Source organism: Streptomyces sp. NPDC000594, from assembly GCF_040299965.1.
Classification (GTDB): domain Bacteria; phylum Actinomycetota; class Actinomycetes; order Streptomycetales; family Streptomycetaceae; genus Streptomyces.
Window position 1 is genome coordinate 57,672 of sequence record NZ_JBEPCY010000001.1, and the last position, 57,671, is coordinate 115,342.

At 71.5% G+C, this 57,671-nt stretch carries 38 protein-coding genes and 2 tRNA genes (2 of these 40 cut by a window edge); 21 read left to right on the top strand and 19 right to left on the bottom strand.

From position 1 onward, the window contains the following. From ABT354_RS00025 to ABT354_RS00070, 10 genes are all read left to right on the top strand, one after another. A protein-coding gene (locus tag ABT354_RS00025; RefSeq protein ID WP_351486676.1) for an SDR family NAD(P)-dependent oxidoreductase crosses the window boundary here: on the top strand, positions 1 to 7,194 show its 3' end. The gene continues 10,887 nt to the left of window position 1, outside the view; the window shows 7,194 of its 18,081 coding nt (coding positions 10,888-18,081); its start codon lies beyond the left edge, outside the window; the stop codon is at positions 7,192 to 7,194. Next, a complete protein-coding gene (locus tag ABT354_RS00030; RefSeq protein ID WP_351486678.1) occupies positions 7,195 to 16,773 on the top strand; it encodes an SDR family NAD(P)-dependent oxidoreductase in 9,579 nt (3,192 codons plus the stop codon). Further along, positions 16,742 to 17,905, top strand: coding sequence for an ACP S-malonyltransferase (gene fabD, locus ABT354_RS00035; protein ID WP_502983291.1), 1,164 nt, complete (start codon positions 16,742 to 16,744; stop codon positions 17,903 to 17,905). Before ABT354_RS00030 ends, fabD begins: the two co-directional genes overlap by 32 nt. Before the next feature lie 67 nt (positions 17,906 to 17,972). Then, the gene (locus ABT354_RS00040) at positions 17,973 to 19,232 is read left to right on the top strand and encodes a hydroxymethylglutaryl-CoA synthase family protein (RefSeq protein ID WP_351486683.1); all 1,260 of its coding nucleotides are present in this window, start codon (positions 17,973 to 17,975) and stop codon (positions 19,230 to 19,232) included. Then, the gene (locus tag ABT354_RS00045; RefSeq protein WP_351486686.1) at positions 19,220 to 20,005 is read left to right on the top strand and encodes an enoyl-CoA hydratase/isomerase; all 786 of its coding nucleotides are present in this window, start codon (positions 19,220 to 19,222) and stop codon (positions 20,003 to 20,005) included. The genes ABT354_RS00040 and ABT354_RS00045 overlap by 13 nt, the downstream gene beginning before the upstream one ends. A gap of 3 nt (positions 20,006 to 20,008) precedes the next feature. Further along, the gene (locus tag ABT354_RS00050; RefSeq protein WP_351486689.1) at positions 20,009 to 20,761 is read left to right on the top strand and encodes a polyketide synthase; all 753 of its coding nucleotides are present in this window, start codon (positions 20,009 to 20,011) and stop codon (positions 20,759 to 20,761) included. A 4-nt stretch (positions 20,762 to 20,765) separates the two neighbouring features. Further along, a complete protein-coding gene (locus ABT354_RS00055; protein ID WP_351486692.1) occupies positions 20,766 to 21,011 on the top strand; it encodes an acyl carrier protein in 246 nt (81 codons plus the stop codon). Then, positions 20,992 to 22,233 carry a beta-ketoacyl synthase N-terminal-like domain-containing protein gene (locus tag ABT354_RS00060; RefSeq protein ID WP_351486694.1) on the top strand — a complete coding sequence of 414 codons (1,242 nt, stop codon included), beginning with the start codon at positions 20,992 to 20,994 and terminating at the stop codon, positions 22,231 to 22,233. The genes ABT354_RS00055 and ABT354_RS00060 overlap by 20 nt, the downstream gene beginning before the upstream one ends. Continuing rightward, the gene (locus tag ABT354_RS00065; RefSeq protein WP_351486695.1) at positions 22,230 to 23,189 is read left to right on the top strand and encodes an acyltransferase domain-containing protein; all 960 of its coding nucleotides are present in this window, start codon (positions 22,230 to 22,232) and stop codon (positions 23,187 to 23,189) included. Before ABT354_RS00060 ends, ABT354_RS00065 begins: the two co-directional genes overlap by 4 nt. A 66-nt stretch (positions 23,190 to 23,255) precedes the next feature. After that, positions 23,256 to 24,476, top strand: coding sequence for a cytochrome P450 family protein (locus tag ABT354_RS00070; protein ID WP_351486697.1), 1,221 nt, complete (start codon positions 23,256 to 23,258; stop codon positions 24,474 to 24,476). A 69-nt stretch (positions 24,477 to 24,545) separates the two neighbouring features. Here ABT354_RS00070 and ABT354_RS00075 read toward each other — a convergent pair whose 3' ends face one another. Next, complete coding sequence (locus ABT354_RS00075; RefSeq protein WP_351486699.1) at positions 24,546 to 25,814, bottom strand: activator-dependent family glycosyltransferase; 1,269 nt, start codon at positions 25,812 to 25,814, stop codon at positions 24,546 to 24,548. Positions 25,815 to 26,108: 294 nt separating this feature from the next. On the opposite strand from ABT354_RS00075, the gene ABT354_RS00080 reads away from it, so the two are divergent. Beyond that, positions 26,109 to 27,017 carry a methyltransferase domain-containing protein gene (locus ABT354_RS00080; RefSeq protein ID WP_351486701.1) on the top strand — a complete coding sequence of 303 codons (909 nt, stop codon included), beginning with the start codon at positions 26,109 to 26,111 and terminating at the stop codon, positions 27,015 to 27,017. 5 nt (positions 27,018 to 27,022) lie between these two features. Here ABT354_RS00080 and ABT354_RS00085 read toward each other — a convergent pair whose 3' ends face one another. Continuing rightward, positions 27,023 to 27,970 carry an NAD-dependent epimerase/dehydratase family protein gene (locus ABT354_RS00085; RefSeq protein ID WP_351486703.1) on the bottom strand — a complete coding sequence of 316 codons (948 nt, stop codon included), beginning with the start codon at positions 27,968 to 27,970 and terminating at the stop codon, positions 27,023 to 27,025. A gap of 372 nt (positions 27,971 to 28,342) precedes the next feature. On the opposite strand from ABT354_RS00085, the gene ABT354_RS00090 reads away from it, so the two are divergent. The 5 genes from ABT354_RS00090 (at position 28,343) to ABT354_RS38000 (ending at position 32,365) form a co-directional block, all read left to right on the top strand. Beyond that, positions 28,343 to 29,401 (top strand): class I SAM-dependent methyltransferase, encoded by a 1,059-nt coding sequence (locus tag ABT354_RS00090; protein ID WP_351486706.1) that lies wholly within the window; start codon positions 28,343 to 28,345, stop codon positions 29,399 to 29,401. Positions 29,402 to 29,619: 218 nt separating this feature from the next. Beyond that, positions 29,620 to 30,402: a HEAT repeat domain-containing protein gene (locus ABT354_RS00095; protein WP_351486708.1), complete on the top strand. Its 783-nt coding sequence runs from the start codon at positions 29,620 to 29,622 to the stop codon at positions 30,400 to 30,402. 173 nt (positions 30,403 to 30,575) lie between these two features. After that, positions 30,576 to 31,628 carry a MerR family transcriptional regulator gene (locus tag ABT354_RS00100; RefSeq protein ID WP_351486711.1) on the top strand — a complete coding sequence of 351 codons (1,053 nt, stop codon included), beginning with the start codon at positions 30,576 to 30,578 and terminating at the stop codon, positions 31,626 to 31,628. Positions 31,629 to 31,988: 360 nt separating this feature from the next. Then, on the top strand, positions 31,989 to 32,222 hold the full coding sequence (locus ABT354_RS00105; RefSeq protein WP_502983292.1) for a helix-turn-helix domain-containing protein: 234 nt from the start codon (positions 31,989 to 31,991) through the stop codon (positions 32,220 to 32,222). A gap of 20 nt (positions 32,223 to 32,242) precedes the next feature. After that, positions 32,243 to 32,365: a hypothetical protein gene (locus ABT354_RS38000; RefSeq protein WP_502983293.1), complete on the top strand. Its 123-nt coding sequence runs from the start codon at positions 32,243 to 32,245 to the stop codon at positions 32,363 to 32,365. Here the strand turns inward: ABT354_RS38000 and ABT354_RS00110 are convergent. The 8 genes from ABT354_RS00110 to pgfA form a co-directional block, all read right to left on the bottom strand. Next, on the bottom strand, positions 32,362 to 32,646 hold the full coding sequence (locus ABT354_RS00110; RefSeq protein WP_351486714.1) for a Trm112 family protein: 285 nt from the start codon (positions 32,644 to 32,646) through the stop codon (positions 32,362 to 32,364). The two genes, ABT354_RS38000 and ABT354_RS00110, sit on opposite strands and share 4 nt — an antisense overlap. Beyond that, the gene (locus ABT354_RS00115) at positions 32,633 to 33,598 is read right to left on the bottom strand and encodes a DMT family protein (protein WP_351486716.1); all 966 of its coding nucleotides are present in this window, start codon (positions 33,596 to 33,598) and stop codon (positions 32,633 to 32,635) included. Before ABT354_RS00115 ends, ABT354_RS00110 begins: the two co-directional genes overlap by 14 nt. 3 nt (positions 33,599 to 33,601) lie before the next feature. Further along, a complete protein-coding gene (locus ABT354_RS00120) occupies positions 33,602 to 34,357 on the bottom strand; it encodes a class I SAM-dependent methyltransferase (RefSeq protein WP_351486719.1) in 756 nt (251 codons plus the stop codon). Then, the gene (locus tag ABT354_RS00125; protein ID WP_351486722.1) at positions 34,354 to 35,730 is read right to left on the bottom strand and encodes a condensation protein; all 1,377 of its coding nucleotides are present in this window, start codon (positions 35,728 to 35,730) and stop codon (positions 34,354 to 34,356) included. The genes ABT354_RS00120 and ABT354_RS00125 overlap by 4 nt, the downstream gene beginning before the upstream one ends. After that, positions 35,727 to 40,136, bottom strand: coding sequence for an alpha-(1->3)-arabinofuranosyltransferase domain-containing protein (locus ABT354_RS00130; protein ID WP_351488007.1), 4,410 nt, complete (start codon positions 40,134 to 40,136; stop codon positions 35,727 to 35,729). Before ABT354_RS00130 ends, ABT354_RS00125 begins: the two co-directional genes overlap by 4 nt. Next, positions 40,133 to 40,933, bottom strand: coding sequence for a class I SAM-dependent methyltransferase (locus ABT354_RS00135; RefSeq protein WP_351486725.1), 801 nt, complete (start codon positions 40,931 to 40,933; stop codon positions 40,133 to 40,135). Before ABT354_RS00135 ends, ABT354_RS00130 begins: the two co-directional genes overlap by 4 nt. A 6-nt stretch (positions 40,934 to 40,939) precedes the next feature. After that, on the bottom strand, positions 40,940 to 42,217 hold the full coding sequence (locus tag ABT354_RS00140; protein ID WP_351486727.1) for a glycosyltransferase family 4 protein: 1,278 nt from the start codon (positions 42,215 to 42,217) through the stop codon (positions 40,940 to 40,942). Positions 42,218 to 42,702: 485 nt separating this feature from the next. Further along, positions 42,703 to 43,698, bottom strand: a complete 996-nt coding sequence (gene pgfA / locus ABT354_RS00145) for a cell envelope lipid trafficking protein PgfA (RefSeq protein ID WP_351486730.1) — start codon at positions 43,696 to 43,698, stop codon at positions 42,703 to 42,705. A gap of 317 nt (positions 43,699 to 44,015) precedes the next feature. Between pgfA and ABT354_RS00150 the strand changes: the two genes are divergently transcribed. Both ABT354_RS00150 and ABT354_RS00155 read left to right on the top strand, forming a co-directional pair. After that, positions 44,016 to 44,168, top strand: coding sequence for a hypothetical protein (locus ABT354_RS00150; RefSeq protein ID WP_351486732.1), 153 nt, complete (start codon positions 44,016 to 44,018; stop codon positions 44,166 to 44,168). Continuing rightward, positions 44,143 to 45,486 carry a PucR family transcriptional regulator gene (locus ABT354_RS00155; protein ID WP_351486734.1) on the top strand — a complete coding sequence of 448 codons (1,344 nt, stop codon included), beginning with the start codon at positions 44,143 to 44,145 and terminating at the stop codon, positions 45,484 to 45,486. The genes ABT354_RS00150 and ABT354_RS00155 overlap by 26 nt, the downstream gene beginning before the upstream one ends. A gap of 59 nt (positions 45,487 to 45,545) precedes the next feature. On the opposite strand, the gene ABT354_RS00160 is transcribed toward ABT354_RS00155, so the two are convergent. Continuing rightward, positions 45,546 to 46,688, bottom strand: coding sequence for a prolyl oligopeptidase family serine peptidase (locus tag ABT354_RS00160; RefSeq protein WP_351486737.1), 1,143 nt, complete (start codon positions 46,686 to 46,688; stop codon positions 45,546 to 45,548). A 137-nt stretch (positions 46,689 to 46,825) separates the two neighbouring features. Between ABT354_RS00160 and ABT354_RS00165 the strand changes: the two genes are divergently transcribed. Next, a complete protein-coding gene (locus ABT354_RS00165; protein ID WP_351486740.1) occupies positions 46,826 to 47,542 on the top strand; it encodes a TetR/AcrR family transcriptional regulator in 717 nt (238 codons plus the stop codon). A 48-nt stretch (positions 47,543 to 47,590) separates the two neighbouring features. Further along, on the top strand, positions 47,591 to 49,312 hold the full coding sequence (locus ABT354_RS00170) for a fibronectin type III domain-containing protein (protein WP_351486742.1): 1,722 nt from the start codon (positions 47,591 to 47,593) through the stop codon (positions 49,310 to 49,312). 40 nt (positions 49,313 to 49,352) lie between these two features. On the opposite strand, the gene ABT354_RS00175 is transcribed toward ABT354_RS00170, so the two are convergent. The 4 genes from ABT354_RS00175 to fabG form a co-directional block, all read right to left on the bottom strand. Beyond that, positions 49,353 to 50,828 carry an FG-GAP repeat domain-containing protein gene (locus ABT354_RS00175; protein ID WP_351486744.1) on the bottom strand — a complete coding sequence of 492 codons (1,476 nt, stop codon included), beginning with the start codon at positions 50,826 to 50,828 and terminating at the stop codon, positions 49,353 to 49,355. A 156-nt stretch (positions 50,829 to 50,984) separates the two neighbouring features. Next, positions 50,985 to 52,061 (bottom strand): hypothetical protein, encoded by a 1,077-nt coding sequence (locus ABT354_RS00180; RefSeq protein WP_351486747.1) that lies wholly within the window; start codon positions 52,059 to 52,061, stop codon positions 50,985 to 50,987. A 189-nt stretch (positions 52,062 to 52,250) separates the two neighbouring features. Then, positions 52,251 to 53,123: a nucleotidyltransferase domain-containing protein gene (locus ABT354_RS00185; protein ID WP_351486750.1), complete on the bottom strand. Its 873-nt coding sequence runs from the start codon at positions 53,121 to 53,123 to the stop codon at positions 52,251 to 52,253. Between the two features lie 100 nt (positions 53,124 to 53,223). After that, positions 53,224 to 54,015, bottom strand: coding sequence for a 3-oxoacyl-ACP reductase FabG (fabG, locus tag ABT354_RS00190; protein WP_351486752.1), 792 nt, complete (start codon positions 54,013 to 54,015; stop codon positions 53,224 to 53,226). Positions 54,016 to 54,503: 488 nt separating this feature from the next. Between fabG and ABT354_RS00195 the strand changes: the two genes are divergently transcribed. Then, on the top strand, positions 54,504 to 55,343 hold the full coding sequence (locus ABT354_RS00195; RefSeq protein ID WP_351486755.1) for a hypothetical protein: 840 nt from the start codon (positions 54,504 to 54,506) through the stop codon (positions 55,341 to 55,343). A 30-nt stretch (positions 55,344 to 55,373) separates the two neighbouring features. Here the strand turns inward: ABT354_RS00195 and ABT354_RS00200 are convergent, their stop codons facing one another. From ABT354_RS00200 to ABT354_RS00215, 4 genes are all read right to left on the bottom strand, one after another. Further along, the gene (locus ABT354_RS00200) at positions 55,374 to 56,822 is read right to left on the bottom strand and encodes an SDR family NAD(P)-dependent oxidoreductase (protein WP_351486757.1); all 1,449 of its coding nucleotides are present in this window, start codon (positions 56,820 to 56,822) and stop codon (positions 55,374 to 55,376) included. Between the two features lie 25 nt (positions 56,823 to 56,847). Beyond that, positions 56,848 to 56,921, bottom strand: a tRNA-Val gene (locus ABT354_RS00205). 5 nt (positions 56,922 to 56,926) lie between these two features. Beyond that, positions 56,927 to 56,998, bottom strand: a tRNA-OTHER gene (locus tag ABT354_RS00210). Between the two features lie 119 nt (positions 56,999 to 57,117). Further along, positions 57,118 to 57,671, bottom strand: the 3' end of a protein-coding gene (locus ABT354_RS00215) for a glycoside hydrolase family 113 protein (protein WP_351486759.1). It continues 559 nt past the right edge of the window; 554 of the gene's 1,113 nt are visible here — the last part of the coding sequence; its start codon lies off the right edge, out of view; it ends in the stop codon at positions 57,118 to 57,120.

Consider the following 57,671-nt stretch of genomic DNA (forward strand, 5'->3'; position numbering starts at 1 on the left):
CCCAAGGTGAACGGCACGGTCAACCTCGACGAGGCGACCCGGGACGTGGACCTCGACTTCTTCGTGATGTTCTCCTCCGGCGCCGCCGTCACCGGCAACATGGGCCAGGCCGACTATGCGACGGCCAACGCCTTCATGGACACCTATGCCGAGTACCGGCAGCATCTGGTGGCCCGCGGCGAGCGCCGAGGCCGCACCCTTTCCATCAACTGGTCGCTGTGGGCCGAGGGCGGCATGCGCCCCGACGCCGTCAGCGAGGAGATCCTGCGCGAGCGCTTCGGCATCACCCCGCTGCGCCGCGGGGCGGGGCTCGAAGCCTTCGCGCGATGCCTGCGGACGAGCCACCCCCAGGTGCTCGTCGTCGCGGGGAACGTCACGGCCTTCCGAGGCGCCCTCAAGGCCCAGTACCCGAGCGAGGACACAAGACCCATGAGCGCCGAGAACAGGACGGCCATGCCGACGCCGCAGGAGAACGATCTGGAGCCGGCGGCGGTCGGTTACATCACCTCGCTGCTCGCGACGGCCCTGAAGGTGCCGTCGCAGCGCATCGAGGCCGACCTCCCGATGGAGCGCTACGGCATCGACTCGGTGATGGCACTGACCATGACCAACCGGCTGGAGGAGGTCTTCGGACGGCTGCCGAAGACGCTCTTCTTTGAATACCAGAACATCAGGGCCCTGGCCGGGTACTTCCTCGCCGTGCACGAGGCCCGCCTGCGGGAGCTGCTGGGGACCGGGGCCGCCACGGCCGGGGCCGGGACGCCGGTGGTGTCCGGGCCCGCGCCGCGCAAGGCTCCCACCACGGCACCCGCGACACCCGCGACACGCGAGCCCGCGGCCCTCACGACCGGGGCCGCTCCGGCGACGGCCGGGCCGTCCACCGCCGACATCGCCATCATCGGCCTCGGCGGGCGCTACCCGCAGGCCCGCACGCTGCGCGAGTTCTGGCGCAATCTGTCCGACGGCAGGGACAGCGTCGTCGAGATCCCCCGCGACCGCTGGGACCACAGCCTCTACCACGACCCGGACGGCTCGCAGCCGGGCAAGACCTACTGCAAGTGGGGCGGGTTCCTCGACGACATCGACCGGTTCGACCCCCAGTTCTTCAATATCTCGCCCCGCGAGGCCGAGGTGGTCGACCCCCAGGAGCGGCTGTTCCTGGAATGCGTCTACGAGACGCTCCAGGACGCCGGGTACACCCGGGAGGCCCTGCGCGAGTACCGCTCGAACGGCGTCGACGGCAACGTCGGCCTGTTCGTGGGCGTGATGTACGACGAGTACCAGCTCTACGGGGTCGGCGGACCGGGGGCCGACAACCCCCAGGTGATCCCGGGCAACTCGGCCTCGATCGCCAACCGCGTCTCCTACTTCTGCGACTGGCACGGGCCGAGCGTCACGGTCAAGACGATGTGCTCGTCCTCGCTGACGGCACTCCACCTGGCCTGCCAGAGCCTGCGGGTCGGCGACTGCGAGGTGGCGGTCGCGGGCGGGGTCAACCTCTCCCTGCACCCCTTCAAGTACCTGCTGCTCGGCCAGACCGGGTTCGCGTCGAGCCGGGGCATGTGCGAGAGCTTCGGCAGCCAGGGCGACGGCTATGTCCCCGGCGAGTGCGTGGGCGCGGTACTGCTCAAGCCGCTCGACCGGGCCATCGCCGACAACGACCGCATCTACGGCGTCATCAAGTCCACCGCCGTCAACCACGGCGGCAAGACCAACGGCTACACGGTCCCCAACCCCAACGCCCAGGCCGCCACCATCGCCTCCGCCCTGGACCGGGCCGGCGTCGACGCCCGTACGGTCAGCTATGTCGAGGCGCACGGCACCGGCACCGAACTCGGGGACCCCATCGAGATCGCGGGTCTGACCAAGGCGTTCTCCCGGCACACCGACGACCGCCAGTTCTGCGCGATCGGCTCGGTGAAGAGCAATATCGGGCACTGCGAGAGCGCGGCGGGCATCTCCGCGCTGACCAAGGTCCTGCTCCAGCTCCAGCACCGCAAGCTGGTGCCCTCGCTCCACGCCGAGGTGCTCAACCCGCACATCGACTTCGCCGAGACACCCTTCCGGGTGCAGCGCGAGGCCGCCGACTGGCACCGGCCGACGATCACCACCGCCGACGGCGAGGAGCGGGAGTACCCGCGCATCGCGGGCATCTCCTCGTTCGGCGCGGGCGGCTCGAACGCCCATGTCATCGTCTCGGAGTACGTCCTGGCCGAGACGGCCGCCGCGGAGCCGGTGGCCGACCCGCTGTCGACCGTCGTGGTCGTGTCCGCGCGAACCGCCGACCAGCTGCGGGAGTCCGCCCAGCGGCTGCTCGACTGGGCGGAGGAGGAGCGGATCACCGACACCGACCTGCCCGACATCGCGTACACGCTCCAGGTGGGGCGTGAGCACATGGACGAGCGGCTGGCGTTCATCGCCGGATCGGTGCCGGAGTTCCTCGCCGGACTCCGCGCCCACCTCGGGAACGACAAGGCCGCCGGGGTGCACCGGGGCAAGGCCCAGCGCTCGACGTCCGCCGTCTCCTCGCTCTTCGACGACGAGGACCTGACCGGTGTCGTCGACGCCTGGCTGCGCAAGCGCAAGCTCGGCAAGCTCCTGGAGCTGTGGGTCAACGGGCTGAACCTCGACTGGCGCGGCTGCTACGCGACCCCGCTGCGCCGCGTCGCGCTGCCGACGTACCCCTTCGCGCGCAAGCGGTCCTGGATTCCGGGAAGCACCCGTCAGGAGAGCGCGGCGGAGCTTCCGCCCCGTGCGGAGACGGCGCCGGCCGCCGCACCGCAGCAGCTCACGGCGGCGGCACCCGTCCCGCTGAAGCCCGTCCCGGTGACGGCACCCGCCCCGGTGGCGGCGGAGGCACCGAAGGCCGGGGCGGCCGGTACCGCCGTGACATCGAAGCCGCGGGGGATCGGCCTCGCGCCCCTCGGCGGCACGGCGCAGGCCCCCGGGCGGCGTCCCGCGCCGTCCGTGACCCTCACCACCACGGAACCGGTCCCCGGGCGGACGCCCGAACGCGCCCCGACCCCGGCCCCGGCCCCGTCCCCGGCCCCACTTCCGGCCCCGGCCCCGCTCCCGGCGGTGGCCCCGGCGGCCCCGGTGACCCCGGTGGCCGGTCCGGACGAGGAGACCCTCGTCGCCGAGCTGACCGCGCTGCTCGCCGAGGCCCTGTATCTGGCCGAGGACGAGATCGACCCGGAGGCGAACTTCACCGACCTCGGCCTGGACTCGATCGTCGGCGTGGAGTGGATCAAGGCGATCAACAAGCGGTACGGGCTGGAGCTGGCGGCCACCAGGCTCTATGACACCCCCACCGTCACCGGACTCACCGCCCATCTGATGCCCCTGCTGCCCACCGCTCAGGAGCGGCCGCAGGCCCAGGCCGCGCCGGCTGCGGTGCCTGCGGTGGTGGTGGACGAGGCCCGTGAGGAGCCGGCCGCGGCGCCCGCCGCAACCGGACCGGCCCTCGACGAGGAGCAGGTACGGGCCGAACTCCTGACCAGCCTCGCCGAGGCCCTGTACCTGACCGAGGACGAGCTGGACCCGGACCGCAACTTCACCGACTTCGGGCTGGACTCGATCGTCGGCGTGGAGTGGGTCAAGGTGATCAACAAGCGGTACGGCATCACCCTCCAGGCCACCCGGCTCTACGACAACCCGTCCGTCCGGGAACTCGCCCTCCGGGTCGTCGAGGAGGTCGCGAGGACGGGCGGAGCCGGACAGCCCCGCGGGCTGACGGCCCCCGCCGCGGTGCCCGCCCAGGCCCCGGCGCCCGCTCCGGCACCTGTTCAGGCCCCGACGCCTGCTCCCGTGCCCGTGCCCGCGCCCGTTCAGGCTCCGGCACCCGCACCCGCACCCGCTCCCGTACCCGTACCCGTTCAGGCTCCGGCGCCGACCCGGTCCGCCGCCCCCGCCGACGCCATCGCGGTCGTCGGCATGGCCGGCAAGTACCCGCTCGCCGACGACCTGGACGAGTACTGGGAGAACCTGGCGAGCGGGCGTGACTGCGTCCGGGAGATCCCGGCGTCCCGGTGGGACGTCGCCCGGTACTACGACCCGCGGCCGAACCAGCCCGGCAAGGTCTACTGCAAGTGGATGGGGCTCCTCGACGACGTCGACGTCTTTGACCCGATGTTCTTCGGCATCCCGCCGGCCGAGGCCGAGGCGATGGACCCGCAGCAGCGGCTCTTCCTCCAGGAGGCCTACCACGCCTTCGAGGACGCGGGCTACGACGTCCAGCGGCTGAGCGGCCAGAAGTGCGGCGTCTACCTGGGCATCATGAGCAACGAGTACAGCGCGCTCCTGCGGGAGCAGGGCGGCGACGCCAGCTCGGCGACCAGCAACAGCAACGCCATCACGGCCGCCCGTATCGCCTACATCCTCAACCTCCGGGGCCCGGCGATAGCCCTCGACACGGCCTGCTCGTCCTCGCTGGTCGGCACCCACCTCGCGACCCAGGCGCTGCGCGGCGGCGAGATCGACATGGCGCTGGTGGGCGGCGTCACCCTCTATCTGACCCCGGAGTCCTACATCAGCATGTGCGGTGCGGGCATGCTGGCGCCGGACGGCAGGTGCAAGACCTTCGACAACGCCGCCGACGGGTTCGTCCCGGGCGAGGGCGTGGGGGCGCTCGTCCTCAAGCGGCTCGCGGACGCCGAGCGTGACGGGGACACCATCCACGGTGTCATCCGCGGCTCCGGCATCAACCAGGACGGGCGGACCAATGGCATCACCGCTCCGAACGCCGCCAGCCAGCGGGAACTCCAGCAGGACGTGTACGAGCGGTACGGCGTGGACCCCGGCTCCATCAGCTACGTCGAGACCCATGGCACGGGCACCAAGCTCGGCGACCCGATCGAACTGGAGGCGCTGGCCGCCGCGTACCGGGAGAAGACCGACAAGGTCGGCTACTGCGCGATCGGTTCGGTCAAGAGCAATGTGGGGCACACCTCGGCCGCCGCGGGCGTGGCCGCCGTCCAGAAGACGCTGCTCTGCATGAAGAACCGGCAGCTGGTGCCGACACTGCACTTCACCACCCCCAATGAGCACTTCGACTTCGAGAACTCGCCGTTCTATGTCAACACCGAGCTGGTGCCGTGGAAGGTGGGCGCCGGTGAGACCCGCCGCGCGGCCGTCAGCTCCTTCGGCTTCAGCGGCACCAACGCCCATCTGGTGCTGGAGGAGTACGACTCCGGCGACGAGGACACCGAGCCGTTGGCGACCGGCGGGACATCGGTCTTCGTCCTCTCGGCGAAGGGTGAGGAGCAGCTCCGGGCCGTCGCCGAGCGGATCAGGGACCATGTCGGGGCACATCCGTCGGTGGACCTGCGGAATCTGGCGTACTCGCTCCAGACCGGGCGTGAGGCGATGACCTGGCGGCTGGCCTTCGCCGCCGCGACGCGCGGGGAGTTCGTGGAGAAGGTGACGCGATACCTCGCCGGCGGTCCGGCGGACGGGCTGTTCACCGGACGGGTCAAGGCCCGCCGGGGCGCGGCCGGGGGCGCGGCGGGGGAGGAGCCCGCCGTTCCCGCGGACGGCTCCCTGACCACCGCGCGGGCGGAGGCGCTCGCGGACCGCTGGACGCGGGGCGTCGCGGTCGACTGGACCGCACTCCACCCGCGGGGCACACGGCGCCGGATACCGCTGCCCGCCTACCCCTTCGCACGGGAGCGCTACTGGCTCGGCCTGCCCGGGGAGACCCCCGCCGGCCCGCCCGCTGATGGGTCCGCCGCCGTACCCGGGGCCGATGACACGGCCGCGGCGAAGCCCGCGGTCGAGGCCCCGGCCGTGGCGCCCGCCGTTGCCGCCCCCGTGGTGAAGCCCGGCGCCACCGATGCGACATCGGGGACGAACGTCCTGCTCAAGCCCGTCTGGGACGCGGTGCCCCGGCCCGAACCGGTGGACACGGCCGGGCTGGGCGGCCGGATCGTCGTGATCGGCGCGACCGGGCCGTGGGAGCGGATCCACGCGGTCCTGCCCACCGCCGAGCGGTTCCCGGTCACCGCCGCCGACACCGTGGAGACGCTCACGGAGCGGCTCCTGGCCCTGGACGGACCGGTCGACCACCTCATCTGGGCCCCGGCCCCGGCAGGGCCCACGGCAGGAGTCGACGACGCACTGGTCGAGGCGCAGGAAGCCGGTCTCTACGCGTGCTTCCGTACGCTCAAGGCACTGCTGCGCACGGGCTACGGCAAGCGCCCGCTCGCGGTGACCGTCCTGACGGAGCGCAGCCAGCGGGTGCGGCGGGGCGAGCAGGTGGATCCGACCCACTCCGGTGTGCACGGCCTGATGGGCTCCGTGGCCAAGGAGTACCCCGGCTGGAACGTCCGCCTGATCGATCTGGACGGCGGGAGCGAACTGCCGCTGGGGGAGATCCTGGCCCTGCCCCCGGCCGAGCGCGGCACTGTCCGGGCGTACCGCAGGAACCGCTGGTACCAGCAGACACTCGTACCGCTGGGCGCCCCCCAGGAGTCCCCGGACCGTCCGGTGTACCGCCGAGGAGGCACCTATGTCGTGATCGGCGGGGCCGGCGGCATCGGGGAGGCATGGACGGAACACCTGATCCGCTCCTACGGTGCCCATGTCGTCTGGATCGGCAGGCGGCAGGAGGACGCCGCGATCCGCGGAAAGCTGCGAAGGCTGGCCGAGTTCGGCCCCGCTCCGAGCTATGTGCGGGCCGACGCCGCCGACCTGCGGTCGTTGCGGCAGGCCTACGAGGAGATCAAGCGGACTCATCCGGTCGTCCACGGTGTGGTCCACTCCGCGATCGTCCTGCTGGACCAGGGCATGGAGCGGATGGACGAGGAGCGCTTCCGGGCGGCCGTCACGGCCAAGATCGATGTCAGTGTGCGGATGGCTCAGGTGTTCGGGGAGGAGCCGCTGGACTTCATGGTGTTCTTCTCCTCCATGAACTCGTTCATGAAGGCGCCCGGACAGTCCAACTATGTGGCAGGTTCGGTATTTGAGGACTCGTTCGCTCAGTACCTGACAGGAAAAACTTCGTTCCCCACGAAGATCATGAACTGGGGTTACTGGGGTAGTGTCGGCGTCGTCGCCACCCCCGATCACCAAGAACGTATGAGTAGGGCGGGAGCGGGTTCGATCGCACCCGCTGACGGCATGTCCGCTCTCGACGTTCTTCTCGGCGGGGCATTCGACCAACTCGGCTTGGTCAAGGACATGGGGGGTAACGCGTAGATGTGGGGCATAACCCGCAAGGAGACGATCACTACGGCTCGGACGGGCGCCCCGGTGCAACTGGACCGGCTCTGCCGGGACATCGTGGCCGGTACGGACGTCCCCCTCGCCGTCGCTCCCGGTGACACGGACGCGGTCATCGACGAGGGCCTGCTCGGCAGGCTCCTGCTCGAACAGCTGCGCAGCGCCGGGATGTTCGCCGATGGAGGCCCTTCGGCCGACGAGACGATCGCCGGGCTCCCCGTCGGTGACGAGTTGCGCCGCTGGGCCGCGGAGTCGGTGCGCCAGCTCGTGGTCCGCGGTCATCTCCACGGTGACCCGGCCCGGTTGCGGCCGGACGGCACGGACACCGGACGTGATCCCTGGGCCGAGTGGCAGGAGCGGAGCGCCGGCTGGGCCGCCGACGCCGATCTGCGCGCGCAGGTCGTCCTGCTCGACGCGACGCTCCGGGCCCTGCCCCGGATCCTGACCGGCGCCGTTCCCGCCACCGATGTCCTCTTCCCCAACTCCTCACTGGAGCTGGTCGAGGGGATCTATCAGGGCAACCCGGTGACCGACCTCTTCAATGGTGTCCTCGCCGATACGGCCGCCGCGGTCGTGCGCTCCCTGGTGCGGAGCGACGAGCGGGCCCGGATCCGGATCCTGGAGATCGGCGCGGGCACGGGCGGCGGCAGCAGGAAGGTCCTCCAGCGGCTGGAGCCGTTCGCCTCGCGGATGGAGACCTACTGCTACACCGACCTGTCACGGTCCTTCCTCATGCACGCGGAGCAGGAGTACGGACCGGCGTACCCCTATCTGGACTACCGGCTGCTCGACATCGAGAGACCCCTGGTGGCGCAGGGTATCGAGCTGGGCAGTTTCGACCTCGTCCTGGCCACGAACGTCCTGCACGCCACCAGGGACATCCGCAGGACGCTGCGCAACGCCAAGGCGGCGCTCAAGGAGAACGGGGTCCTGCTCGCCAACGAGATATCGGCGAACTCGCTCTTCACCCATCTGACGTTCGGTCTGCTGACGGGGTGGTGGCTCTACGAGGACGCCGAGCTGCGCATCCCCGGCTGCCCCGGTCTCTCCCCCGACTCCTGGGCGGAGGTGCTGGAGGACGAGGGCTTCGACACCGTGTCGTTCCCGGCGGACGGCCTGCACGGCCTCGGGTACCAGATCGTCGCCGCGCAGAGCGACGGCCTGATCCGGCAGGAGGCCGAGGAGAGCGAGGAGACCCAGGGCGACGGCGGTGACCGGCGGGACGAGCGGGCCGCCGGAGCGGCCCGGCCCGCGCACCACGCCCCGGTCACCGGTGACGGCGCCGGGCACGGGGCCGCCGCCGACGCGCTGGAGCAGCACGTCGGGGATGTCGTCCTCGACCAGCTCGCCCAGGCGCTCAAGGTCGACCCGTCCCGGATCGACGCCGACGACGCCTTCATGGACTACGGAGTCGACTCCATCCTCGGCGTCCGGCTGATCCATGAGATCAATGAGCGGCTCGGCCTCGACCTGTCCACCACCGACCTGTTCGACCACCCCTCGGTCCGGCAGCTGACGGCGTACATCCTCGACGAGCACCGGGAGCGGGCCGCCGCCGCGCTGCCCTCCGCGCTGCCGGCCGCTCCGGTGGCCGCCGCGCCGCCCGTCGTGGACGCCACCGGTACGGTCCCGGACTCCTTCGGTACGGTCGCGGAATCCGCCGGTACGGTCGCGGAATCCGCCGGTACGGTCCTGGAATCCGCCGGTACGGTCGCGGACGCTCCCGTCACCACGGGCACCACCGCGCCGCCGTCCGCCCCGGACCGGGAACCCATCGCGATCGTCGGGATGAGCGGCAGGTACGGCGGCTCGCCGGGCGTCGACGACCTGTGGGAGCACCTGGTACGCGGGGACAACCTCGTCGAGAAGGTCACCCGGTGGAACCTGCCGGACCCGGCCCCGGACGCCCCCGAGTGCCGCCACGGCAGCTTCGTCGAGGACCACGACCGGTTCGACCCGGCGTTCTTCAACCTCTCCGGCGTCGAGGCCACCTATATGGACCCCCAGCAGCGGGTCTTCCTCGAAGAGGCATGGAAGGCGCTGGAGGACGCGGGCTACGCGGGCAAAGCCGCCCGGGGCAGACGCTGCGGGGTGTATGTCGGCTGTCAGGACAGCGGGTACGCCGCGCTCTTCGGCGACGAGGTACCGGCACCCGCCATGTGGGGCAACACCCTCTCGGCGCTGCCCGCGCGCATCTCGTACCACCTCGATCTCCAGGGCCCGGCGGTCGCCGTCGACACCGCGTGTTCCAGCTCGCTGGTCGCCATCCACCTGGCCTGCCAGGGACTCTGGGGCGGCGAGACCGAGATGGCGCTCGCGGGCGGCGTCTCCATCCAGTGCACCCCGCAGTTCTACCGGCTCGCGGGCCGGGCCGGGATGCTCTCCCCGACCGGCCGCTGCCACACCTTCGACGACCGCGCCGACGGGTTCGTCCCCGGCGAGGGCGTCGGAGTGGTCGTCCTCAAGCGGCTCGCCGACGCCCTCGCGGACGGGGACCACATCCACGGCGTCATCAGCGGCTCCGGGATCAACCAGGACGGCGCGTCCAACGGCATCACCGCACCGAGCGCCAAGTCCCAGGAGCGCCTGGAGACCTCCGTCTACGACAGGTTCGGGATCGCCCCCGAGGGCATCCAGCTGGTCGAGGCGCACGGCACCGGCACCGAGCTGGGCGACCCCATCGAGTACCACGCGCTGAAGCGGGCCTTCCGCCGCTACACCGACCGGCGGGAGTTCTGCGCGCTGGGCTCCATCAAGTCCAATCTCGGGCACACCACCACCGCCGCGGGCGTCGCCGGGGTCATCAAGATCCTGCTCTCCCTGCGGCACCGGCGCATTCCGCCGTCGATCAACTTCGCGGTGGGCAACTCCCACATCGACTTCACCGACAGCCCCTTCTACATCAACACCGAGGACCGCCCCTGGGAGGCGGGCGCGGACGGGAAGCGCCGCGCCGCCGTCAGCTCGTTCGGTGTCAGCGGCACCAACGCCCATATGGTGATCGAGGAGGCACCGCACCGGGCCCGGCGCGCGAGCGCCTCCCCGGTCCACCTCGTCACCCTGTCGGCGGACAGCGCGGAACAACTGCGGGAGCAGGCCGAACGGCTGGCCGCGCACGCCGTGGCCCACCCCGGGCTCGACCTGGGCGATGTCAGCTTCACCCTGCTGCTCGGGCGCCGGCACCTGGCGCACCGCCTGGCCTGCGTCGCACACGGCCAGGACGACCTCGTCCGCGCACTGCGGCAGTGGCTGGCCACCGGAACGGGTCCGCGGATCCACACCGGCGGACCCGCCGGGCGCGGACCGGGCGAGCGGGCCTCACTGAAGGGCTACGGCAACGACTGTGTCCGCCGCTCGGTCGCGGCCGGTCCCGAGTCCCGCACCGAGCTGCTGTCGACGGTCGCGGACCTCTACACACAGGGGTACGCGCTCGACTACGCCGGGCTGTTCGCCGGGGAGCGGCCCCTGCGCGTACCGCTGCCGACCTACCCGTTCGCGCGTGACCGCTACTGGGTGCCCGAGGCGCGGCGGCCGGCGGTGACGGGACCGGCGCCCTCGGCGCCGCACCCGCTGCTGCACACCAACACCTCGACCTTCCGCTCGCAGCGGTACGAGTCCACGTTCACCGGCCGGGAGTACTTCCTCACCGACCATGTGGTCAAGGGACAGCGGGTCCTGCCGGGCGTCGCCTGCCTGGAGATGGCCGGGGCCGCCGCCGCACTGGCCGACCCGGACCGGAACCCGCCGGGGATCACGCTGCGCCATGTCGTCTGGGCGCGCCCCGTGACCGTCGGCGGGAGTCCGGTGACGCTCACCACGGCGCTCACCCCCGGCGACCGGGACGAGAGCGACTTCGTGATCACCGGCGCGGACGCGGCGGTCCACAGCCGGGGACAGGTGATCCACCGGCCCGGCGCCCCGTCCGTGCTCGACATCGAGCGGATCAGGGCCGCGTGCGACCGTGCCGAACTCGACGCCGGGCAGCTGTACCCGCTGTACGAGGCCATCGGTTTTGCGTACGGGCCCGCGCACCGCGGTGTCGAGCGCCTGTACATCGGCCGGGACGAGGTCCTGGTGCGTCTCGCACTGCCGGACGCGGTGCGGGACACCCTGGACACGTTTGTGCTCCACCCCAGCCTGCTCGACTCGATGCTCCAGGGTTCCCTGGGCATGGGGGCGGCGTCCGCGCCGGAGTCCGCCCTGGATGTCTCGGGGATGAAGCCCTCGCTGCCGTTCGCCCTGGACGAGCTGGAGATCCTCGGTCCGTGCACCGAGGGCATGTGGGCGTGGATCCGCTACAGCGCGGGCACCGCGAAGGACGGCAAGGTCTTCAAGCTCGACATCGACCTCTGCGACGACCGGGGCACGGCACGGGCCCGGGTGAAGGGCATCTCCTACCGGGTCCTGGACGAGGAGCCCGGCGACACCTGTCTCACCTTCCTGCCCGTCTGGGAGAGGGCGGCACGGACCGCCGCCGGACCGGAGTCCTCGCGGCATGTCCTGTTCCTGTGCGACCTGCCCGGACCGGCCGACGCGTTCGAGGCCCGGTACCCGTCCACCGAGGTGGTACGCCTGACCTCCACGGCGGCCGGGCCGGCCGAGCGGTTCACCGAGCAGGTCCTCGTGGCGCTGGAGCAGCTCCGGAACCTCCTGCCGGGCACGGCGCGGCAGCCCGTACGGGTGCAGCTCGTCGTCCCGGAGCACGGTGACCCGGCCCTGGCGCTGGGCCTGCTCGGACTGCTGAAATCCGCACGGGCCGAGGACCCCGCCCTGCGGGTCCAGGCCGTGCTCGTCGACGCGGACGACAGCCCGGAACGCCTGGTCTCCCAGGTGGCCGAGGCCGGCCGGTACCCGGAGGGCGACTGCGTCCGCTTCCGGGACGGCGAGGTCGAGGCACTGACCTGGGCCGAGCACACGGCACCACCGGAGCAGCGCATCCCGTGGAAGAACGGCGGCGTCTACCTGGTCACGGGCGGGCTCGGCGGCATCGGTACGCTCGTCGCCGCCGACATGGCCGCCGGGGCCGGGAAGGTCACCGTCGTCCTGGCGGGCCGCTCACCGCTCGGCCCCGAGCAGGACACGCTCATCGCCCGGTGGCGCGCCCAGGGCGCGGACATCCGGCACGCCCGTGTCGACGTCGGCGATGCTGCGGCGGTCAGGGCCCTGGTCGACGGGATCGTCCGGGACCACGGAACCCTGGACGGCGTCGTCCACGCCGCCGGGGTCGTCCGGGACAGCTTCCTCGGACGCAAGACGCCGCAGGAGTGCCGTGAGGTGCTCGCGCCGAAGGTGGCGGGTGTGGTGAACCTGGACGAGGCCACCCAGGCCCTGCCGCTGGACTTCTTCGTCATGTTCTCGGCCGCCGCCGGGGTCTTCGGCAACACCGGACAGGCCGACTACGCCGCGGCCAACGCCTTCCTCGACGCCTATGCGCACCACCGGCGCGGCCTCGTGGAGCGGGGCCTGCGCTCCGGCGCCAGCGTGTCCGTCGACTGGCCGCTCTGGGCCGACGGCGGAATGCGGGTCGACCGGCGCACCGAGGCGGTGATGCGGGAGCGGCTGGGCATGGCGCCCATGCCCGCCGGGACGGGGATCCAGGCGCTCCACGCGGCCCTCGGTTCGGCCCACACCCAGGTCCTGGTGATCGCGGGCGACGCCACCAGGATCAGGCGTACGGTGCTGCGCGAGGAACCGCGCCCGGAGCGGGCCCCCGCGCTCCCGGCGGCGTCGACGGCGGACCGGCCGCAGGCCGTCACCGGCCGTACCACCACGGGCGACGGGGCGACGGGCAACGAGGCCACCGGCGGCGGGGCGACGGGCAACGAGGCCGTTCACGCCCGGGCCGTCCAGTATCTGCGGACCGTCATCTCGGAGGCCATCCAGGTCCCGGCACACCGCCTCGACCCCACCGCGCCCTTCGAACGCTATGGCATCGACTCGGTGCTGGCGCTGACCATCACCGACCGGCTGGAGGCCGACTTCGGCTCGCTCTCCAAGACACTGCTCTTCGAGCACCAGTGCGTCCATGACCTCGCCCGGTACTTCCTGGGCGCCCACGCCGACGCGCTGGAGCCGGTCCTGGGCATCGGTGCCGCACCGGAGCAGCCGCCCGCGCGGAAGCCCGCCGGCTCCGAGCCCTCCGTACGAGCGGTCGAGCCCTCCGTACGAGCGGCTGAACCCCTCGTACAGGCAGCCGACACCGCCGTCCGAGCGGCTGAACCCCTCGTACGACCGACCGAGGCCGAGGCCCCCGTGCCGTCGGCCGGACCCCGCGACGACGAGTCGATCGCGGTCGTCGGTCTCGCGGGCCGCTACCCCGGGGCGGCGGATCTGGAGGAGCTGTGGGAGAACCTGGTCACCGCCCGTGACTGCGTCACCCAGGTGCCCGCGGACCGCTGGGGCGCCGCGCCGATCACCGGCGAGCCGGGCGACCTTCCCCCGTGGGGCGGTTTCCTCGACTCCGTCGCCGACTTCGACGCGCTGCTGTTCCATGTCGCGCCCAGCGAGGCGTCGATCATGGACCCGCAGACCCGGCTGTTCCTCGAATGCGTGTGGACCCTGCTGGAAAGCTCCGGGTACACCCGGGAGAAGCTGCGGACCCGGCACGCCGGCCGGGTCGGTGTCTACGTCGGCACCATGTACCAGCAGTACCAGCTGCTGGAGTCCGACGCCGTGCACGAGTCCATCACCTCCGTGGTCTCCGCCGGCTCCGTCGCCAACCGGGTCTCGCACTTCTTCGACCTGCGCGGGCCGAGCATGGCGGTCGACACCACCTGCTCCTCCTCGCTGGTGGCCATCCACATGGCCTGCGAGGAACTGCGCCGGGGCGGCAGCGAACTGATGATCGTCGGAGGGGTCAACCTCTCGCTCCACCCCAAGAAGTACCAGGGGCTGCGGATGACGGGGCTGATGGGCAGCGGCCCGGACAGCAGGGCGTTCCTCGACGGCGACGGGTTCGTGCCGGCCGAAGGCGTCGGCGCGGTCCTGCTCAAGCCCCTGTCCCGGGCGGTCGCCGACGGCGACGAGATCCTGGCGGTGATCAGGTCGAGCGCGGTCAACCACAAGGGCCGGACGAACGGCCCCATGGTGCCCAGCGTCGAGCAGCAGGAAGAGCTGGTGGAGGAGAACCTGCGCAGGGCGGGGGTCCACCCGCGCACCGTCAGCTATGCCGAGGCGTCCGCCAACGGCTCCCAGCTGGGTGACGCCATCGAGTTCGCCGCGCTCAGGAACGTCTTCGCCCGGCACACGCCGGACGAGGGCTTCTGCGCCCTGGGTACGGTCAAGTCCACGCTCGGCAACCTCGAAGCGGCCTCGGGCGTCGCCCAGCTCAGCAAGGTCGCCCTCCAGATGCGGCACGGCCGGCTCGTCCCGCCGCTGCTGCGCGGCGGGATCAACCCGGGAATCCAGCTCGGCGGGACCGCCTTCTACCTGCCGGAGCAGGCCGCACGGTGGGACCGTCCCGTGGCCGAGATCGACGGAGTACGACGGGAGTACCCGAGGCGCGCGACCATCAGCGCCTTCGGGGCGGGCGGGACCAACGCACACCTCGTCGTCGAGGAGTACCTCCCCGCATCCGGCGGGCGGGCACCCGCCGACGAGGTGCCGGAGCCGAGGATCGTGGTCCTCTCGGCCCGCACCGCGGACCGGCTGCGGGTCCATGCCCGCCGGGTGCTGGAGTACGTCCGGACCCGTGAGGAGGTGTCCGTCGCCGATCTCGCGTACACGCTCCAGAGCGGACGGGAGGCCATGGAACACCGGCTGGCCCTGGTCGCCGAGGACATCAAGCAACTCGCCGCGGGTCTGGAGCACTTCCTGACGGAGGAGGGGACGGACACCGCCCCGGTGCCGCTCTTCACCGGCGACACCCGGCGCGACGGCGCGGACCTCGGCGCGCTGCTCACCGGCTCGGCCGGTGAGGCACTCGTCCGGCAGCTCATCGCCGAGAACCGGCCCGAGGACCTCGCCCTGTTCTGGGCCCGGGGAGGCACCGTGCCCTGGGACCGCGTCCACGGCGCGGGCCGGATCCTCCCGGCGCTGCCCGGCTACCCCTTCGACCGGAAACGGCACTGGGTCACCCCGGGCCGGCCGGACGCCGCCACCGCCGTGGCGCCGTCTGCGGAGCCCGGGGAGCTTGGGGAGCCGACGGGTCTTGCGGACGCCCCCCGACCGGCCCCGCGACCGGCCCCGAGCCCCGCACCGGACGGCATCGCGGCCGCCGTCGCGGATCTGCTCGGACTGCCCGTGGCGGAACTCGACCTCGACACACCGCTGGAGGACCTCGGCCTCAGCTCCATCCTGGCGACCCAGCTGCTCCAGCGCGTCCAGCGGTTCGCCCCCGGGGCGGGGCTGCGGGAGCTGACCGACTGCCGGACCACCCGGGAGCTGGTGCGCCGGTTCGGGGCCACGTCCCGACCGGACTCCCCGGACTCCCCGGACTCCGGCAAGGACGCCGCCCAGGACTCAGCCCAGGACTCAGCCCATGAGGCCGCCGAGGACTCCGCTCAGGACCCTGCTCAGGGCCCTGAACAGGACTCCGCTCAGCGCTCCGCCCGGGACTCCGGTGAGAGTGAGGGCGGACCGGTGGAGATGCCGGAGGTCGTGCACCTCAACGGCAGCAGCCGGGGCAGGCCGGTCTTCTGGTTCCACGGCGGGCTCGGCGGCGTCGAGATGTACGGCGCCCTCGCCGACAGCGTCGAGCGGCCCTTCTACGGCATCCAGGCCAAGGGGTGGATGACCGACAGCGAGCCGCTGACCGGCATTGTCGCGATGGCGGCCCACTACGCCGCCCTCATCCGGGCCGTCCAGCCGGAGGGCCCGTACGACCTGGGCGGATACTCGCTCGGCGGCCTGCTCGCCTATGAGGTCGCACGGCAGTTGCAGGAAGCCGAGTGCGTCGTCGAGACGATCACCATGCTGGACGCGATGTACGCCGACGAGGTGAAGGCCAGGACCATGTCCCGCAAGGACATGGTGCTCCAGCAGGTGAACGCGCTGTTGCAGGCCGGGGCCAGGCCCACGGGCCCCGACGCGCCCAAGGCCTTCATCGCGAGCTACGAGGTGGATCTGGGCGGCGACGCCGACAAGCTCCTGGACGAGCTGCTTCCGCTCGCCCGGGAGCGGGGGCTGGTCGGCGGGACGGCGGCGGTGCGCGCACTGATCGAGCGCAACAACCGCGTCCTGGAGGCCTATCAGGTCCTGGCGTACGAGGTACTGCCGCTGCCCCGCCCCGAGTCGGTGACCTGCTTCTACTTCCGCAACGGCAGTGGTCTCTTCTACGGTGATCTGGAACCGGTGCTGTCGACGCAGGACGACGCCAAGGCGCTGGACCATGTCGTGTACTGGGGCGAATGGGAGCGGCGCATCCCCGACTTCCACCGGACCGATGTCGACTCGTCGAACCACTTCGTGATGCTCAGCGACGAGCCTTCGCTGGCCGCCCTTCGCGCCTTCTGCAAGGTGTTCTATTCCAGTGACCGGGAGAGGACCCGGATCACCAATGCCAAGAAGTGGGTGGGCCGCCGCCGTGGCAAGCGGCCGGCCCCGGCCCAGGCGTGACCCCGGTGAACACGCACGCACACCACGAAGGTGGCGAGGAGAGAGAGGGCTTGTCGTGAAGACGTACGTATTCCCCGGTCAAGGATCACAGAAGAAGACGATGGGAGGCGGCCTGTTCGACGAGTTCGACTCGCTCACCCAGGAGGCCGACGCGATCCTGGGCTACTCCATCAAGGAGCTGTGCCTGGAGGACCCGGACAACCGGCTGAACCGGACCGAGTTCACCCAGCCCGCGCTCTACGTCGTCAACGCGCTGTCGTACTACAAGAAGCTCCAGGAGTCGGAGCGGCCCGACTTCCTCGCCGGGCACAGCCTCGGCGAGTTCAACGCCCTGCTGGCGGCCGAGTGCTTCAGCTTCGGGACCGGGCTGCGGCTGGTGCGCAAGCGGGGCGAGCTGATGGCCCAGGCGCAGCAGGGCGCGATGGCGGCCGTGCTCAACGCGTCGGAGCAGGAGATCCGTACCATCCTGGAGGAGAACGGCCTCACCTCGATCGACCTGGCGAACTTCAACTCCGCCTCCCAGATCGTGATTTCGGGGCCGCCGGAGGACATCAAGGCGGCCAAGCCGCTCTTCGAGTCCGGGAAGCATCTGTTCGCCCCGTTGAACACCAGTGGTGCCTTCCACTCCCGGTACATGGAGCCGGCCCGCCGGGAGTTCTCCCGCTTCCTGGAGGGGGTGACCTTCTCGCCGCCGAAGGTTCCGGTCATCTCGAATGTGACCGCCCGCCCCTATGAGGACCACCGGGCCAAGGAGTTGCTGGCCGAGCAACTGACCAGCACGGTGCGTTGGTCGGACAGTGTGCAGCACCTTCTCGGGATGGGCGAGATGGTGTTCGAGGAACTGGGACACGGCAATGTCCTGACCAAGCTGATCAACAAGATCCGCCGGGAGTCGCCGGAGCCGCCGCGGCCCGGCCCTGTCACCGTCCAACAGCCCCTGTCCGCACAGGAGACGGTGCGGCTGTGGAACGAACGTCATCCCGTCGGGACCCGTGTCCGATCCACGATCGGTGAATATCAGGACCTGGAGACCGCCACCCCGGCCACCGTGCTTTTCGGCCACCGGGCAGCGGTGTACATGGTCGGTTATCGCGGCTACTTTGACCTTACCGAGATCGAGTCGGGCAACTGATGTTGCAGGCCAGGAGGGTTGACAGCAGGCGCACGAGCCGCTGTCGGCCAGGGGAAGGAATCTCATGATGCCCGTGGGCATTGAGGCCATGAACGTCTTCGCGGGTACGAGCTACGTGGACGTCGGAAGGCTGGCGGTCCACCGCGGACTCGACACCGCCCGGTTCGAGAACCTCCTGATGAAGGAGAAGACCGTCGCACTGCCGGACGAGGATCCGGTGACCTTCGGGGTCAATGCGGCGAAGCCGATCATCGACGCGCTCAGTGAGGAGGAGCGCGACCGGATCGAGATGGTGATCACTGCCACGGAGTCGGCCTTCGACTTCGGCAAGTCGATGAGTACCTACTTCCACAGCCTGCTCGGGCTGGGGAGGAACTGCCGTCTCTTCGAGATCAAGGTCGCCTGCTACTCGGGTGTGGCCGCGTTGCAGACCGCGGTGAACTTTGTGCTGTCGCAGACCTCGCCCGGTGCGAAGGCACTGGTGATCGCCACGGACCTCACACGGTTCATGGTGGCCGAGGGCGGTGACGCCCTCTCCGAGGACTGGTCCTTCGCCGAGCCCAGCGGCGGGGCCGGCGCGGTCGCCATGCTGGTCAGCGACAACCCGAAGATCTTCCAGATCGACGTCGGCGCGAGCGGGTACTACGGCCATGAGGTGATGGACACCTGCAGGCCGCTGCCCGACAGCGAGGCGGGCAACGCCGAGATGTCGCTCCTGTCCTATCTCGACTGCTGCGAGAACGCCTTCCTGGAGTACCAGCGGCGCGTGGGCGATGTGGACTTCGTCGACACCTTCGGCTACCTGGCCTTCCACACGCCCTTCGGCGGGATGGTCAAGGGCGCCCACCGCAACCTGATGCGCAAGCTGAACAAGGCGCGCCCCGCGGCCATCGAGGAGGACTTCAACCGCCGCATGGGACCGGGCCTGACGTACTGCCGGCGGGTCGGCAACATCATGGGGGCGACCACGATGCTCTCGCTGGCGAGCACCATCGACAACGCGGATCTGTCCGGCGGCGCCCACCGCGTGGGGTGCTTCTCCTACGGCTCCGGCTGCTGCTCGGAGTTCTTCAGCGGAGTCGTGCGGCCGGAGAGCCAGCAGCATCTGCGCGGGATGGGCATCGCGGCCTCCCTGGACGACCGGTACGAGCTGGACATGGCGCAGTACGACCTGCTCCTCAAGAACAACGACGCGGTCAGGTTCGGCACCCGTAATGTCGAACTCGCGGGCTCCACCGTCCCCGAGGCCCGGTCCTCGCTCAGCCGTGAGCGGCTGTTCCTGAAGCGGATCAACGAGTTCCACCGGGAGTACGAGTGGATCTCCTGACCGGCGTCGCGTTCCGGACCGTCGAGGTCCGGTTCGAGAACGAGATCTGCTTCCTGCGGATCAACCGGCCCGAGGCCGAGAACCGGATCAGCAGCCTTCTGGTCGAGGAGTGCACCAGGGTCGTCGAGTTCTGCGAGCTCCACGCCAAGGTGCTCGTACTCGAAGGCCTGCCCGACTTCTTCTGCACGGGTGCCGACTTCCAGGAGATCAGCTCCGCGCCGCAGGGTGAGGGCTACCAGCGCTCGCACGCCGAGGCGCTGTACGACCTCTGGCTGTCGATCGCCCGCGGCTCGTTCGTCTCCGTGGCGCATGTCCGGGGCAGGGTCAACGCCGGAGGGGTGGGCTTCGTCGCCGCCTGCGATGTCGTCCTCTGCGAGGAGAAGACGGTCTTCAGCCTGTCGGAGCTGTTGTTCGGCCTGATGCCCGCGTGTGTGATGCCCTTCCTCATCAGGAGGACCGGCTTCTCCAGGGCCAACTATCTGACCCTGATGACCCAGCCGGTCACCGCGCGGCAGGCCCTCGACTGGCAGCTGGTGGACGCCTGCGAGGAGAACAGCGCCAATCTGCTCCGCCGGCATCTGCTGCGGCTGCGCTATCTGCCGAAGACCGGTGTCGCGCGCTACAAGAAGTACCTCGGAGAGCTCGACGACACGCTGGTCGCGTCCCGGGAGAAGGCGATCGAGGGGAACCGTGAGGTCTTCTCCGACCAGGAGAACCTGGCCAAGATCGCGCGCTATGTCCGCACGGGACAGTTCCCCTGGGAGGAGGATTAGCACATGCGGGACGATCCGGTGGGCTACACCAAGATCGGAGACTGCGTGGTGCAGATCACCATGCAGGACAGGGAGCACAAGAACACCTTCTCCGGCCGGCTCATCAACGGCCTGAGCGAGGCGTTCGAGCGGGTGTCGGCGGACGGCCGGTGCAAGGCCGTCGTCCTCACCGGCTACGACAACTACTTCGCCAGCGGCGGCACCAAGGAGAGCCTGCTCCAGATCCAGGACCGGCAGATCAGCTTCACCGACTCCAATATCTACGGGCTGGCCCTGGACTGCCCCGTCCCGGTGATCTCCGCGATGCAGGGCCATGGCATCGGCGGTGGCTTCGCCATGGGGCTCTTCGCCGACTTCGTCGTCCTCAGCCAGGAGAGCGTCTACACGACGAACTTCATGCAGTACGGGTTCACCCCCGGCATGGGGGCGACGCTGATCCTGCCCAGGAAGCTCGGCTTCAGCCTGGGCCACGACATGCTGCTCTCCGCGCGGACCTTCTACGGTCGCGATCTGAAGGAGCGGGGGGTTCCCTTCCCCGTCCTGCGGCGCGCCGAGGTCCTGCCCTACGCCCTGGAGCTGGCGGAGAACCTCGCGGAGAAGCCGCGGGTGTCCCTCATCACCCTCAAGGACCACCTCGTGTCGGACCTGCGGGCCGAACTCCCCTCGTACATCGAGCGCGAGGTGGCGATGCACGACAAGACCTTCCATCAGCCCGAGGTTCGCGACCTCATCCAATCCCGGTACCTAGGCGGTTGACGACATGTCCATCCAAGAAGTGCTCGACCTGATCGTGAAGAACACCCGCGAGGTGATGCCCGAACTCGACGGCCACACCTTTGTGGCCACCGACTCGCTGCGGGACCTGGGAGCCAACTCCATGGACCGGGCCGAGATCATCATGATGACGCTGGAGGCGTTGTCGGTGACCCTCCCGCTGGTCGAGCTGGCGGGCGCGAACAACATAGGTGAACTGGCGCAGCTCATCCATGACAAGTCGACTTCCTGACCGGTGCGATGTGGTGATCACCGGCCTCGGGGTCACCACCGCGGTGGGTCAGGGCAAGGACGACTTCACCGCCGCGCTCTTCGAAGGCCGCCATGCCTTCGCCCCGATGCGCAGACCGGGGCGGTCGCTGCCGGACGAGGTGGCGGCCCGCTTTCTGGGTGCCGAGATCGCGGAGCTGTCCGTCCCCGAGGAGTTTCCCGCCCGGGTGCTGCGGACCGCTTCGCTGTCCGCCCGCGTCGCCCTGGCGACGTTGTCCGAGGCCTGGCACGAGGCGGGTCTCGACGAGGCCGATCCGACCCGGATCGGCCTCGTCGTCGGGGGCTCCAATGTCCAGCAGCGGGAGCTGATACAGGCACACAGCCGGCACGTCGACCACCCGGAGTTCGTACGCCCCAGCTACGGTCTCACCTTCATGGACAGCGATCTGTGCGGGCTGTGCACCGAGCTGTTCCCCATCCGCAGCTTCGCCCACACCCTGGGCGGGGCCTCGGCCAGCGGCCAGCTCGCCGTTCTCCAGGCCGTACGGGCCGTGCGGTCGGGCCAGGTCGATGTGTGCATCGCCCTGGGGGCGCTGATGGACCTCTCGTACTGGGAGTTCCTGGCGTTCCGGGCCATGGGCGCCATGGGGTCCCAGCGCTTCGCCGACGACCCCGGCGCGGCGTGCCGGCCGTTCGACCGGCAGCGGGACGGGTTCCTCTACGGGGAGGCCTGCGGCGCGGTCGTCGTCGAGCGGGAGGGCGCCCGCCGCCACCCCGAGCCCTACGCCCGGGTGCTCGGCACGGCCACCGCCGTGGACGGCAACCGGAACCCCGATCCCTCGCTGGCGGGGGAGGTCAGTGTCATCCGGGGAGCGCTGGCGGAGGCCGGGCTGACGGCGGACGACATCGACTACGTCAATCCCCACGGGACCGGCTCGGTCCTCGGTGACGACACCGAGCTGCGCGCCCTCGCCGAGTGCGGTCTGGGCCATGCGCGGATCAACGCGACCAAGTCGATCACCGGGCATGGACTGACCGCCGCCGGCGCGGTGGAGATCGTGGCGACGCTGCTCCAGATGCGGGAGCGGCGGCTGCACCCCACCCGCAATCTGGAGGACCCGGTGGACCCCTCGTTCGGCTGGGTGCGGGAGAAGGCGCTGCCGTACGACGTCGGGACGGCCATCAGCCTCAGTATGGGGTTCGGCGGCCTGAGCTCGGCGATCTGCCTGAGGAAGTGGCGATGAGCAGGCCCGTTGTCTTCATGTACTCGGGGCAGGGGTCCCAGTACTTCCATATGACGCGTGAGCTCTACCAGCACCATGAGCGCTACCGGGTCTGGCTGGACCACTGCGACGAGATCGCCTCGCCCCTCCTCGGGAAGTCGCTCCTTGACACGGTCTTCGACCCCCGCCGGGAGCGGAGCGACCCGTTCGACTCCCTGGCGGACTCCAGTGCGGCACTGATCTGCGTCGAGTACAGCCTGACGCGTGTCGTCCAGGAGCTCGGCCACGCATGCGACCTCCTCCTCGGCTACAGCCTGGGGGAGATCACCGCGGCCGTGGTCGCGGAGGCACTGCCGCTGGAGGACGGCATCGCCTTCGCGGTGGAGTTCGCGCGGCTGCTGGAACAGCGGACCCCGCGCTCCGGCATGCTGGCCGTGGTCGGCCCGTCGGAACTCCTGCGGACGCACGCGTCGCTGTTCACGGAGTGCTGGGTGACGGGCCGCAACTTCGAGGGGAACTTCGTCGTGAGCGGGCGGGCCGCCGACATCGACGCCCTCGAACGCGCACTGGAGTCGGAGTCGGTCCTGTGCCAGCGGCTGCCCGTCGACTACGGCGTGCACACCGAGCTGATCGACCCCGTCGAGGAGCAGGCCCGGCGCCTCATGGACTCCCTGGACTTCGCACCGCCGCAGATCCCGGTGATCTCGTCCACCAGGGCCGACCGGGTCGACACGGTGTCGCCCGATGCCCTCTGGGCGGCCGTACGACAGCCCGTCGAGTTCTCCCGCACCATCGAGAAGCTGACCGCCCAGGGCGGCGCGACCTTCGTCGACCTCGGCCCCAGCGCCACCCTGGCCACCTTTGTGAAGTACCTCAGCGGACCGGACGACGGCTCCACCCAGGTGAGCGCCGTCAACCGGTTCGGCAACGACGTGAAGTCGATGAGCGACTTCCAGGCGTTCATGGCAGCGCTGTGACGCCCCCCACCACACGTTCGGCATGGATTTCCGATGTCGACAGAGCTTGATTGAGGAGTTGTGCCGATGAGCGACAGCAGCCCGATGCCGAGCGAAGCCGAGCAAGAGGCCTTCGAGCAGAACCCGCACCTGATGTACAGCGCGCTGCGGGCGAACGCCCCGGTCACCAAGGTGACCGCGCCGGGCGGGCTCGGTGTGTGGATGGTGACCCGCTACGAGGACGCCCGCCCCGCCCTGAGCAGCGCCAAACTGTCCAAGAACGTCGAGGTCGGACAGAAGGTGATCGAGCAGAACACCGACAGCGAGGAAGTGCGGCTGATGTTCGCCACCCAGCTGTCGGCGCACATGCTCAACTCCGACCCGCCGGACCACACCCGGCTGCGCAAGCTGATCAACAAGGTGTTCACCCCGCGTGCCGTGGAACGGCTCCGCCCCCGGATCGAGGAGGTCACGACGGAGCTGCTCGACGCGATGGAGCGCGCGGGCCGGGTGGACCTGATGACCGCCTTCGCGGCCCCGCTGCCGATCGCGGTGATCTGCGAACTCCTCGGTGTCCCGCTGCTCGACCAGGAGAAGTTCGGCGGCTGGATCACCGCGCAGCTCTCCGGTGACCCGGAGCGGCTCGCCGAGGCCGTGCCCGCCCTGCTGACGTACCTCAACGAGCTGGTCGAGAGCAAGCGTGCCAACCCCTCCGAGGACCTGCTCACCGACCTGGTGCACGCCAGCGACGGGGACGACAAGCTCAACGCCCAAGAGCTGGTGTCGATGGCCTTCCTGCTGCTGGTCGCGGGCCACGAGACGACCGTGAACCTCATCGGCAACGGTGTGCTCGCACTGCTCCGCCACCCGGAGCAGCTCGCCGCGCTGCGCGCCGACCGCTCGCTGCTGCCCGGGGCCATCGAGGAGTTCCTGCGGTACGAGGGCCCGGTGAACACCGCCTCGATGCGGTTCACCACCGAGCCGGTCGAGCTGGGCGGGGTCGTCATCCCGGAGAACCAGCTCGTGGTGGTCGCCATCGCCTCGGCCAACCGGGACGAGGACCAGTTCCCCGACGCCGACAAGCTGGACATCACCCGGGAGACCGGCGGTCAGCTGGCCTTCGGCCATGGCATCCACTACTGCGTGGGCGCCCCGCTGGCCCGGCTGGAGGCCGAGATCGCCTTCGGCCGTCTGCTCGACCGGTTCCCCGACATCCAGCTGGACGTCGACGACGAGGACGTCCGCTGGAAGCCCGGCACGGTCCTGCGGGCGCTGAAGGCCCTGCCGGTACGGGTCGGCACGCGGTAGGCGGGACGGAGCGGAGCCGCCGGCCGCGCGCGCGAGCGCGGGGCCGGCGGCTCGGCCGGAGTCCGGCTGTCAGCCGACGCGGTACTTGGTCACGACCTCTTCGAGCTGCTGAACCAGCCCGTTGAGCGAGGGGGCGGCCAGGATCTCGTCGCGCAGCGCGGTGGCGCGCTCCAGGAACCGGGGCTCGGTCAGCAGACGGCTGACGCTCTCCTTGATGTTCTGCCCGGTCGCCTCCGTGGTGTGGATCGCGAGTCCGGCCCCCTGCTCGGCCAGCTTGCGGGCCAGCATCGGCTGGTCGAAGTGGTAGTGCAGGGACAGCTGCGGCACAGGGTGGCGCGCGGTGGTCGCGAGGGTCGCGGCACCCGCGTGGTGGATCACGGCCGAGCAGGTGGGAACGATGGCATGCCAAGGAACGAAGGGAACGAGACGGACATTGTCCGGGACCGTTCCCAGCTTCTCCTGCTCGCGCTCGGCGATGGTCGCGACCAGCTCGATGTCCAGTTCGGCCAGCGATTCGAGGATCTCGCTCAGCGGTATGTTGTAGCCGTTGAACACCTCGGTCGCGGTCAGCCCCAGGGTCATGCCGACCCGCGGGCGCTCCGGAGCCCTCTTCAGCCAGTCCGGCACCACGGCCGGGCCGCCGTACCCGATGAACTGCGTCTGTACGACCTCGCGGTCGGTGGCGAGCTGGAGACTGCGCGGGAACTGATCGATCGTCACATGGCCGGTCGTCATGTCCTCGCTGAACTCACCGCCGAACGAACGCGCATGACCGCCCAGCCAGTCGGCCAGCGGGTCCACCCGCTCCGCCTCGGGCTGCTGTGCCTTCAGCCGCAGATAGATATCGCGGGTCGTACCGAAGACATCGGCACCGAAGACCACTCTCGCGTGCGCCGCACCGCATGCCTTCGCCGTGATGGAGCCGATGTAGCTGAAGGAGTCCCACACCACCAGGTCGGGCTTCCAGTGGCGGGCGAAGGCCACCAGGTCGTCGATCACCGCGGCGGCCTCGCCCTGGTGCGCGCCCTCCACCGCGGCCTGGTGGCTCTGCGAGACCTGCTCCCAGGTCGCGCCCTCCGGGTCCTCCGCCACATCCCACGGCGGGGTCAGGCCGGGCCGGATCGACTCCAGCAGCTCCGGGTACTGGCGACCCCACTGCCACTTGTCGAAGTCCTCCCCGACGGGCACCGCGGTGAGCCCTGCCTGGGTGATGGTGGAGGCGAAGCGCGGTTGGCTGGCGATCAGTACCTCATGGCCGGCCGTTCGCAGCGCCCAAGCCATCGGCACGAGATACATGAAGATGTTCTTCTCGGGGTTTACGGTGAAAAGCACGCGCATGATGTCGACTTCCTCGGTTCAGTTCGGCGGAAGCAAGGTGACCCGGCCTGGCGGGACCCGGGGCCGGAAATCGGGCTCCGGCCCGGTGCTGTGATGAGATCGTCCCCCAGACGTACGCGCCACACACTACGCGTCATGCCCCCTGACATGGAATGATCATGGGGAGTTTCCTTCCCCTTCCGGACCGTGCGGGTTCCGGCGGATTGCGAACTCTGCACCACTGCCCGGCGGGTGGGCCCGCTGGTAGCGTTCCGGCAGGTAAAGCCGTGTCTACTGATCTACTGAGGAGTTCAGATGAGCACTGGTGTATCGCTTCCCAAGCCCGAGGAAGTGGGTGCGTTCTACGATGCGGCCAACGGGCTGATCGCCCAATTCCAGGGTGGCAGCATGCACTACGGCTACTGGAACGGCCCCGAGGACGAGAGCACCTTCGAGGAGGCCTCCGACCGGCTGTCCGACATCATGATCGACAAGCTGGCGCCCGGCCCGGACGACCGGGTGCTCGACGTCGGCTGCGGTGTGGGCACGCCCGGTGTGCGGCTGTCCACCAGAACCGGCGCGGAACTGGTCGGGATATCGATCAGCGCCCGTGATGTGGAGCTGGCCAACGCCCGTGCGGAGCGCGAGGGATGCGCGGACCGGGCCCGCTTCCAGCACGCCAACGCCCTGGACATGCCCTTCGACGACGACTCCTTCGACCATGTCCTGGCGCTTGAGTCCATCGTCCATATGCCGGACCGGGTACAGGCGTTGCGGCAGATCGCACGGGTACTGCGCCCCGGGGGCACGCTCGCGCTCACCGACTTCGTGGAGCGCAGGCCCGCCGCCGCCGACCTTCCCAAGCCCTCACTGCTGAAGCGGATCCAGGGCAGTGTGATCGACAAGGTGCAGCAGGCGGCGCTGACCAAGGTCATCGAGTCCTGGCACACCGCTCCCCTGGTCAGGGCCGCGGACTACACCTCGTTCGCCTCCGCCGCCGGCCTGGAGGTCGTCGAGGTCACCGACATCAGCCAGCACACCAAGTACACCGCGCAGCGGTTCTACGGGGCGGTCTACGAGTACGCCCGGCACCATGACGTCCCGCCGGAGATCACGAGGATCCTGCGGGCGGGCCCCGGCGAGAAGCGGCTGCACTGGCTGATCGAGGACGACCCTGCGGTCGGAGTGATCATCGCGGTGCTGCGCCGCCCCTCGCAGGGCTGAGGTTCTCAGCGGCCGTTGGGCCGCCGCTCCTGGCTCAGGTGGTACCGCCAGGTGTCGGCGAGCCCTTCGGCCAGCCCGATCTCCGGTCGCCAGCCGAGGACTTCGGCCGCGCGCCCGATGTCCAGCCACACATCCCTGCGGTCGAACGGGCGGGCCGGTTCGCGCTCCACGGGAACCGGCCGCCCCACCGTGGCCTCCAGGTGCTTGTGCAGGTCGTCCAGTGAGGTGGGCTCCCCGGCGCCTATGTTCAGCACCGTCGGCCGGTCCGCCGCACGCAGGGCGTCGGCCCTGCCGACGACGGCGAGCAGGGCGTTCGCCGCGTCGTCGACATGCACATAGTCCCTGCTCGACCCGCCGTCGCCGAGAATGCGCAGCTTCTCACCCGCCAGCAGGGCCCGCATCCAGTACCCGATCACTCCGTACCCCGCGGTGGTGTGCTGTCCGGGGCCGTACACATTGGAGAGCCGCAGCACCGCGGGAGCGAGCCAGTCCGACGCGGCGGCCAGCGCCTTCTCCTGCTCCAGTTTGGCCCTGCCATAGGCGTTGCTCGGGCCCTCGGGGGAGTGCTCGTCGTACGGCGGCTCGCACCCCGGGTCGTACACGGTGCCGCCCGACGCCGTGAGGGTCACGACCGGCCGTCTGGGGTTCTCGCGCAGGGCGTCGAGGAACGTCCGGAAGGAGGTGACCTCCTGGACGGCACGCTCGGGTTCGCGTTGGGCGATGGCCGGAGTGATCCGGCTCGCCAGATAGAAGACCATGTCGCAGTGGTGGAGCGCGGGATCGAGCCGCGTACCGTGAACTGCCGGTGCCGCGCTCGTGAAGGCGAGTGCCTCGACTCCTGCTCCGGACAGTGCGCGCATGACCCTTGTGCCGAGGAATCCACCTGCGCCGACCACGGCCACGACGGGCGCGGGCCGGTGGCGGTCGTTCTGCGGCAGGAGTGTTGCGGGCATCCTTTTCCCCCATGAAGAGAGCCGGTGACCTGTCACCCTCCGGCCGGCTGGAAGCAGGCACCCGCCCAGGGGACTTGCCGGATCGCGAGACCCGAGGGAAGGCGCTGGATATCGGCAGCTCTGGTCTCGGAGGGAGCGGTCCGGGTGGGCGGTGGCGCGTCGTGCGGTTCGGCAGTACGGTGCGGTGGGCACATGTTCCTGCCCGCAGACGGTCGTGATCAACGCCAACGCACCGTACCAGGAGCCCGGTTCCGCCACTACCCCACCATCCGGGGCACCGGCCTGCCGGGTCTTCACCCTGCCCGGCCGGCACTCCTTCCCCTGCGTTCGGGGCCTCGCTGAGTTGGATCACGAACGGCTAGCATCGCGCGCATGACAACGAGAAGCGATGCGGTCGCCGAGCGCCGACCGGCCTATCTGTCAGACCTGGCCGCCGGAACCGACAGGTTCTTCGATGAGCGCAGGGACTCCTGCCCGTGGTGCGACTCCCGGAAGCTCGGCGTCCTGCTGCGCACCACGGATGTGATGCAGCACAAGCCGGGCGTCTTCGTCCTGGAATCCTGCGGGGACTGCGGGCATGTCTTCCAGAATCCCCAGCTGAACGACGTCGGACTGGAGTTCTACTACCGGGACTTCTACGACGGTCTCGGCGAAGAGAACATGAACAAGATCTTCGGGACCAAGCAGGCCGGGCACGACGGACGGACGCATATGGTCGCGGCGCAGGGCAAGCCCCGGCAGTGGCTCGATGTCGGGACCGGGCACGGGCACTTCCTGACCGACGCCAAGAGAGTCCTGCCGGATACCGAGTTCGATGGACTCGACCGGACCGATGGAGTGCTGATAGCCCAGGAGAAGGGGCGGCTCCGCAAGGCGTACCAGGGCAGCTTCATCGAGCTGGCCCCCGGGTTCGCCGGTCAGTACGACGTGATCAGCATGTACCACTATCTGGAGCACACGGCGGACCCCAAGGCGGAGATGGCCGCCGCGGCGGCGGCCCTGCCGGAGGGCGGGCATCTGGCCATCGAACTGCCCGACCCGGAGTGCGCCTGGGCCAAGGTCCTCGGCAAGTGGTGGATCTCCTGGCTCCAGCCCCAGCATCTGCACATGATCCCGATCGGGAACCTCCGCTCCGAACTGGAGTCCCTGGGGCTGACGGTCGTCTCCGAGCAGCGGGCCGAACCGCACAACGGGCAGGACGTCGTCAGTGCGGCGGTTCTGTCGATCAACGCCGGGCTGATCGGCGGGGAGGACCTGGCCTGGCGATCGGCCCCGCCGACCCGGGCCCGCGCGCTGCTGCGCAAGGTCGCCTTCAACGCGAGTGTGCCGGTCCTGGTGCTGGCCTATCTGGTGGACCGGGTCTCCGCGTCGATCGGGGGCGGTCGCGGCCTCTCGAACACCTATCGGGTGCTGGCGCGCAAGACGTCCTGACGGTGTGTGGCCGCCGGGCGCCCTGACGGCCGAAAGGCTGCCGGGTGCCCGGTACCGCCGGGGCTCCTCCGGTGCGTACCCTGGTGCCCGCCCTGTTCCCCGCCCGGTCGCCGTCTCCGTTTTCACGGCTGTGACCTGCGGATTTCCCCATCTGGCGGGAACGGGCTTGACCTTGACACGGTGATAAGGTTTCCACTGGGGTGCAGGAGGTAGTTCCGATGACCACGACCGATGTGACCGCGCAGCACACCCGCCTGATCAACGCCCTGAGTGCCGAGGATCCCTCGATCCGGCTCAAGGCGGCCCTGGCGGCCGGCTCCAACCCCGACCCCGTCGTTCTGGAGGCGCTCGTCGAGCGATGCGCCGTCGAGCCCGACTTCTTCGTACGGGACATGTTGTCCTGGGCCCTGACCCGCCTCCCGTCGGAGATCACCCTGCCCCGGATCCGCCGGGAGCTCGACTCCGAGCACAACCAGGCCCGCAGCCAGGCCCTGCACACGCTCTCCAAGATCGACAACAAGAGCACCTGGGCCTGGATCACCCGTGACATGCTGCGCGACGCCGATGACGAGGTCGCGCGGACCGCATGGCGGGTGGCGGTCGTCCTCGTACCGGAGGCCGAGGAGAAGGACCTGGTCGAGGAGTTGGTCCTCCAGCTCGGCCGGGGCAACCGCGGTGTGCAGCTGAGCCTCAGCCGGGCCATCGTCGACCTCGGCGAAGTGGCCAAGGCCGCCCTGGAGAAGGCCTCGGACCACCCGGACCCGGACGTGGCGGCGCACGCCCGCGCCACCGAGATGCTCCGGCGGAACCCGGAGACCGGTTTCGACGCGGCGATCGAGGACGCGAAGCGCGCGGTCAGGCTCGGCCCGGAGCGGGCGGCCGCGGCCGAGGCGGCCGCGGCCCAGGCTGCGGCAGAAGCCGCCGCCGGCCAGGCCGCGGGGACGGCCACGGCGGCCGACCCCGACCAGGCGGACCCGGCCGCTCCGGCCACCGAGGCCTAGGTCGTCTCTTATGGATCTTGCTGGGCTCGCGTGCCCTGGCACCGCACCTCGCCGCGTTGTCGTCAATCACCAATGCTCCGCAGTGGCTCAATCCTCCGCCTTGCGATGCACGGCACCAGACCCCGCTCCCTGATCCAGCCTGATCCCTAAGAAACTCCCTAGGAGACCGTCCTGTGCTGATCGGCGATGTGGCCCGTCGCTCCGGGGTGAGCACCCGCATGCTCCGGCACTACGACGCCCTGGGGCTGGTGCGGCCGACGGGCCGCACCGTCGGCGGCTACCGCCAGTACTCGGCCGAGGATGTCCGCAGGATCTTCCATGTGGAGAGCCTGCGGTCCCTCGGGCTGTCGCTCAAGCAGATCGGGCGCGCGCTGGAGGACCCGGCCTTCACCCCGTCCGCCCTGGTGAGCGATCTCATCCAGTGGACGGAGGACCGGCTGGCGCGGGAACAGGAACTGCTGGAACGGCTCCGGGTGATCGACGCGTCGGCGCCCACGGGCTGGCAGGACGTCCTGCGCGTCATCGAACTCATGCGGGAACTCAACTCGACCAGTGCCGCCCGCCGGCAGCAGGCCGTCCTGACCCCGCCGGAGGACACATCCGTTCCCGTCGAGCTGCTGGTCGGGGCGGTCCTGGCCGAGTCCGACCCCCATGTCGCCGGGGCCTTGCGCTGGGCGCTGGCCCGGACGGGTGGCGAGGGCGTGGCGGCGCTGGCCGCCGCCGTGGGCTCCCAGGACGTGGAGATCCGGCGGCGCGCGGTGCTGGCCATCGCCGAGATGCCCAGGGAACCGAAGGCGGTCGCGGTACTCGCGGACGCCCTCGGGGACCCGGACGCCACGGTGCGCGAGCGGGCCGCGCTGGCCCTCGGTGCCCACGGAGTGGCCGCGGCCGTGCCGGCCCTGGTCGGCATGGTGGTCGAGGGATCCCATGACGTGGGCGCCGCGGAGGCGCTCGGAACACTCTCCCGGGACCCCGCCTGTGCGGAGCGGATCCAGTCCGCCCTCGCCGACGCGCTGGTCGCGCCCACCGCGGACTCGGCGACACGGATCCGGCTCACCCAGGCCCTGGTGGAACTGGAGGGAACCACCGCGCGGACCATGCTGCGCCACCTCGTCCACGACCGGGACCCGGCCGTGGCCCTGGTGGCATCGGCCCTGGTGGACGTGGTGGACAGACGAGCCGACGAGAACACCGCAGGACCGCACGGCACCCCTGCGGAGATCTGACCGGCCGGGAGGCCCCCGTACCGGCCGGCGCGCGGCCACCGCCTCATCCGGCGGTGGCCATGCGCCGCAGGCCGACGCCCGATCACGGCCCGGACCAGCCCGGGCGGGATCACGGGACAGCCCGCGATCAGCACGACCGCCATCACCCCGGTGCTCGCGCTGTCGACCCGCAGCACCAGGCGGAGGAACCGCACCGCTCCGGACGAGCGCGTCGCGGTGTCGACGGTGGACAGGGCATGCGTCATCGCGGATCTCCTCCAGATGGGCTGCGAGGACCCACCGTGGCACGGGCGACGTCGTGGACTCCATGACCTCGGAGGTCATGGTCCGGCGACCGGGCCGCTGACTATCGTGTGGATCATGCAGACGGATGAACTGCCCCGGGTGGGGCTGTTACTGCGAAACTGGCGACACCGCCGCAAGCTCAGCCAGCTCGACCTGGCGCTGAAGGCGGACACCTCGACCCGTCATCTGTCCTGTGTCGAGAACGGCCGCGCCCGGCCCAGCCGCGCGATGGTGCTCCGGCTCGCCGAACACCTCGACATCCCCCTGCGCGACCGGAACGGCCTGCTGCTGTCCTCCCGCCGCATCTGACGGAGCCCCGCGCCAAGGTGATGCGGCTGATCCTGCACCCCGACGGGCCGGCCACCAGCTGTCCGAACTACGCCGAGGTGCGGGCCCACGCACTCGGCCGACTCCTGCACTATCTGGCGTTGGGCGGCGACGAGAGGCCCTAGGCGGGCGGCCGCGAGAGCTGGGCGGTGAGCCGCTCGTGCTCCCCGGCGGGGACCGGCGTCCCGGACGACGGACGCAGATGGGGGACGCCGTCGACGATGGGGTAGAGGCGCCGCAGCCGAGGGTTGTAGAGGGCGTCACCGGAGCCACCGGGGTCACCGCCGGAGGCCTCGTCGGCCGGGGCCGTGTCACCGGCCGGGTCGGCGCCGGACCGCACCAGCCGCAGCGGTCCCTTGTCCAGCGGGCAGACCAGGATGCCCAGCAGCGGGTCATCGGCGTTCATGGGCGGTCAGCTCCTTGGCGGTGGTCGTCGGGGACGGTGGGCCGGTCGGATCGGCCGCCTCCGGCGCCTCGGGCCGGTCGTGCTGCGGCATCGCGAGGAGCACCGCCACCGCCAGCACGGTCCCCGCGACCCGTAGCGCCAGCCGCACCGGATCGCCGGGCAGCGCCTCACCGAAGGCGAATGTCCCGAGTATGGCCGCGAACACGCTGGTCACCGTCGTGCACACCGGCACGATCAGGGAGACCCGGCAGCGTTGCAGGGCCGCCTGCGACATGATCAGCCCGAAGACGCCGGTGAACAGCAGAAGATAGGGGTACGGGGAGCCCAGCACACCGAGCAGCACGGCGCCGGGCCGGTCGGGCAGCCCGGCCAGCCGGCCCGACACCCCCTTGATCGCCAGCGAACTCACCCCGTACAGCAGGCCCAGGGCGACCCCGTACCCGACCCCCGTCGTCGGCTTCCGGTGGGGCCGCCGGGCCCGGCGCTCCGTGACCGCGTACAGCCACAGCCCGGCCGCCAGCGCGGGCCCACAGACCAGCAGGACCAGCGGCACCGGCGCGTCGGCGCCCACGGTGTCGGTCTCCGGGGACAGGGAGAGGACCACCATCACCAGGGCCGCGAGGATCGCCCCGATCGCCCACCGCTCCCGCCCCGAGGTCCGCTCGCCGAGCAGCCGCGCCGACAGCAGCAGGAGCAGCACCAGACCGGAGACGAAGATGCCCTGCGCGGCGGCGATCGGCAGCGTCCGGTAGACGACGAGCTGCGCACCGAACCCGGCGGCCAGCGCCAGCGAGCCACCGATCCACAGCGGGCTCCCGATGACCAGCCGCAGCAGCCGCGCGGGCTGCCGGACCGATACGGCGGGCATGCTCCCGAGCGCCCGCTTCTCCAGGACGAATCCCGTGCTGTAGAGCAGGTTCGCCAGCAGTGCGGCGGCCACCCCCCACCCCATCGCCTAGATCCTCCGCGCGTGCAGCAGCAGGATCGAGGAGAGCGAAGGGGCCGCGCACACCAGCCGGTCCAGCGGCCGCAGCGGGCGCGGCACCCCGTGGAAGGGCGCACCCGCGACCCGGACCACCTCGAAGCCGGACGCGGCCACGAACTCCCGCAGCGCGCGGGCCGTGTAGAGCCGCAGATGTCCGACCACCTCGCTGCCGGGCCGGCCGTGGATGGCGCGCAGGCTGACCTCGGAGAAGACGGGCTGGACACCGGCGAGCAGCAGGGCCCGGTTGTACCAGGCGGCCAGGTTCGGCGTGGACAGCATCAGATGGCCGCCGGGGCGCAGGACCCGCCGCAGTTCGTCCAGGGCGCTGTCCGGGTCCACCAGATGCTCGATCACCTCGCTGAAGAGCACGGCGTCGGCCACCCCGGACCCGAACGGCAGCCGTCCGGGGCTGAGTTCACCGCGCACCACGTCGGTGAGCCGGGTCCGGGCCCGGCGCAGGGCGTCCTGCGACCAGTCGACGCCGATGACCCGGTGCCCGGCGAGCAGCGGCGCCGCGGTGGCCGCCGCCGTACCGTCACCGCAGCCGACGTCGAGGACGACGGCGGGGCGCACGGCGGCGGGGCCGAGCGCGGCGGCGAGCATCCGGGCCTGCCGCAGACTGCGGGCGTCCCCGGAGGCGACGGGCACGGCGGGATTCTCGTAGAACTCCCGAAGCCCTCGGGGCGGGGCGGCGGGGTCCGTCTTCGACCGGGCGGTGGTCGTCATCCCGGGCCTCCTTCCGTCGCCCCGCCGTTCCCGGTGGTGGCGTTCTCCATCGCGTCCAGGTACCGCTCGAACAGTTCCCGCAGCCTCGCCCCGTCCTCCCGGTCGAGCAGCGCCTTCGACCAGCGCAGCGCGAGATGCAGCCGCCCGGCGGTGGAGGCCGCCGTCACATTGAGCCCCCGGGGCATCCGGGCGGGCGCCGAGAACCACACGGCGTCCGCCCGGCCCGCGTCCCCGAAGTCCAGGGCGTACGGAACGCGTCCGATATTGCTCAGCAGCGTCGTGGAGGTCCATGGCTCCGCCGCCCGCCGCAGGCCGCGGGTGACGGCGGCCCGCCATACCACCGGCACCACCGGCGCCGTCAGCAGAACCGCCGCGGCGCCGAGTTGCGGGCGGGGTACGGAGGTGAGGGCGCGGGTACGGTCGGCGGTCCGGCGCAGCAGCTCACCCAGGCCAACCGGATCGTGCTGCGCGGCGGCGCGCCCACCGGCGGCCAGTTCGGCCACGGTGAAGGGGACTTCGACGAGCCGGGTGCCGTTCCCGATGGGCATATCGGCGCCGCGCGGACGGTCGTCCACCGGCATGGTGATCCGGATCGGGCGCGGCGGTGCGCCGTGCTCCCGGTTCCAGTCCGCGATCATCAGCGCGGTGGCGACCAGGAGCTGATCGTTCACGGTGTATCCGGCGCCGGGCGGGCGGCGCGGTACGGCCCGGTCGGCCACCAGCAGGCCATTGCCCGGGGGACCGGACGGGGCACCGCGCGCCACCCGGGCGGACGGTGCCCAGGGGGACGACCCCGGCGCCCCCGGGGCCGGGACCCCGGGGGCGGTACGGACCGGGGGTGCCGCCGGGACATCGGCCCGGCCGCCGTACAACTCGGCGGCGGTGGCGAGGACCCGCAGCGACGCGGGGCCGTCCAGCGCGGTGTGGTTGACGGTGAGGAACAGGGCCGTACCGCCCGGCCGTTCCGGGTCCTCGACCAGTTCGAGCCGGACCGGCGGGGACGCCGCCAGCGGGGGAGCCGAGGCCAGACAGCGCTCCCTGGCCCGCTCCAGCGCCCCGGGCTCCGGCTCCGCAACCGTCACCACGTCCACGCCGGGGTCCGGTCCCTCGGTCAGCTCCCAGAAGTAGCGGCGCCGGTACCAGGGGCCCGGCGCCTGGCGGACCTGGGCGCGCGGGTGGTGGCGCAGCGCGGCGGTGAAGGCCCGCCGCAGCCGCGCCGGGTCGGGCCGCCCCGGCAGCCGGATCTCGATGTGGATGGTCTCGGGCTCCTCCGCCCGGAGGCAGTGCCGGGTGACCTCGTCGACGACGGGGAACGGCACCAGGGCGGGCCGTCCGGCCGGCCCGGAGCGCGCGGGACCATCCACGGCGGTCACTGGATGCCACCTCCGGGAGCATCGGGGCCTGCGGGGGCACCCGGGTGCCCGGAATCCGGCTGGGCGCCCGATCCGGAACCGGCACCCGCACCGGCCCCCTTGTCCTTGCCCAGCCCGGCCCTGCCCAGCCCGAAGCGGAGACCCGGGCCCGATCCGGAGGCCGAGCGGGAGCCGGAGCCCTGTCCCGAGCCCGAGGCCGATGATCCGGAGCCCGAGCCGGGATCCGTATCGGTGACCCGCCCGAGTCGCCCGAGGCGCCCGAGCCCTCCGACGGTCACCAGGGCCGCGAACAGCGCGATGAACGCCAGGAGCTGGGCCACGTACCCGAACGCCCCTTCCCCGGCGGCCGGGGCCTCACCCGCGCCGGTGGCCGCCGCGATCCCCGCCCCCGCCATCGCGGCGAAGGCGATCGGCACCAGCAGCGCATGACGCCGCAGGGCGATCAGCGCGAGCGCCGGGACCAGCAGCGCGAACCAGCCCGCGACCACCACGGCCACCAGGGTCAGTGCCACCGTCCCGAGGATCGTCCCGGGTCCGCTCGGCACCGGTCCCGGCGCGGTCCCGGTCGCGTGCTCTGGGTTCTCCTCGCGCCTGCGGAACAGCACCAGACCGATCAGTGCGAGCAGGGCGACCCCGCCCGCGATCAGACCCGCCTCGTACACCCGGGCCGGCCCGTACTCCAGCTTGACCGTGCCGCCCTCGCCCGCCGGGATCGCGAAGCCCTGCTGCCAGCCGTCGAGCCGGAGCGACGGGAGTTCCTTGCCGTTCAGGGTCGCCTTCCAGCCGTCGTTGAAGTTCTCGTACATCGTCAGATACGCGGTGGCGCCCGAGCCGACCGACACCTCACGGCGGTCGCCCCGCCAGTCGCCGACGGTCAGCTCCCGGCCGGTGGTGGCCGGCGCGGCCGGCTCGCCCCGGGTGAGGGTCACCTCGGTGATCGCGAGCGGACCCGCGTCCCCGGCCTCGATCAGGTGCTCACCCGCGCCGAGGGACAGCTCCGGCTGCCGCTCGCCCCGTTGGCAGAGCGTCACCTCGATGGGACGCCGCTCCACCAGGGCCCTGACGGTGCCCGTCGCGCTGGTGGCGTGGAGGGTTCCGTCGACCGCCAGGGCCGGCCCCTCGCCGCACTTCAGGGTGAAGGCGACATCGGGGGACGGCTGCTCGGTGCGGCCCTCGGGGAACCCCGGGACATGCAGCTCGGCGAGGCCCACGGGGAGCTGGAGCTCGCCGTCGGCGACCGGGTTGTGGAGGGTCATCGGCGCGGTCCGGGTGACCGTGATGTCGAGCCGGTCGGTGGTGATCGGCGCGAAGCGGGCCCAGCCGTTGTCGTCGACGTTCGCGATGGCCGCGCCGTGGGGGGAGCTGATCTCGATCTTTGTGGGCCGGGCCGAGAGCCCGCCCGCGCCGACCAGGACCAGCGAGTCCACGGCCTTCCTGCCGGACCACTTCAGATGGACCACCGGCTTGTTCCCGGCGATCCACGCGGTCGTCAGATCACCGTCGGTGAGGTTGCGGGCCGCCAGCCCCGGGCCGAGCCGGGCCGTGGAGTCGGCGGTCGCGACGATCTGCGCCACCTGCCGGGGCGCCACCCGGTACAGCAGCCTGTCCAGCTCGTTGCCGGGCACCGGCACCGCGCTGACCTTGACGTCATGCGTTCCGGCCGTGCCGGTGGTGAAGGAGCGGTGCAGTCCCGCCTCCGTACCGGCCGGGGAGAGCCCGCCCGGGTCGGAGGACCGGTGCAGCGACACCATCTCGGCCGCCGCCTTCGAACGCGCGCCGTCCGTGGGCAGCTTCAGCATCCGGGTCACGGTGACATCGGGAATCCCGATCTCGGCGAACCCGGCACCGGTCAGCCCCGGCCGCCCGGCCTCCGCGCCCACGATGGTGAACTTCACCCAGCGCGTCTCACCCTCGGGCGCCGCGACCTCCTGGGTCCTGCCGTCGGTCGCCAGCGGGCTCGTCTCACTGCCCTGCTCGGTCTCCACCTTCACCCGTGTCGGAGCGGACCGCACCCCGTTCTGGGGGAGCGGGGTCATCTCCAGCGACGACGGGATCCGCTTCTTCCCGTCGAACGCGATCCGCAGCCACTGTCCCTTCGCGCTGCCGTGCGCGCCCTCGGCCCATGCCGTGTCCGGATTGCCGTCGAAGGCGTTCACCGGGTCGTACTGCGGCAGATGGAAGAGCCAGTTGCCGCTGGAGGACGCCGTCACCGCACGCGCCCCGCGCAGCTCCGCGACCGTCTGACGCGCGATGCCCTTGGTCGGCAGGATCTGATGAGGTGCGTCCCCGGGATCCTGCACACTGTCGGGGTGGTTGCGCTCGTCCTTGGTGTACGTGTACGAGGTGTTGGTGTTCACCAGGCCGAAACGGGTGTCGGCGCGCCGCAGCCCGTCCCCGGTGACCTGGAGCGCCGGCGTGTCGACGCCGGGGTGCCCGTCCCCGGTCAGCACGGCCGGCCGGCCGCGCAGCGACGGGTCGCCGGCGAGCGGCAGCAGCGACTCCGGTCCGCCGGACACCACGGCCGTATCGGCGGCGGCGTGGATTCCGGCCCGGCCGGGCGGCCGGGGGCCCACGGCGGGCGCGAAGATCTCCACCGCCCGCTGGCGCGGGTACACCCCCTCGACCTGGATGGGGGTGTCGTCCGCGATCCTTCCCCCGGTCATGACCGGGCCGAGGCCCTTGACCCGCTCATAGCCGGACTGCTCCAGCGCCCGCTTCACGGTCGGTGTCGGCACATATCCGAGCTGGTCCGGGTCCAGATCATTGCGGACCACCACATGGTGCAGCCCCGCCCGGTTCAGGAAGTCCCGCAGCCCCGGTATCTCGGCGCCGGTGAGCAGGGCCTGCTCCACGGCGTCCATGGCGCGGCGGTTCCCGGGCGTACCGAACGGCACATAGTCCCGCTGGGCCCAGGGGGAGTCGGCGAGCACATCGAGGGGCTGGTCGATGGGGGAGCCCCAGGTGTAGACGCCGTGCGCGGTCGCCGGGACCACCAGGGCCCGGCTGTCCGGCGAGTTCTTCTTCAGCCAGTCGGCCGTGTCCTCCCAGTACGTCGGCAGCTTGGTGAACGAACCCGGCTGGAGGATGGATCCGTTGACATACGGCAGGGCGAGTCCCGGCAGTACCAGTACGGCCGCGATCAGCGGGGCGTACCGCCGTCCCCACCGCACCCCGTGCCCCGGGCGCGCCCCGCGCTCCCGCTGGGCGACGGCGGTGAGATGGACGAGCCCGAGCACCAGGGCGAGCGCGAGACCCGGCTGGAACTTGTAGATGTTCCGGAACGGTGCCAGCGCCCCGTCCAGCAGATCCTGGACGGGCCCCGCGAACGGTGCGCCGAACTTCCCCGAGTACCCGGCGAGGGTGAGCAGCGCGACCGTCAGCACGGTCAGCACCAGCCAGCGGCGCTCCGGCAGATCCCGCCGGGCGAGCCCGGCGAGTCCCAGCGCGGCGGCCAGCGCCGAACCCACGATGACCAGGCCCGATGCCGCGACACTCCAGCCGGCGGGCAGCCAGGCCTCACCGAAGTGCAGATACGCCACCCAGTTGCCGGCGCCGCGCAGGGCCTCCGTCGCCGCCATGGTGTCCGTGGTGACCTGGGACGTCTCGATGTAGGGGAGGAAGTCCTCGCCGTACCTGCTCAGGAGCAGCAGCGGGACCACCCACCACAGCGTCGCCAGCAGGACCCCGCCGCTCCACCACAGGATGAGCCGCGCCTTCCGTGGACCGTTCGGCCGGGAGAGCAGATACAGCCCGACCGGCAGCAGCGACGCGAGGGTCGACACCGCGTTCACGCCGCCCATGAACGGGATCAGCAGCGCCGAGCGCAGCGCCGTCACCCGCGCGCTGTACCGGTCGTCGGTGAGCGGCAGCAGCACCCAGGGCAGCAGCGCGCCGGGCAGCGCGGCGGCCGATGTGGACCCGACGACGATGGTGAACGTCGGCCACAGCGCGTACGCCGCACCGCCGAGCAGCCGTGTCGAACGGGAGCCGACACCCAGCCGTTCGGCCAGCCGCAGCGCCCCCCAGAAGGCGGTGGTCACCACCAGGGAGAGCCACAGCCGCTCCGCCAGCCACACCGGCAACTGCACCAGATCGGCGATGCCGTAGAAGGGGAGCATCGGGAACGCGTACCCGATGTACTGGTTGGTGAGCCCGCCGAAGCCGCTGGTGCTCTGCCAGAGCTGTCCGAGGTCGCCGATGAACCGCCAGGGGTCGGTGGCGACACCGAGCTTGGTCTCGAAGGTCATCCGCCCCGGCGAGACCGCCAGGAAGAGCGCGAACACCACGGCCCAGAACCCCAGCAGCCACCGCCGCGACCGGGGCCCGTCGGGAGGGTCCGGGGTCGCACCGGTGGTCCGGACGGCCGCCGGAGGGGGAGCCTGGGCCGCTGGGGCCGTACTGGTCATGGACACCGCCGAAGAATGAGGAGGAGATTCCAGGTAGCGAACTCACGCAGGCCCGGGACCCGGGTCACCGCTCCGGCCAGGAACGGCCAGTAGCGGGAGCGGGCGGAGACCACGGTGACGTCGGTCCTGGCCCGTACCTGGCGCAGGGTGGGACCGATGTGCACGGCGAAGAGGTTCTCGCCGAGGGTGTGCTTGGCGGAGCGGCCGGTGCGCCGCTCATAGCGGGCCCGTGCCCTCGCCGCGCCCAGATAGTGCCAGGGCGCCCACTCATGGCCGCCCCAGGGGGAGAGCCAGTTGGTGAACGAGACATAGATCAGCCCGCCGGGGCGGGTGACGCGGATCATCTCACTGAGAAAGGTCTGGGGGTCCTCCACATGCTCCAGGACATTGGAGGAGAAGCACACATCCGCCGAGCCGTCGGCGAGCGGCAGCAGATAGCCGTCCGCGACGACCGCGCCCTTCGGCGGGCTCGGCCCCAGCTCCCGTACATCCGGCTCGAAGAGGAAGCTGTGCGCCCCGCGCCGGCGGAACTCCTCGGTGAAGTACCCGCCTCCGCCGCCGATGTCGACGACGGTACGTCCGGTGACCGGCCCGCCGTACGCCTCGACCTGGTCGGCGGCGTCCCGGGCCAGCAGGGTGTAGCAGGTGTCGGGCTCGTCCTGCTCCCGCATAAAGGCCCGGAAGAGGGCCCAGGAGCGGCTGAGGGAAGGGTCTTTCGGTGCCGCGCGGCGGTCGCTCGCCGACGGGGCACCGGGGGTGTCCGCGGTGGCGCGGACTCTTGGACCAGGGGACGGCATCGATCCTCACTTCCGCCGGGAGGGCGCGGCGGCGGTCAGCGGGGGAGTGCCCGACCGGGACCTGGCGGACGGGCCGCCGTGACCCTGTCCCTGTCCCTGGCCCTGGCGTCGGCTCCGGCCGTCCTGTCCCTGGCCTCGGCCCTGGGCGGCGGCCTCGATGGCGACGGCGCGGAACGCCCGTACCGTATGGGACCAGGTGTATCCGGCGGCCAGCTCCCGTGCGGCCAGCCCCATGGCCGACCGGCGCTCCGGGCTGAGCGCCAGGGAGGACCAGGCGGCGGCGAACGAACTCTCCCCCCGGGCCAGCACCCCGCTCACCCCGTCGTCCACCGAGTCCCGCAGCCCCGGCACATCGAAGCCGACCGTCGGGGTCGACCGGATCGCGGCCTCCGTGACCACCAGGCCCCACCCCTCCACGGCCGATGGATGCAGCAGCAGCCAGGCCGAGCAGAGCAGCCGGTGCTTCTCCGCCTCCGTGACATGGCCCGCGAACTCCACTCCGGCGCCCGCGAGCCGCTCCAGCCGCTTCCGCTCCGGACCGTCTCCGACGATGACGAGCCGGCCGCCGGTCACCGGCCGGACCCGCTCCCACAGCCGCAGCAGCAGATCGATCCGCTTGTACTCCACCAGCCGGCCCAGCGCCAGGAACAAGGGCTCGGGCGACCGCGGATGCGGAGGGCCGGGCTCCTCGACACCGTTGTGCACCACCCGTATTCGGTCCTGGTCGACGCCGATCCCGCGCAGGGCCCCGGCCGTGGACGGGGAGACCGCGACCATGAGGTTCCGCCGCTGTGCGTCCCTGAGGGCCCAGTGCTCCAGCCGGCGCCCGAGCCGGCCGGCGGGCGCCAGGGCCCGGCCGCCGAAGCGCATGTCCCACAGATCGGTGTGGACATGGTTGACCAGACAGAGCGTGGGTCCGTGATGCCACAGCGGTGCCAGATACGGCATGCCGTTGCACACCTCGACCAGCAGATCGCAGTCGCCGACCCGCCGGGCCACGGTCCTGCGGGCCCGCAGGAAGTGACCGAGGTCGCCGCCCGCCGACACCACACGGTAGTCGCGGTCGGCCGCCGGGCCGCCGCAGACAAGGGTGACCTGATGGCCGAGGCGGCTGAGCCCGTCGGCCAGCCGGTCGACCAGCAGCTCGGAACCGCCGGCGGCGGGATTGCCGAGGTCACGGCGGGAGAGGAACACAATGCGGCGCGGCTCGGCGGGCGGCGTCACAGAGGGCTGAGCGGGCCGGGGACCGGCCGTGCGCAGCGAAGCGGGCACGTGCTGGGGCATTGGTGCTCCGACTCGTCTCAGGGTGCGGAACCGTGCGGCGGTCGTGGTACGAGGATCACTCTCGGCACGGGAGCAGACGGATGAAAGGCGGACCGAGGAAAAGCGGGCGGATGAGGGTGGACGGATGACGGCGGATGGACGAAGGCCGGGCACATACGGCTCATACGGGGTGATGAGCCGAGGAGCGAGGCGGTACGAGATGAAGCGGTACCAGGGAGGTACACGGTGGTACGGAGTTCGAGCGGGGCGGAACCGATGGGCCGGATCCGGGACCGTGCCGGGGAGCGACTGCCCCCGCACACGGCCCCGGTGGGGTTCCGGCCCGGGGTGAGCCCGTCCCGGAGGGTGCCGGGGGAGCTCGGATGTACCGGGTTCAGGTGCGGATGGTGTGTTCGGGTGAGTGGGATGGACAGTTTTCGCCCCGTGGTCCGCTGCGGCTACTCACCGAAGTGATAAATTGCGCACCTGTTACCGGTCGTACTTCATCACTTGGTGAGCGATCCCGGTACCCGGGCCGGAGCCGGGGCCACAGCGGTCCCCCCGGGGCGCCCCCGGAACACCAGGAACGAGCCGGCCGCGGCCAGCAGCAGCCCCAGACCGCCCGCTCCCACCGGCACCGTCACCCCCACCAGCTGGAGCTTACGGTTGTCGGCCTTCGCCAGCGCGACCTGCTTCTTCTGCGTCTCCTCGGTGAACGCGATGCGCTCGCTCTCCAGCAGCACCACCTCGTTCTCGCCGGAGTCCGCGCCGGGCGCCCGCAGCGTCTTCTTCGGCCCGATCGCCGCGAACAGGATCCGCCCGGTCCGCTGGTCCGCGACCAGCTCGATGCCATGGTTGGCGTACCACTCCTCGGCGAGGACCTGGCCCCGCTCCGGCTGACCGACGAGCACCCCCGGCACCTGCCGCGTCCCCGTCCTCACCGGGTCGACCGTGCCGGTGAACAGATATCCCTCATGGCCCTGGACCTTCGTCCTGTTCTTGAACCGGAGTTCCACGGTGGCGCCCAGCGTGCTGTCCCACCAGCGGTACGCACGCCGCTCCACATTGAACGGGAACTTCAGATACGCCTCGCCCTCGAATCGCGGGCTCTCCTCGCAGCAGTGCACGGGGGCGTTGGTCCTCCGGTCGGTCACCCAGCGTTCCACGGTCCACTGGAACGAATCATGGGGATCGGACGCGGGCAGGGTGCCGTCGGTGTCGACGCTCGTCGACACGTCCCAGACGGCCCGGCCGCTCTCCTCGCTGTCGGCCACATCGCCGCGGACCTTGCGGGTGATGGTGAGCTTCGTCTCCTCGACGGTCTTGACCTTACGGGCGTCGAAATAGCTCCCCTGACCAGTGAAGACCGTGGTCACATCGGTGTCGATCGGGGTGCGCTGGGCGCGCGGCTCGACATACCAGACGAGCATCGCTGCCAGCACCAGCAAGAAGGTGCCGATGCCCAGCAGAACGAGCGAAACAGGTGAGGCGGTACGACGCATCCGGGCACTCCAGGAGGGTTCGGGGCGGCTCGACACGGTGGTGGAAGAGCGAGGTCACAAGGTGACGGAACGTGTGCGCGCAGGGGGAAAAAGTGCAGGCGCGTTATGGGCCGGGAACCGTAGGCGCACCCTTGACTAGGTGTCAATGCATTGTTGAGACTGACCCCAGCCGGTCGGGGCCGGCAGGCGCCACCACGGGAAGGCAGGACCAGGGACCCGTGATCACCCACGAGCAGGGGACCCGTGGGCACTGGCGCGGATCGTGTGGATCATCCAGGGTGGGGACGACCTTTCGACCGGAGAGGCTGGACTCCAGCATGCCCAGACTGCTCGCCGCCGCACTCACCACCGTGGCCGCCTCGGCGCTCGCCGTGGGCGCCGCCCTCGGTGTCGTGGCCCTGCTCAACGCCACCCCGGAGCAGCCCAACACCCCCCTCGTCACCTATGAGACGGCTTCCCGGGAGCGCTGAACCCGTGTCCTCGCCCACCCCAGCCCTCGGCCCCCCGGGTGCCACCACGGCCTCCGGCACCCTGGGGAGCCGTACCGTGCCGCCCCCCGGAGCCCGTTCGGCCTGGCACGACGTACCGCGGAGCCAGGTGCGCCGCTTCGCCGCACTCGCCATGGCCGAGGCCCCCACCCTGGCCGAGGAGATCCTGCGGGAGATCCGCCGTGAGTACCCGCACGTCCCGGTCATCCTCGACGACTCCGGGGAACCCAAGTCCCTCATCGGTATCCGGCGGGCCATCGAGATCTTCGTCCTGCATCTGGAGACGGCCGAGGACCGGCCCCGCGTCCACCCCGAGGTCTTCCAGGACTTCGGCCGGGGCGAGGGAATCGGCGGCCGGAGCCTCGACTCCCTCCAGGCCATCTACCGCCTCGGCGTCCGCCTCACCTGGCGGCGCCTCGCGGAGATCGGCCAGCGTGTCGACATCCCGCCACCGGCCATGTACGAACTGGTCGACGCGGGATACGAGTATCTGGACGGCCTGGTGGACCAGTCGGTACGCGGCTACGCCGAGGCCGCCGCCCGGCAGGCCGGTGAACGCCTCCGGCTCCAGCGCGAACTCATGGAACTCCTGCTCGCCGAGCACCGCACCCGCCCCGCCGCCGGCCCCCACGAGATCGCCGCCACCCTCGCGGAACGTGCCGCCCGCATCGGCTGGCCGCTGCCCGCCAGGGTCTCCGCCGGGGTGCTGCTCCGCCCCGCCCGCCAGGCCGTCGCCCCCGCCGTCGGCGAGGGTGTCCTCCTGGACATGGAGGCCGAGCAGCCCCGCATGGTCGTGCCCGACCCGGACGCGGCGGGCCGCCCCGAACTGCTGCGGCGCGCCATGACCGGCTGGGCCGGCGCGATCGGGCCACCGGTGCCCCTGGTCGACGCCGCCAAGTCGCTCCGCTGGGCCGAGGCCGCACTGCGCCTCATGGAGCGCGGGCTGCTCCCGGCCGGGGAGGTGCTGCACTGCACCGAGCACACCGAGGCCCTGGTGCTCCTCCAGCCCGAGGAGCTGATCGACGATCTGGCCCGCCGCACCCTCGCACCGCTCGCCCACTGCGGCCGGACCCATGCCCGCCGCCTCGCCGAGACCCTGCTCGCCTGGCTGGAGACCCGGGGCGGCGCCGCCGAGGTCGCGGGCCGCCTCGGGGTCCATCCCCAGACCGTCCGCTACCGGCTCCGCCAGATCCGGGAGCTGTGGGGGGACGAGATCGACGACCCCGACCGCCGCTTCGAACTGGAACTGGTGCTGCGCGCCCAGCGGCTGCGCGGCGATCTGGGCCGGTTCAGCCCCTGACCCGCGTCCCGCGCCGGGCGCGCCACCCTGCCGGGCGCGCCACCGGGCGACACCCGGTGTCAGTACCGGAGTTCCCTGTCCAGGAATCGAGTGATCGTGCCCATCACCTTCTGCGTGCTCCACTTCTTGCCGGCCTCGGGATCACCGAGGAAGGGCAGGTCGCCGTGGTCGGCTCCCTTGATGACATAGCGCGTGCCCTTCACCCGCTTCGCCTTGAGGGCGTCGAGCATGATCAGTGACTGGCTGGGCGAGATGATGTGGTCGTTGTCGCCGTGGAGCAGGATGAAGGGTGCCGATGACCGGCTGAGATAGGTGGCGGGGTCGGCCGCCCGGTTCGCGGCGCGGTCCGTCAGGACCGTCCTGGTCGAGTCCGGGCCGAAGACATAGGCGTTGATGGAGCTGTTGGGCGCCATGTACACGGCCCTGGTCTCCGCGTCGAAGTCATCGGCGGTCCTGGCGAGGTCATGGGTGCCGAACTGGTCGACAACGGCCTGGACGTCGCTGCTCCGGTCGAGGTGGTCGCCCTGCTCGAACTGCTCCCTGCCGTTGGTCGCCCCGGTCATGGCCGCCAGATAGGCACCGGCCGACTGGCCCCAGACAGCCACCTGGTCGGTGTCGATGCCCAGCGCGTCGGCCTGGGAGCGCAGATAGCGGATCGCCGACTTCACATCCGCGACGCCGTCCCGGTAGGTGGAGCCGGTCCGCGTGGTGCGGTACTCGATGCTCGCCACGGCGTAACCCCGCTCGGCCACATAGGTGCGCTGGGCGAGGTTGTTGGTCTTGTTCGCCCTGAGGAACCCGCCGCCGGTGAGGTAGACCACCAGGGGCTTCGGGCCCTTCGTCCGCGGTATCTGAAGATCCAGTTTCAGGTCGTGCCGTACGCCTCCGACGGTGGGCGACGCGTACACGATGTTCTGACGCATGGTCACCTCGGTTGCCCCGCAACGGATCTGCGGGCCGTCCGGGACGATGACCGTGCTGGATCGCGTGCTGGTCGGCTTGACCGTCTTCGCGACCGGAATGCCTCCCCCAGGCGGCCCGCCGGGGTCGACGGGGGAGTTCGGGCAGTCGACCGTCCGTGTCGAGGCCGCGAGTTCCAGGACCTCGGCGGAGGTGACGGGTCCGGCGGACGAGCATGCCGTCACGCTCAGACCGAGAAGTGCGATCCCCGCGATCGTGCCTAACCTGCGATGTGCGGCCATAGCGGCCCCTCCAGTAAGTGGAGAAGGTTTCTCCAGTTAGGGGGACCGTAGCACCGCCGTGGCCGGAGTGCCAGGCTTCCGCGCGCCTCCCGGGGGCATCGCGGGCCGTCCCGGTCAACGGGACTATCCTGGGCCGCATGACGGAGAGTTCCCGGCCGAGCGATCCGGCGGAGGGCGGTCGCCCGCTCCGCCGGGACGCCGCCCTCAACCGCGAGCGCATTCTCCACGCGGCGCGTGAGATTTTCGGCCAACAGGGACTGGGGGTCACGCTCGACGAAGTGGCCCGCCACGCGGGAGTCGGCGTCGGGACCGTCTATCGCCGCTTCCCCACCAAGGAAGCCCTGATCCGGGCCCTGTTCGCCCAGGATCTCCGGATACGCCAGGAAGCGGCCGACCGGGCCCTCGCCCACCCCGACCCATGGCGGGGTCTGGTCGACTTCCTGACGGAGATGTCGGCCGACCTCGCCGAGAACCGCGGCCTGCATGAAGTGCTCATGCTGGGCGCGCATACCTCCGGCCCCATCGACTCGGCGCGCGGCGGCATGCTGCCCTTCCTCGAAGCGTTGATCCGCCGGGCCCAGGAGAGCGGGGATCTCCGCCCCGAGGTGACTCCCGCCGATATCCCCGTCCTCCAGCACATGGTCTACGCCGCCGCCCAGTTCACCCGCGGCCAGCAGCCGGACACCTGGCGCCGCTACCTCGAAATCCTCCTCAACGGTCTTCGCCGGCGCCCCGGCGATCCTTCACTGGTCACCCCGAGCCTGAGCAATGCCATGGTGGAGCGGGCGATGGGCATCACCAGGGCCGAGGAGACGCCACCCCGTACAACCAAGTCCGTCCCTCATGAGTCGTGATCACGCGCGGCATCTCCCGGCCGCCCCTCATCCGATCAAGAGGAACGAATGAATCCAGCCAGAAGCACCACTGCGGCGGCCGCCACCGTCGTGGTGCTCGCCACCGCCGGAACGCTGCTCACCGCCGCCGTCCCGGCCGTCGCCGCTCCCGTGAACTGTGCCTCCCCCGTCTTCAAGCGGGAGTTCTTCGCGAACACCACCCTCTCCGGGACACCGCGCAAGACGGACTGCGACAGCGCGATCGACCAGAACTGGCGGGCGGGCGCCCCCGCGTCCGGACTGCCGAGGGACAACTTCGGTGTCCGCTGGTCCGTCACCCGGGACTTCGGCTCCGGTGGCCCTTTCACCCTCCAGGCCGGTGCGCAGGACGGTATCCGTGTCCACCTCGACGGTGTCCGCAAGGTCGACCTCTGGAACGATGCCACCGGCACCCGGAAGAAGACCGTCCATGTCACGGTCCCGCCCGGGAAGCACACCCTGCGCATCGACTTCGCCCACTGGACCGGGAACGCGGACGTCGCCTTCACCTATACGCCCCGTACCTCCGCGAGCGTGGACAAGGTCAAGCCGCTGGTGCCCAAGGGCGCCTCGGCGACCTACGACAAGGCCACCGGCCGGACCAAGGTGACCTGGTCGAAGAGTCAGGAGATGGACCTCGCCGGATACCGGGTGCACCGCCGGCTGAAGGGCGCCTCCTTCGGCTCCCGGCCCCTCGGGACGACCACCGCGACCTCGTACACCGACACCACCGTGCCGGCCACCGGTGACACCTATGTCTACGAGGTCCGTGCGTACGACAAGGCCGGGAATGAGTCGGCGGGCACCGCCGACCACTCCGTCGTCACCGCCGACCGGACCCCGCCCGGGCGCCCGGCGGCGCCCACCGCCGATTCACAGCACAACGGAGTCTGGCTCGCATGGAAGACGGACCCCGCGGCGGCCTCGTACCGGGTGTACCGGGCGAAGGGCGACGGCGGCGCCTTCACCCGGATCGCCGACGTGGACAAGGGCAACTATCTGGACACCCGGGCCGCCGAGAAGGCCACCCATCGCTATCTGGTCACCGCGCTGGACCGGGCGGGCAATGAGTCCGCCCGATCCGCACCGGTCGGCGTCGAGCACAGGGACTACACCGCGCCCCCGGCCGTCACCGGGCTGCGGGTGAACCCCACCGCCTACGGCTTCGCCCTGAAGTGGGACGCGAGCCCGGCCTCCGACGTCAGGAGGTATGTCGTCCACTGGGGAGAGCTCATCGGCGACGAGGAGCAGCGGATCTGCTACGGCGGCGCGGTGGAGTACCTGGGCCCGGACACCACCTCCCACGACTACACCACCCTTCCCGACGGGGACGAGGTCTGCTTCTACATCGATGTCGTGGACACCTCCGGGAACTCGTCCCTCCGGCACACCGGAACAGCCGAAGCGGTGGCCGCCACGGAGATCGACACCACCCCGAGCGTCCCGACGCCCGAGGGCTCACCGCTCTCGGTCACCGCGGAGAGGGCCGAGGGCGGCGAGGGCAACGCGGTGCGGTGGAGCGGGCTCGACGCCTCCTCCCCGCAGGCCGCGGGCGGCTATCGCGTCCATCGGTGGAACCCCGTCAGCGCCCGGTACGAGAGGATTGCCGAGGTCGCGAAGAGCGCTTCGTCGTACACCGACACCAGGGCCGGGCGGGGGACCACGTCGTACTACTGGGTGACCGCCGTGGCCGCCGATGGCAGCGAGTCCCTTCCCGCGGGCGACTGGGTGGTCTCCGCACCGGCCCGCTGACCCGGTGACCGTCCGACCCCGGGGCCAGGGATCGCGGACGCTACTGGCTCAGCCGCGCCTGGAAGGGGAGAGCCGTCACCTTCCCGGTGGTGACACCACGGGCAGTGCCGTGGAGGAGGGTGCTCTCCCAGCCCCAGTCGTTGATGACCAGGTCCGCATGGCCGTCGCCGGTGGTGTCGCGCAGGCGCACGCCATGGCCGAAGGCGCGCGGTGCGGTGGCCACCGTGTCGGGTATCCCGGGGGTGTCACGGGTGAACCACTGGGAGCCGGTGCCGGTCAGGCCCTTCTTGCCCCCGCGCAGGAGGTGCACGCCGCCCGCCGACTCCACCTTGCCTATCGTCTCGAAGGTGCCGACCGCCAGGTCCGCGTAACCATCACGGTCGGTGTCGGCGGCGGAGACGGTCACACCGAAGGAATCCCCCGGTGAGGCGGCGGTGGCGACGCCTTCGGTGCCCTGGGTGACGCGGTAGGAGGAACCCGGGCCGCTCGGACCCCCGCGCAGGACCTGTACGGCTCCGGCGTACTTGTTGTACCGCTCGTCGCCGATCGCGAGATCGCCGTAGCCGTCCTTGTCGAAGTCGGCTATGACTCCCTCGCCCCGGTAGTTCGCCGAGGCCGCGTTGTAGGTGGTGGGCTTGGCGGACTTGACGGTGGAGCCGCCGCGCAGGAACCAGACACCGGAGGTGACCCGGTCGTTCGCATAGCCCTGCCCGAGGACATACAGATCGGTCGCCTTGTCCCGGGTGACCTTCCCGGCGACCAGGGCGCCGGTCTCCATCAGCTGGGTCTGGTGGCCCGGGGTGTGCTCGGTGACCTTGCCCGTGGTGCCCTTCACCGAGGAGAAGCCGCCCCGGTAGATATGGACGGCCGGGCGCATCCTGTCGTTGCTCGTGGTGGTGACCGCCAGATCGGCCTTGCCGTCACCGTCGAAGTCACCGGCGGCGAGGGCGTGGCCGAGGCGCTTGTGCTCGAAGGAGGCGGTGACGGGCAGGGCGGTCGCCCTGCTGCCGAGGCCGGACTTCGAGCCCCAGACGATGACGACCATGCCCCGCCAGGCGTGCTTGCCGACCTTCTCGGTGCTGTCGGCGGTGGCGAGGTCGCCGTAGCCGTCGTTGTTGAAGTCGGCGGTGGTGATGCTGGTGCCGAAGCCTTCGGAGCCCTTGCTCAGAACACCCGGTATCCCGGGGCTGTTCTGGTCGAAGGCGTGCTTCTTGCTTCCGGGGCCCTTGGCGGTGCCGTAGTACACCGTGACCGAGCCGCCGCCCTCGGTGAGCGCGTAGTCGCGGAGGCCGTCGCCGTTGAAGTCGTCGGTGTGCTGGGCGGCCTGGGCGGCCTGGGCGGCCTTGGCGGGCTTCGCGGCCTGGGCCGTGGCGGGCGCGGCGGACGCGGGCGCGGCGGTGGAGGCCCCGGCGGAGGCCGAGAGCAGACCGCCGGTCAGCGAGGCGGTGACGGCCGTCGCCAGAGCGAGACGGAGGCCGGGGCGGGCCCGGAGGCCGTGATGGGGACGGAGGGACAAGCGGGTCTCCTGGTGGTGTGAACTCCCGTTCGGGTACACGAGAAGACTCGCACCTCCCGCCGACAGTTGTACGAGGCTGTGGATATCGCCGGGCCTGTGGATACGGCGCTCACCCGGGAGGGTGACCGTACCGCCGTGGTCCGGGCATCCATCGCGTCAGGACCGGGTGGCGGTACCGCACTCCTCGCCGCCGGACCGCCGCATCCGCTCGGCCATCGGCGTGCTGCGGTCGTACGGATCGACCGCCGGACCGCCATCGGTGCCGGACGCCGCCGGGGTGCCGAAACGGGGCCTCAGATAGCCGGTGACGGGACCGCAGCCACCGTTGGTGGTGTGGACGGTGTGGGAGACGAGGGAGAGCGTCCCGGGCTTGGTCACCACGCGTGCGGGGGTGTCCCAGTCGACCACCACCTCGCGCCGGACGATCGTGCGCGCGACCTCGTCCCCGCCCGCCGCCCGGGTCACCGGATAGACGAAGGTGACATCCGCGGCCACCCGGAGGGCGCCGTCGTCCCCCTCCCGGAAGGTGAGACGGCCCCGGGTCCTGATGTCGTCGCCGAGGGGACGTGCCCGCTCCGGGTCGAACCGGCTGAAGAGCGTCAGCGGATCGTCGTCCCGGTCCGGCGCGCGGAAGGAGGCCGAGAGGAAGTCCTGGACATCGCGCTGATGAGGATTGATCATCTCGATGGCCCGGCCGGGGCGCCCGCCCCGCAGTACCTCCGGGTCCAGGCTCGACGCGGCCAGGAACTCCCGGGTCCGCTCCAGTGCCCGCGCCACCTGCGCCTCGCTCATCCATCCGGTGGCCCGGGCCGTGGGCAGCGCGATCCCGGCCGTACCGCTCGCCCACCGCGCCGCGGGCGACCCCCGGAACGGCTCCTCCCGCGTCGGCCGCTGCTCCGTCCCGGCGGCCGCTGCTCCGGCGGGCGGTGTTCCGGCGGCGGTGCGCTCATCCCCGGCGGCCCGCGCCCCGTCGCCGCCGCCGAACCAGTCGGTCACCCCGCCCGGCAGCAACACCGCGACCAGGACGGCGACCGAGGCCAGCAGCCCGGCGACGTACCAGCCCGTCCGCCGCTTCGGCTGTGCCGGGGAGTACGCGCGCCACGGCGCGGGCTCCGCCGGATTCTCGCGCAGCCGCCGCGCCACGGTCCTCGCCCGCGCCGACGGTTCCGAGGGCGCGTCCGGCACGCCCTCCACCGACTCCTGGAGGAACCGCTCCCACTCCTCGTCGGACACGGACGAACCGTCCTGTCGTCCCCCGCCTGTCCCCACACCCGACTCCCCACGGCACCCCGGCCGGGCGCCTTCTCAGAACTGACCACGGCATGGTCGCACAGCGCCCGAGCCGGTCACACACGGCGGTGGCCTGGGCATTTGCGCTCATGGATCCACTCCACCTCTGGAGCGGGGCGCCGGTGCCGGGGGTCAGGAGAGCAGCCGGGCGACGACCGGGTCCAGGAACTCCGCCGCCAGGGCGGCCCGTCGGCGGCGGCGGGCCAGGTCGGTATCGGCATCGGGGGCCGTGTCGGCGCTGTTCTCGGGGGCGTCGGCGCTGACACCTCCGTAACGGCGTCGCTGGATGTCGGCCACCAGTTCCGCCGGGGCGCCGAGTTCGGTACGGAGGACATCGAGGGCCTCGCGCTTGGTGATCAGGCGGCCGTCGCGCAGGGTGATGTGCATCCGGGCCACCGTGAGCAGGGCGAAGTCCAGCCAGCCGTCCTGGAGCAGCAGTTCGGACCGGAGCGCGGGGAGATCGGAGAGGGTCCCGCGCAGCTCGCCGAGGATGTGGTCGGCGAGTCCGCGGTCCGTCACCGGGGGCAGCAGGCCGCCGGGCGGGCGGCCGTACAGCACCCGGCCGAAGGTGTGCAGTTCCCGGCGGGCGACCGGGGTGAGCGGGCGGGCGAAGTACTCCCGGTGGGCCCAGACCGGATGGTCCCGGGCGGGATCCTCCAGTCCGGTGCGGGGGAGATACGAACAGTGCAGACCGCCCGCGAGGGGCTCGTCCCGTATCAGCTGTTCATGGAGGGCGACCAGCCGGCGCTCCTCCCCGGGGGTGCAGGGCCGTTCGACCACGGCGACCAGGTCGAGGTCGCTCCGGCCGGGACGGTAGTCGGTGCCCTCGGCGATCGAACCGTGGATCCAGAGCGCCACGAGCGGTAGGAAGGGCGGGCGCAGCGCCTCGGTGAAGCGGGCGAGGAGGTCATCGGTGGCGGGGTGTCCGGTCGGGCCCGGCCCGGCTTCGGTGGAGGTCCCGGGTCGTCCGGCGGCGGGGGGAGTGCTCTCGGTGCCAGTCGTCATGACAGGCAGTCTGCGGCGACGGGCACCGCCGGGGCCACCCGTCGGCGGGCCGGGCCCGGACCGGACCCGGACCCGCCGACGGGTGGACCGGTGGGGCCCGTCAGGGGGACGGTGAGCCGAGGGCGTCCAGCGACTCGGGCAGGGTCTGCCCGCCGTCCACGGTCAGGGTCTGGCCCGTGATGAACGCCGCCTCGTCGGAGGCGAGGAAGAGCACCGCGTGCGCGATGTCCACGGTCTCGCCCAGCCTGCGCAGCGGGATCGAGGCCGCCATGGAGCGCAGATACTCCTCGCCGAGGCCGGCCAGTCCCTCGGTACGGACATTGCCGGGCAGGACCGCGTTGACGGTGATGCCGTGCGGCGCCAGTTCGACGGCGGCGGTACGGAGGAAGCCGAGCTGGCCCGCCTTGCTCGCGCCGTAGTGGGACCAGCCCGGGTAACCGGTGGTCGGCCCGGTGATCGAGGAGGTGAGGACGATCCGGCCGTGGCGGGCGCGTTCCAGCGCGGGCAGACAGGCCCGGACGGTGAGAATGCAGCCCCGGAGGTTGACGTCCAGCACCTCGTCCACATCGGCGGCGGTCATCTCCCGCAGGGGCTTCTCCGGGAAGATCCCCGCGTTGGCGCAGAGGACGTCGATGCCCCCGTGCAGCCGGACGGCCTCCGCCGCCAGCTCCTCGATGGCCTCCGGATCCTTCAGATCGACGCCGATCCCGGAGACCCGGCCGCCGGTGGTACGGGCGAGCGCGCCGGCGACGGTACGGGCCACCTCCCCGTCCCGGCCGGTGAGCAGCACGGCCGCGCCCTGGCGGGCGAAGAGTTCGGCGATCCCGTGCCCGATGCCGCGTGTCCCGCCGGTCACGATGACGGACCGGCCCTCCCAGCGTGTGAACGTCATACGTCGTGCCCCTTGTTCGGTGCCCGGCCGCTCGGCCGGTGGCGGGGGCACGTTAGCGGAGCCCGCCGCCCCCGGCCGGGCGCCCGCGTGCCGCGAGCGGCCGATTGCCGACGGTGGACCGGTGTGCCGGGCGCGGCACGGCACGGGGCCGGCACCCGGGGCGCTGGGAGGGGAGGGGGCGGACGCCTCGGCGGCTCAGGGGCCCGTGGTCCGGAGCACCGGTCCGCGAACGGCTGGAATCCATCCCTCCCGGAACCGCCGGGACCGCCGGGATCGCCGGGATCGCCGGGACTGCCGGGACTGCCGGGACCGGCCCGGTCCGTTGTCGCCGCACCCCGGCGCCCTGGGCGGGAGGCCTCGGGCCCGGTCCCCGGTCGCTGGCACGGGGGAGTTCTCCCTGGTGGGGACAGGTGATCCCGTACCCTTTCGCTGATATGACGCCAACGGGCGGCGACCGCCCGGGGCAGAGCGTGAGAGGGGCGGGGCCCATGCCGTACGACTCCAGGACGGGCAGGGCCCTCGATGTCCTGGTCTCGCTGGCCGACCCGGACCAGGGGGAGCGGGTGCGGGCGCGGATCGGGCTCGACGGTCCGCCGGGGCCCGTCGTCCCGGACGAGTGGACCGCCCTCCGGGAGTTCTTCACCGTCCCGATGCCGCTCAGCGGCCGGTTGTGGATGCTGGAGGAGGACGAGCCGCTGCGGAACCGTCTGGTCCATCTGTCCGGTGGGCTGCCGGCGGCGCTCCGGCTGGCACTCCTCAACGGGGAGCCCTTCGGACCGGGCCGGGGCGAGTCCGTCCCGCGCATGACGGAGCTGCTGGTCGCCGAGGAACCCGAGGGCTCGCCCGCCCTGTCCCCCCAGGAGTTGATACCCGCGCTCCGGGCGGTCGCCACCATGCGTCGGGGCCGCCGGATCGCCCGCTGGATCCCCCGTGACGCCTGGCAGCGCGTGATCGACGCCGATGACGAGCAGCCCCTCCCCGGCTATGCGCGATGGGCCCTCGCCCTGCGGCCCGACTGTCCCGCCGTCCTGCGCGAGCGGCTTTCCGGCCACCCCTCGTACGCCCACCGGATGCGTGCCGCCGGCCTGTTCGACAACCCGGGCACCTATGCGGCCACGGCCCGTCCGGCCCGTACGGCCCTCGCCGTCCTGGACATGGGCCGCTGGGCGTTCCCCCGCCGGATACCCGAGGCCGAGGAGGTGCTGCGCCCGCTGGTACGAGGGTCACTGGGGGCGGACACCGAGGCCTGGGCCGCCCTGGCGCAGCGGCTGCCGACCTTCACCGGGACGGTGCCCGAACTGATCACGACGGCGGGCGCCACCGCTTGAGGTTGCGCGGGTACGGGAGTTCCGGGCGGGTCACCACGCCGCCTCCCGGTAGTCCTTGAGGAAGACGCCCGACACCGGGTCGCCCGCCTCGCCGCGCACGATCGGGTCGTACACCCGTGCCGCCCCGTCCACGATGTCCAGCGGGGTGCGGAACCCCTCGGAGGCGATCCGGTTCTTCTTGGGCAGAGGGTTCTCGTCCGTGATCCAGCCGGTGTCGACGCTGCACATATGGACACCCTGGGCGGCGAGTTCCGGTCCGCTGGTGCGGGTGAGCATATTGAGGGCGGCCTTCGCCATATTGGTGTGCGGATGGCCCGGGGTCTTGTTGCGGACCGTGAACCGCCCCTCCACGGCGGTCACATTGACGACATACCGCCGGGGGTACGGGGCGGCCAGCAGCAGCGGGAGCAGCCGGTCCACCAGCAGCGCCGGGGCGAGGGCGTTGACGAGCTGGGTCTCCAGCAGCTCGGCCGGGTCCATCTCGCCGATCCGGGCGGACCAGGAGTTCACCGGGGCGTCGTCGGGCAGCAGCCCGGCCTCGTCGGCCTCCGCGAGGACCAGCGCGAGCGCGCCCCGTGCCGTGGGGGCCTCCAGGGCCCGCATCGGCGCGTAGCCGGGGGCCGGCCAGGCACCCGGGGGAAGCTCCGGGCCCTCGCCGGCGGCGAGCAGGGCATAGGAACCGGGCGGGCGCCGGACGGTCTGGGCGGCGTTGTTCACCAGGATGTCCAGCGGTTCGCCGTCCCGGCGGAGTCGTTCGCAGACCCCGAGGACCTGCCGGGGGTCGCGCAGATCGACGGCTATGACGGTCAGCCGGTCGAGCCAGGCCCCGCTGCCCGGCGCGGCCCGGAAGCGGCGCAGGGTGTCCTGCGGGAAGCGGGAGGTGACCAGGAGTTCGGCCCCGTCCCGCAGCATCATCAGGGCCAGCTGGAAGCCGATCTTCACCCGGGCGCCGGTGATCAGCGCCCGGCGGCCGGTGAGATCGGTGGAGAGCCCCCGGCGCGCGGTGTTGTCATCGGCACAGGCCGGACAGAGCGCATGGTAGAAGGCGTCGGCCCGGCGGTAGAACGACTTGCAGACATAGCAGCGCCGGGGCCGGCGGAAGGCCCCGGCCGACCCGGCCGGCACCGGATCCAGCGGCGCGTCCTCGCGCCGGGCGACGGCCCCGGTCGCCGTCGCGGCCACGACCAGGGCGTCCGCATCGGCCCGGGTCTTCCTGCGGGCCTTGCGGCGGCGGTGCCGGCCGTCGCGCGCGAAGGACTCCGCGACCTGCTCGGCGCGGAGCCGGACGGGGTCGTCGAGAGGGAGGGCGCGCAGCCTTCCGACGGTGCGGTGGAAGGCGGCGAGTTCCGCTTCGCCGACGACCCCGTCCGTGTCACCGGGCCGCTCCCCGTCGCCGGTCCGCTCCTCGCTGTCACGCGGATCCCCGGTACCGGTCCCGATCCCGTCGGCGCGCCGCTCCCCGTCCCTGATATGTGTCATGTCCGCTCTGTTCCGCTGTCGCTCCTGGTGCCCCGGCCGGATTCGAACCGGCGTGTTCCCTCTTGTCGAGAAGGCGCGTCTGCCTCTGCGCTACGGGGCGGCCGCCCGGAAGGTCGGATTCGAACCGACGTGTCTCGACGGGAGAGTCGGCGCGCCTGCCTCTGCGCTACATCCGGACAGCCTCGTGATCATACCGTCGGACCGTCACACCGATCCGGGCGGGAGGGTGCCCCGGGTGTCACCGGAAGCCCCGGGTGCGACGGGAAGCCCGGGGTGTCACCGGAAACGACGGATGTCAGCGGAAGCGACGGGCCACCGCGTGGAAGGACCGCTTCGGCTCCCAGCACCCGGTCTCCGCGTACCCCCGCCGTGTCCCGGACGGATAGGTCCTGACCAGCGCGAAGCTGGCGATGTCCAGATCGTGGCGGCGCTGCGGCGCATGGGGCGAGTCCGGGGCGATGAACTGGTAGAGGAACGCTCCGTGCATCCCCTCGGCGGAGTACAGATCCAGCAGCTCCCCCACCTCATCGGCCTGCTCCCGCTCGTCGCGCACATAGCCGTCGCGGACCACCGGGGGCTCCCGCTCCCAGTCGACCGCGAAGAACCCCGAACCGCCCTCGTCCCGCGCCCCGGTGAAGGTGCAGCAGCCGAACTCGGTGATGAGGACGGGCCTGCCCCACCGGTGCAGGGCCCGCAGCCGCGCGGTGTACATGGCCCTGTTCTGCGCGTTCCGGTACAGATTCACACCGACCTGGTCGAAGACCTTCCAGTCGATCTCCTCCCACTCCCCGGAGCTGTAGGTGACCGGACCCCCGAACAGGGGGCGTACGGTCCTCAGCGCCCGGCCCA

What these genes read in the sequence shown, in the direction of transcription:
- ABT354_RS00085 (WP_351486703.1), bottom strand. Translation starts at nt 27,970, where the DNA reads ATGCCCGCAACACTCCTGCCGCAGAACGACCGCCACCGGCCCGCGCCC.
- ABT354_RS00065 (WP_351486695.1), top strand. Translation starts at nt 22,230, where the DNA reads ATGAGCAGGCCCGTTGTCTTCATGTACTCGGGGCAGGGGTCCCAGTAC.
- ABT354_RS00155 (WP_351486734.1), top strand. Translation starts at nt 44,143, where the DNA reads ATGAGACGGCTTCCCGGGAGCGCTGAACCCGTGTCCTCGCCCACCCCA.
- ABT354_RS00060 (WP_351486694.1), top strand. Translation starts at nt 20,992, where the DNA reads ATGACAAGTCGACTTCCTGACCGGTGCGATGTGGTGATCACCGGCCTC.
- ABT354_RS00195 (WP_351486755.1), top strand. Translation starts at nt 54,504, where the DNA reads ATGCCGTACGACTCCAGGACGGGCAGGGCCCTCGATGTCCTGGTCTCG.
- ABT354_RS00105 (WP_502983292.1), top strand. Translation starts at nt 31,989, where the DNA reads ATGCAGACGGATGAACTGCCCCGGGTGGGGCTGTTACTGCGAAACTGG.
- ABT354_RS00090 (WP_351486706.1), top strand. Translation starts at nt 28,343, where the DNA reads ATGACAACGAGAAGCGATGCGGTCGCCGAGCGCCGACCGGCCTATCTG.
- ABT354_RS00170 (WP_351486742.1), top strand. Translation starts at nt 47,591, where the DNA reads ATGAATCCAGCCAGAAGCACCACTGCGGCGGCCGCCACCGTCGTGGTG.
- ABT354_RS00055 (WP_351486692.1), top strand. Translation starts at nt 20,766, where the DNA reads ATGTCCATCCAAGAAGTGCTCGACCTGATCGTGAAGAACACCCGCGAG.
- ABT354_RS00095 (WP_351486708.1), top strand. Translation starts at nt 29,620, where the DNA reads ATGACCACGACCGATGTGACCGCGCAGCACACCCGCCTGATCAACGCC.
- fabG (WP_351486752.1), bottom strand. Translation starts at nt 54,015, where the DNA reads ATGACGTTCACACGCTGGGAGGGCCGGTCCGTCATCGTGACCGGCGGG.
- ABT354_RS00140 (WP_351486727.1), bottom strand. Translation starts at nt 42,217, where the DNA reads ATGCCCCAGCACGTGCCCGCTTCGCTGCGCACGGCCGGTCCCCGGCCC.
- ABT354_RS38000 (WP_502983293.1), top strand. Translation starts at nt 32,243, where the DNA reads ATGCGGCTGATCCTGCACCCCGACGGGCCGGCCACCAGCTGTCCGAAC.
- ABT354_RS00130 (WP_351488007.1), bottom strand. Translation starts at nt 40,136, where the DNA reads ATGACCAGTACGGCCCCAGCGGCCCAGGCTCCCCCTCCGGCGGCCGTC.
- ABT354_RS00135 (WP_351486725.1), bottom strand. Translation starts at nt 40,933, where the DNA reads ATGCCGTCCCCTGGTCCAAGAGTCCGCGCCACCGCGGACACCCCCGGT.
- ABT354_RS00165 (WP_351486740.1), top strand. Translation starts at nt 46,826, where the DNA reads ATGACGGAGAGTTCCCGGCCGAGCGATCCGGCGGAGGGCGGTCGCCCG.
- ABT354_RS00185 (WP_351486750.1), bottom strand. Translation starts at nt 53,123, where the DNA reads ATGACGACTGGCACCGAGAGCACTCCCCCCGCCGCCGGACGACCCGGG.
- ABT354_RS00200 (WP_351486757.1), bottom strand. Translation starts at nt 56,822, where the DNA reads ATGACACATATCAGGGACGGGGAGCGGCGCGCCGACGGGATCGGGACC.
- ABT354_RS00040 (WP_351486683.1), top strand. Translation starts at nt 17,973, where the DNA reads ATGCCCGTGGGCATTGAGGCCATGAACGTCTTCGCGGGTACGAGCTAC.
- ABT354_RS00080 (WP_351486701.1), top strand. Translation starts at nt 26,109, where the DNA reads ATGAGCACTGGTGTATCGCTTCCCAAGCCCGAGGAAGTGGGTGCGTTC.
- ABT354_RS00110 (WP_351486714.1), bottom strand. Translation starts at nt 32,646, where the DNA reads ATGAACGCCGATGACCCGCTGCTGGGCATCCTGGTCTGCCCGCTGGAC.
- ABT354_RS00115 (WP_351486716.1), bottom strand. Translation starts at nt 33,598, where the DNA reads ATGGGGTGGGGGGTGGCCGCCGCACTGCTGGCGAACCTGCTCTACAGC.
- ABT354_RS00050 (WP_351486689.1), top strand. Translation starts at nt 20,009, where the DNA reads ATGCGGGACGATCCGGTGGGCTACACCAAGATCGGAGACTGCGTGGTG.
- ABT354_RS00150 (WP_351486732.1), top strand. Translation starts at nt 44,016, where the DNA reads ATGCCCAGACTGCTCGCCGCCGCACTCACCACCGTGGCCGCCTCGGCG.
- pgfA (WP_351486730.1), bottom strand. Translation starts at nt 43,698, where the DNA reads ATGCGTCGTACCGCCTCACCTGTTTCGCTCGTTCTGCTGGGCATCGGC.
- ABT354_RS00070 (WP_351486697.1), top strand. Translation starts at nt 23,256, where the DNA reads ATGAGCGACAGCAGCCCGATGCCGAGCGAAGCCGAGCAAGAGGCCTTC.
- ABT354_RS00030 (WP_351486678.1), top strand. Translation starts at nt 7,195, where the DNA reads ATGTGGGGCATAACCCGCAAGGAGACGATCACTACGGCTCGGACGGGC.
- ABT354_RS00160 (WP_351486737.1), bottom strand. Translation starts at nt 46,688, where the DNA reads ATGGCCGCACATCGCAGGTTAGGCACGATCGCGGGGATCGCACTTCTC.
- ABT354_RS00075 (WP_351486699.1), bottom strand. Translation starts at nt 25,814, where the DNA reads ATGCGCGTGCTTTTCACCGTAAACCCCGAGAAGAACATCTTCATGTAT.
- ABT354_RS00120 (WP_351486719.1), bottom strand. Translation starts at nt 34,357, where the DNA reads ATGACGACCACCGCCCGGTCGAAGACGGACCCCGCCGCCCCGCCCCGA.